The organism is Neptunomonas sp. ABH4_499, assembly GCF_056160565.1.
In genome coordinates this window covers 56,862-114,399 of sequence record NZ_JBSWXK010000013.1, presented here as the reverse complement: position 1 = coordinate 114,399, position 57,538 = coordinate 56,862, and the positions used below count along the sequence as shown (strand labels likewise).

The window sequence follows — 57,538 nt, the reverse complement described above, 5'->3', positions numbered from 1 at the left end:
TCATAAAGCCAGTGAAGGTCTTAGCTCTGTAAGTCAGTGGAGCGATGATACCGTAAAAACCATTGACCAAATTGGTGAAGACCCTGAAACATCGGAACTGATGCGAGCAACGGCTGCGGCACTAAAAACACCCGCAAGGTTAGGTACAGGCATCGTCAGTGGTGTAGCTGGCACGGCAAATCTTGTTATCAGCCCAGAAAAGCGCCAACAGCTTAAGGATGGGGTGGTTCATTTATATAATAACCCCGAAATTATAAAACAGCTTGCAAAGGACTTTGCAGAGAAGCCAACGTATCAGCAGGTCGCAGATGTTTTTGTGATTGCTGGTGAGACAGTGATACCAGTAAATGCATTACACAAACTTAACAAGGCGGGTAAAATTGCTAGTAGGGTCAATCTCGGGGTAGATATACTTTCAGATGCTGAACGGATAGGCCTTGCGGAAGTTCAGAAGTTAATAGCCTCAGGCCAAAAGCTTTCAAAAGGGGATGTACGTGAGTTTATAGTTGCTGCTGCAACAAAAGGTAGATTGCCAAAAGATGCTAACTTTCAAGATGAAATTATTCGACTAGATCCTTCTGATGTTAACTCGCCTACAACTGGTATTGATGTTATAAGTGCAGAAGGAAATATAATTTCCGTTGGAGGTCCATCTAAAGGAGCTAAACCAGAGCGTTTGGCCGATACTCTAAACAAGCTGGAAATTTTGAAAGCAGAAGCAAATCGGCGTGGGGTTAAAGCTCAAGCTTTTTTTGAAGCAGGTGATTCAGAGAAATTCAAAACCTTAATTGAAGCATGTCAGAAGTCGCTTGGGAAAGAAAATGTATATGTTTTTCCTGCAGAATATACTAATAAGCTTTTGTCTAATTTAAAGTCTCAGTTGTAATTTTAAAATAGGAAGTATTATGAGTAATGGTTTTTGTCTTGTTTATCAGTCTGGTTTAGAAATCGATTTAAATAGGCTGATATCCGAGCTTAAAAAGATAGACGTTCTAGTTGCATCTAATCTTGAAGAGTTGAATCAAGTGCAATATTTTGATGTTGCATCTAAATCTTTTGAAAATTCGGATTTAGGTTCTATTGAGAATAAGTTTAGAGAGCAGGGCTATTGTTCATTTTTGTTGTGGTTTGAGGGGTGTAGTATAAACGTCTCTGTATCATCCCCAAGAGCAGGTGTGATTTTGGAATATTATGATATCAGTGCCTTACAGTATGAAAATAAAGAAAATATTATAGACGAGTTGGTTAATAGGTTCTCAGGTGCTAAGGAAAATGATCGTATTGGCTTAGTTGCGAGTTATAGAGGTGATGTTGATGAAAATGATTGGGATCATCTGATATTGGATGAATTCGATGAGGTTGAAGAAGAACCTGATATTATTGTTATTAATAATGGTAATGAAGAAAGAATACTTGATGTGCTCGAGAGTTCTGAGGTAAGTCAGCTTAATGGTTGTGTTAAGTTAAAAATATAGCATGCTAATTTAATGAAGAAAATTAATTTATTAGGGTTAATATGCTCCGCCATTACTTTATGAGTCACATATGAATTTGATCTAAGTGTTATAGGGTTTTTGTCTGGTTTAGGCAGTGAGGTTTATGAGTGATTCGGCACTAATAAACTAATAATAAGTTCAGATGATATAAGTTTTGATTATCTGAATGATTTTATTCTATCGGTAGGTGGATATCTCTCTCCTCAAGAGTCATCTAGTTTTGTTATCAGTGATCAAGGAGCTGACTTGTGGTTGGCTAAGCAAGATGAAGAATTTGCTTTAGATTTTTATGATGATGAAACACTTGAAGAGTGGAAGAAGTATCTGGGTAAAGATATGAAGGCTGTAATTGAACTCAGGCTAGATCACACATTATTATGTAAACAATTGTATTTGTTTGTCGCTTATGAATTCGGAAGAAAGTGGAATATTATTTTAGATGATGTTGATGATTCAATCGTGTCTTACAAAGAGGTTGTTACATCCTATACGTCAAATTGTGATGGATTGACTATAAATAAAGTTTGATCTCATTGTTTTATGTTTGATGGACTCATGCTCAAAGAGCACGAGTCCTTAATTATTCAAAACTTATAATTAGCTCGCACCCTTAGCTCATCATCTTCTGCATCTTTGCTGCCCATTTCAAAGGCGGCTGTTACGCTAAAAGCATCGCTAAACTGGTAACCGCCCGTTAAGGCTGTGTAAGCTCGGTCATAACCTTTGCCATCTTCTAGCAGGTAGCTTGCGCCGACGTAAGCGTTGGAGCCGATCTTATATTTAGCGGCCAGTTTAGTGGAGTCTTGGCCGGCTTGATATTGGTAAGCAAAGACCTCGGACCATGTGTAGGCCAAGTCAGCACCGTTACCCACGCCCGGAATGACATCGGCATCGTCATCTGTGGTGGTGTACGCCAGTGTAAGGCTCAGTGGGCCAAAAGTGGCATCACCTTTAATACCAAACAGATCGCTGCGTGGCTCGCTGTCTTGTTGGCTCGTGTAATACTGGGCAGCCAAACCAAACTGACCCAATGTGTAAGCGGACTCAAAATAAGCCGTCTCGAACGCATCCAACGCATCAACGTAAGCGGCGGTTAGGGTTAAATTCTCGAACGATGTGTTTTTGATGGCCAGTGTGTAAGCGCCATCGTCCAACTCGAACGCCCAAGGTGCGCCAGCGGTTTTGAACGTCTCGGTAAATTTGCCAATATCCCCGTCGCCATCGGTACGGGACTGGAATTTATCCATATAGGCAAAGGTGAGTGTGGTGTTCGAGAGGTCAGTATTCATCAAGGTTACACCTTGGAAGGCCTCTTTTGTCACGCGAGAGCCACTACCACCGAGCAATGGTGACCAAAAATACATACGGCCTAATTGTGCTTGAGTGTTGTTAACACCATAGGATAAATACGCTTCAGAAAGCTGCGCGCCGGAGCCATACATATTGCTACGGCGTGCGCTTTTCGCTTCTTTATTGGCCCAAGGTGAGGTCGTGTACTGGAACGTACTCTTAAAGCCAAAGCCGTTCAATGTAGCGGTTTGGTAGCTAAGATCAAAGCCCAGCGTAGCGATCTCGTTGTCCTTACCCGACGCTTTATCGCGCGCAAAATAGTAACCCTGAAACGCGCCGCTGACAGTACCTTGTTGAATCGCCTCGCGAAGGCTGCTTGCTTCATTGCTGCTGTCGGCATAGGTGTGAACAGAGGTTAAAACCGAAGCAGCCGCGATGGCCGCGGCAAGCGTGTTGCTGGTAGTCATGTATGTACCTTTTTATGAATGAGCTCAAAGAGGGCGCATTATAAATAAAATGTTATATCGTAACAAATTAGGTTTGATTCATAGGATTTGAATCTAAAAAGGGGGAACTGCGGGGTGCAAAAAAGCCCCAACAGCGTTGGGGCAAATAGACACAGGGAATTGAATCGTGCGTTAAATCGAGGTGACCCAATCCGGTAAAATCTCGAGCGCCCAGGTTTCTAAAATTCGGTCAACACCCGTCAAAATCATCACAGCTAAAAACACCAAGGCGGCGCCTAAAATGTATTTTCCGATTTTGCCGGTGGTTCTGAATTTAGAGAGCTTCTTACCTGAGAAATGCCCAAGGGCAACCAGCGGGATGGCTGTGCCCACACCAAACGCCAGCATGACAACAAAGGCCATTGGCATGCTTTGTCCGGTGGAGGCCAAAGCAATTGCGGTCCCAAGGGTTGGGCCGACACAGGGTAACCATACCAGCCCAAGCGATGCGCCAATCACAAATTGCATGGGTGCAGAGCTGCCTTCAATCTGGACGTTAGCGGCGCGACTTGTCAGTCGAGATAACGCAAACGCTAACCCATCCGACAGCTTAGGAATCAAGAGCGTCAGGCCCATTAACAGCAATAAAATCACTGAAAAGTAACGCAGCCACTCCGTTGAGATTCCAAGGTTCAGCAACACAAACGTCAGCACGGTACCCGCCAGCGCAAACGCAAAGCTAATGCCCAGTGCCAGAGTGACTAAGCCCCATTTAGTGGATTGCATAGCCGACGCCGCGACCGCTGGAATCATTGGTAATACGCACGGCGACACCAAGCTTAGAATACCCGCCAAGAAAGCCAGCGGGATTGCGGTGATTTCCATGGTGGTTACATCTCAGCGTTTTTCAGTTGGGCAAAGATTTTATCTTTGTTGGTTTCAGCAACGGAGAACCACACTTGCTCCTTACCTTTATAGATCAACAACGTGGATTGGCGTGGTGCACGAAAATGCGATACCCACTCTTTTTGGTTGTCGTAATCGACGACTAAGATTTTGATCTTGCTGTCTGGGTTTTCGTTAAAGTACTGACCAATGATTTCCGACTGTTTTTTGCACGTTGGGCACCAGGTGGCGAACACATCAACCAAAAACACTTCGTCGCTGTTTTGATACTGCTGGTAGAGCGCTTCCGTAAAGGGTTGTTTCTCGGCCGAAAAAGCAATGGTGCTGAAAAACGCAAGGATAAAAGTGCAGATGAGTTTTTTCATGAGTCTTCCTTTGAATGATGATTAAACGTTCAGTAATGGTCCAACAAGGCGTAAGACACAGAGGTGGCGCCGCATCAGTGGTACCCTTATCCCAAACTGCTAAGGATGAGTGACATCATGCCGCTTCTTATGACATCTGTGTCTTTGCACAGAGGTAGTCGAACGAGCTTGCGAATCCTTACACTTATTTTCAAAAAAATTAGGCCATCATTTTGAAAGGAACGTTGTTTTCTGAAACTCCACAATTAAATCAAGAACAAGCGTTAGATCTGCCAATGGATACATCACCCGATACGGGGTTAATGAATTGGCTAAACCGTCCTTGCCCACTGGTGATCGATGAGTTGGACCCTGTTCAAGTCAATGCTTTTGCGGGTACCCAGTTTAAGGGCCGGGTGCATGTGGCGCGTTTAGATAAAACCCACCCCATCATCAGCGGAAATAAGTGGTTTAAGCTCAAATATCGACTTAAAAGCCTTATTGAGCAGGGCGTTCAACAACTGGTCAGTTTTGGCGGTCCTTACTCTAATCATCTTCATGCGCTTGGGTATGCGGCGAAAACATTCGGCTTTTCAATGACCGCAATTATCCGTGGCGAGGCCGTCACCAACCCGATGATCACCGATTTACACTCTTGGGGTGTTGAATGCCGATTTGTCGATCGCCAAACGTACCGAGCGCTTTGTCGTGCATCCGGTGATTTTTCCTATGAGGGTGTGACTGGCTTTGCGATCCCCGAAGGGGGCGCAGATGCGCTCTCGTTAAAAGGATGTGCCGAAATCATGACAGCCATCGATGATCAAATTCCAGATTGGGACTACCTCCTCTGTGCCATGGGCACCGGCGCAACGCTGGCGGGTTTGGTCAGTGCTCAAACCCGCGGGAGCATCATCGGGATGCCAGCACTCAAACAAGGTGGCTTTCTTGCGGGGGATGTCCAGCAGTGGCTAGAAGGCGCTCCGTTAATAAAGCCCAACTGGTCTTTGGATTTAGACGGGCACTACGGCGGTTTTGGAAAAATAAAACCGGACCTTCAAGCCTTTATGACACGCTTTGAGACCTGTTTCGATATCCCGCTGGAACCTGTGTATACGGCTAAGCTTTTTCGGCGCCTTTTTGAAAAACTCTCGGAAGGTGAGTTTTCAGATAGCTCGTCAATACTGTTGATTCATACGGGTGGTTTACAGGGGCGACGTAGCTAAAAAGCGTCCTACTAAGTGTTAGCTATCTGGAACGATTCGGTCGTTAAATGTATGAAAGTACGACGAATGTGTAGCGTTTCGAATTGATGTTTGCGCGAAGTATAAAAATTAAGACTTTTTGTTTTTATACACGTTGATTGTTAAAAAGAAAGCCGATACTTTCTCACCGCTGTATTCAAAATGATGCTAACAGAACGTGCGGCTTAATGATGAGCCATCGCGGTTAGCAGCAATCTAAAGTTAACTAAGGAAGGTGCTTTATGACGAAAAAGAATATTTTAATTGTGCTCTTAGTAGTACTGGCCGTTGCGACCGTTTATGCGAATGTGTTGATGTTTTCTGGCAGTGAAGAGGCGGCGGGTGGTTTAGAGCCCGAAGTGCCTGCGTGGATGCACATGGGAGCACAGCTTATGATGGTAAATGGTTTAGCGCTGATGATCGGGTGCATCCTCGGTACCATGCTGCAAAAGCTGAACGCGAAAAAGTAACTAATTGTTAAAACCAAACAAGCCTGACTGTTTTGCGGTCGGGCTTTTTTGTGCCTGCTATGAGCGATCTTTACCTAAACCTTTGAAGTGCTTGAAATCTTGATCAAAGCTTAGGATCATGAGGGAGTTGTTACAACTCCATAAAAGGCGCCTCAATGGATCATTTTCGCAATATTGGCTTGATCGGCCGATTGGGCAGCAAGCCCGTCATCGATACGATGCGACACCTTATTCGTTTCCTGCAGGATCGTGGCTTACACGCCATATTGGATGAGCGGATCGCCGACCTGATGCCAGGGCATGGGCAACAGGTGTGCAAACAAAAGATGATGGGCGAGATCTGTGATCTGGTCATTGTGGTCGGTGGTGATGGCAGTTTGCTTGGGGCCGCGCGCTCTTTAGCACAGTGCCATGTACCTGTTCTTGGGGTGAACCGGGGTAACCTTGGATTCCTAACAGACATCTCGCCTAACGAGATTGAGCAAAAAGTGGCAGAGGTGCTTGAAGGCAAGTACACCGTCGAAACACGCTTTTTACTCGACATGGTGGTTAAGCGCGACGGCGAGCCGATCTCCGAAAGTACGGCGTTGAATGATTGCGTATTGCACCCGGGTAAAGCGACCCGAATGATCCAATTCGAGCTCTACATAGAAGGGCAGTTCGTTTACACGCAAAAATCCGATGGGTTGATCGTATCAACGCCAACCGGCTCGACCGCTTATGCCTTATCCGGTGGTGGTCCTATCATGCACCCGAAACTCGATGCCTTGGTGCTGGTGCCGATGTTTCCGCATACCTTATCGAGCCGTCCGATTGTGGTGGATGGCAACAGCGAACTGAAGCTCGTAATCAGCGAGCAAAACGAAACCTATCCAACCGTTTCGTGCGATGGCCAAGTCAGCATCAGCCTAGCGCCTGGTGATGTGATCACCATTCACAAAAAACCTCATAAACTCAAACTCTTGCATCCGCTGGATTACGATTTTTATCGCACCTGCCGTGAAAAGCTTGGGTGGGGCACAAAGTGGGGTAGTTAATATGACGGATCGCCGGTTCGAAGGATACGATCTTATTGGGGATATTCACGGATGTGGGCTCAGCCTGCGTATGCTGTTGGTTCGCTTAGGCTACAGTAAGCGCAACGGCGTCTATTGCCACCCTAAACGGCAGGTCATTTTTTTAGGCGACATCATCGACCGCGGCCCCCATATTCGCGAGGCGCTGATGATCGTTAAAGACATGGTCGATGCAGGCCATGCGCAAATTGTAATGGGCAATCACGAGTACAACTTCTTGTGCTATTGCACGCCAAGCACCGGTGGGCCTATCCCTTACTTGCGCGAACACAACCCGCGCCATCGACGTATTTTGCAAGAAACGTTAGATCAGCTCGACCCATACCCAGCCGACAAACAGGCTTTTCTTGATTGGATGCTAACACTGCCCATCTTTCTGGAAACAGAGACCTTCCGGGTGGTCCATGCGTGCTGGCATGAAGAGCTGATCCAAGACTTTAAAGAGCGCATGGGTGGCAACCAGATTGATGAGGCGTTTTTGCACCGCTCAGCTATACCTGGCACTTTCGAGTGGGTCGCAATGGACCGACTGCTACGCGGTACGCATTTAAAACTCCCAAATGGTGAGCAGATGGTCAGCCGGGATGGTTACAAACGCCGCTTCTTCCGCACCAAGTATTGGGCAAAAGCACCTGAGTATTTTTCGGATGTGGTGTTTCAACCGGACCCGCTACCTGAACACATAGCGCGTTTGCCGTTATCGGAAAAGCACCGTGCCGATCTTTACCACTACGGCGCCGATGAAAAACTGCTCTTTATTGGTCACTATTGGTGTGAGGGCGAGCCATCACCCATCACCTCGAACATCGCGTGTTTGGATTACAGCGCCGTGAAGTACGGCAAGCTGGTGGCGTATCGCTACGATTTTGAAACCAAACTCGATGCGAGCAAGTTTATTTGGGTCGATGTGCGAACCGAAGTGGCAAGACCCCCTCAAAACTATCAACGATAAAGCGGGTTTGATCAGGGAAACAAGTGAATGATCAAAGTGTTAACGGTTCCGTTAAGTGAAAACCTAACCGAGTTTGCCGAGTTTTTGTGGTCGCGTGAGATCCCCCACAGGATCACCGAAGAGGAGCAATCCCAAACGCTTTGGGTGCCACCGAATGTCCGGCCCGAGCAGATTTTGTTTGTTTATGAGCAGTGGAAGCAGGGGGCGGATCTGTCCCGTATTCGCGTGCGTAAACCGGCTCATCAACGGCTGAACCCCGCTGCATTCCCCATCACGATGACACTGTTGGTGATCAGTGGCGTCATCAGCCTGTTGTTTGGTTTTGGTGAAAACGTTCAGATTATGCACTGGCTGACCATTACGGACTTTCAAGTTCATGGGCGCAGTCTGGTTTACACCACCTTATTCGAGACCGTTGCATCGCTGGAGTGGTGGCGCTTTATATCGCCCATCTTTATGCATTTTAATATCTCCCACCTTGTGTTTAACGCGCTGTGGATATGGGTCATCGGTCGCCAGATAGAGCAGCTTCAAGGGCCAAAAGTGTTCCTGTGGGTGGTGATCTGGTCGGGCATTACGTCCAACATTGGCCAGTTTCTTATCTCTGGGCCGATGTTTGGTGGCTTATCCGGCGTCGTGTATGCCGTCCTTGGGTATACCTGGTTGTGGGATAAGCTCTCGGAGCGCCCCGTGTTTGGTTTCCCGCCTGCGTTAATCGTATTTATGGTGGTTTGGTTACTGCTGGGGTACACAGGTGTTTTGCAAGCCTTTGGCTTTGGTGCCATTGCGAACACGGCCCACTTAGCTGGCTTGATTGCCGGTCTTGCGGCCGTACCTTTAGTGCGCTGGCTATTTCGCACGCCTTAGGCTGATGTCTTGGCCTTTTGGATTTTGCTATAGTGGGCTTTGGTTACCCATCACAACAGGATTTTCCCATGACGTATGATGAGCTGATTTCTAAAATGACCCCTGAAATGCACGCCTCCCTAAAAGAGGCCGTGGAATTGGGCAAATGGCCGAACGGACAAAAGCTCACCGACGAGCAAAAAGCGATCTGCATTCGTGCCGTCATTGCTTACGATGAAATGAACTTATCGCCCGAAGAACGGGTCGGATTTATTGATCGTACTCGCCCCGATGGTAAGCAGCACGGCGCAGACCCGCGTGAAGCCGATACGGTCAAAATCATTACGCATTAATCACGCAATTAAGAGTCAGTATGCAGTTTATTGCAGAAGGTGCGATCAGCAAGATGCGTTCATCCCTTGCTGGTCCCATCCAATACGCTTTGCCCATTGGCGAGCAACACGTCGAGATTAACCCCTTAATTGGCCGAAAAGTGCAGCTGACTTACAGCGGTGCCATTCATTGCACCCACTGCGGCCGAAAAACCAATAAGAGCTTTAACCAAGGTTATTGCTACCCCTGTTTCAAAAAGCTGCCTCAGTGCGATCAATGCATTGTAAGCCCCGAAAAATGCCATTTTAGTGAAGGTACCTGCCGAGACTCAGCGTGGGGCGAAAAACACTGTTTCGTGCCGCATGTGGTGTATTTGGCTAACTCCTCCGGTCTTAAGGTGGGTATCACCCGTGAAACACAGATTCCGACCCGTTGGATTGATCAGGGGGCAGTGCAAGCGTTGCCGATCGCAAAAGTCAGTCACCGAAAACTCTCGGGTGTGCTGGAGCGCCTTTTAGGCGAGCAGGTAGCCGATAAAACCAACTGGCGAGCCATGTTAAAAGGGCAGATCGACCGACTCGATCTAGTCCAAGAGCGCGATCACTTGTTCGGACAATTTGCTGAACGCATCGCGGCGCTGAAAGCGGAATACGGCGATGACGCCATCGAATTATTAACGGATGTTGCCCCTATTGATTTGGACTACCCAGTCACGCAATATCCGACTAAAGTAGTGACTCATAACTTAGACAAGCACCCCGTAGCGGAAGGTGTTTTATTGGGCATTAAAGGCCAATATTTGATGATGGATACAGGCGTCATCAATTTACGAAAATACACGGCCTACCCAATAGAGCTGCGAGTGGAATAGAGGATTGATTATGTCTCAACCGGAAGTGATCTATTTAAAGGATTATCAAGTTCCTGCTTATTTGATCGATAAGACCGATCTGCGATTCGAGCTGGAACCCACCGCAACTTTGGTTAAAACGCGATTGACGGTGCGTCGTAATCCAGAAGCACACAACCAAGACCGAGCGCTGTTTTTACACGGTGACCCATCGTTGGTGTTGCACCGTGTGTCGGTCAACGATCAAGTCCTTTCTGATAAAGAATACCAACGCAACGACGAGGGTTTAACGCTCCCAGAGGTACCGGATCAATTTATCTTGGAAACCGTGGTCGAGATCAACCCAGAAGCCAACACCGCGCTGGAAGGACTGTATCGCTCCGATGGCTTCTATTGCACTCAGTGTGAGGCAGAGGGCTTTCGTCGCATCACCTTCTACATTGACCGTCCAGATGTAATGTCGGTGTTCACCACCACCTTAGTGGCCGATAAGTCACTGTGTCCTGTGCTGCTCTCTAACGGTAATCCCGTTGAGCAAGGCGATGCCGAAGAGGGACGCCACTGGGTAACGTGGGAAGACCCGTTCAAAAAACCGGCGTATCTCTTCGCGCTGGTCGCTGGGGATCTTCAAAAGGTACAAGATCATTTCGTGACCGCCTCGGGTCGTAAGGTGACGTTGGAAATTTACGCGGATCAGAAAGATCTGAATAAGCTTGATCATGCGATGGACTCTCTGAAAGCTGCCATGAAGTGGGACGAAGAGGTATACGGTCGTGAGTACGACCTCGATATCTACATGATCGTTGCCGTCGACTTCTTCAACATGGGGGCGATGGAAAACAAGGGGCTGAACATCTTTAACACCTCTTGCGTATTGGCAAGCCCAGAAACCACCACTGACCTAGGTTTTCAGCGGGTAGAAGGTGTGGTTGCGCACGAGTATTTCCACAACTGGTCGGGCAACCGAGTCACCTGTCGTGACTGGTTCCAATTAAGCCTAAAAGAGGGCTTTACGGTTTTCCGAGATGCTGAGTTTTCGGCCGACATGAACTCCCGTACGGTTAAGCGTATCGAGGATGTTTCATTGCTGCGTACCGCCCAGTTTGCAGAAGATGCAGGCCCAATGGCGCACCCGATTCGTCCAGCCTCGTTTATCGAGATCTCTAATTTTTACACCATGACCGTCTATGAGAAGGGCGCAGAAGTAGTGCGCATGATTCATACCTTGTTGGGTGAAGAGGGCTTTAGACAAGGCAGCGATCTGTATTTTGAACGCCACGATGGCCAAGCGGTTACGACCGATGACTTTGTAAAAGCGATGGAAGACGCCAGCGGTAAAGATTTAACGCAATTTAAGCGTTGGTACGAACAAGCCGGTACGCCTGTGCTTAAGGTGGACGATCAATACGATGCAGCCACAGGTGAATACACGTTAACCATCGAGCAATCGTGTCCTGCAACGCCTGGCCAAGAGACGAAACAGCCTTTCCACATGCCCATTGCCTTAGGTTTACTTGGCAGTGATGGTCAGGACCTTGTATTGGATGAGTCCGGTACCACCACCTGCGTACTGGAGCTGACCGAGGCGAAACAAGACTTTGCCTTTAATGTGACTGCTCAGCAAAAGCCCGTTCCGTCGCTGCTGCGCGGATTTTCAGCCCCAGTGAAGCTGAATTACCCGTACACGCGTGATGAGTTAGTCTTCTTGATGCGTCATGATGCGGATGGGTTTAACCGCTGGGAAGCGGCCCAAAAACTGGCGGTGATCATTCTTCAGGAGCTGATCAGTGACTACCAACAAGGTAAAACGCTGGTGTTGGATGAGCGTCTGATCAATGCGTACGAGAGCATCTTGGACGATGTGGACCTTGACCCTGCAATGGTCGCGAAAGTGCTGACTCTGCCATCCGAAGCCTATTTATCGGAGCTTTCAGAAGAGATCGATGTGGACGCCATTCACGCCGCTCGCCGTTTTGTAAAACGAAGCCTTGCGGACGCACTGGAAAGCTCATTCATTGCCGCATACAACCGCGCCAGTTTAACCGAAGCGTATTCGCCTGATGCCGATAGCATTGCACGTCGCAGCTTACGTAATTTGGCCTTGGCTTACTTGGTCGATACCGATAAGCCGCAACACATCGAGCTTGCCAAGTCCCAGTTTGATCAAGCCAACAACATGACCGACAGCATGGCTGCACTGGGGCTTTTGGCGCACTCAACCCATGAAGAGGCGGCCGAAGAGGCCTTAGCGCGTTTCTATGAGCGCTGGTCAGGTGAGTCGTTGGTGGTCAATCAGTGGCTGGGCGTACAGGCCTCCGATCCTAAACTTGGGACACTGGCTAAGGTCGAGAAGCTGATGGAGCATCCGGCGTTTACCATGAAAAACCCTAACCGTGTGCGTGCATTGATCTCGAACTTTGCGATGCAAAACCCGGTTAATTTCCACCAATTGGACGGTTCAGGTTACGATTTCTTGGCCGACCGTATTATAGAGCTGAATGCGCTTAACCCGCAGATCGCCTCCCGCTTGGTTACACCGTTGACCCGCTGGAAGCGATACAGCGAAGCGCGCCAAGCGCTGATGAAAGCGCAACTGCAACGCATTATGGATTCGGGTAATCTGTCGCGTGATGTGTATGAAGTTGTCAGTAAAAGTCTGGCCTAACGGGCCAGCTTTTGTGTAGTCTAACCTTAACGATAATAAACAAGCCAAGGGTATGCTGATGGATCGTAAGTTATCCGCTCAAGATAAATTTAACCTTCAACAAAACTATCGTCGCTATCTTAAGTTTTTAGAGCAATACGAAGCGGCAAACGATGCTGAAAAGAACGCCAAAGCCAGTCGTCTCTGGATTGTCGGTCTTATTGCACTTCTGTTTGCACTGGCCTCGGATTTCTTCTTGGGCGCGTCAGCTGCGCTGTTTGGCGTGTACTTCTACCGTTGGTTGGGCGCTACGATGAAGAAGGGCAACGCCGCCGAGGGTCGTGAAGACGCTGAGCGTTGGTTTGCGGCGAAAGGCCTGCGTTTCGAAGGTCGAGTACTGTACTTCCGCGACGATCAAATGATGGACTACCCTCTGGATCCATTCGACGATTCTCTGTACGCGTAATTCTTCTCACAAGGGCGCTTTCTGCGCCCTTTGTTCTATTTGCGACATCGCTCGCGCACTTTTGCTGTTTCTGATCAAGTATTGCCTCTTCTCGCCGCTAGATGGTTAAAGGCTATAAAGATGTTTGCCTAAGGCTCATCCAATGCCAATACCTTTAGATGTTGGGAGGCGATCTTAATGAGGTCAGCTGTACGTATTCGTAAAAAGATAGGTTTTGGCTTTGCAGCCATTGTTGTTTTAGCCATAGCGGTCATTTATGCCGTAGTTGAGGGGAAGGTAAAACCTGATTTGATTTTGGAAAGCCAAGAGCAGATCTCGGTGAACCAAGGTTCCTTGAGTGATCTTTTATCGGCCAAGTTTGATCAAGTTCAATTGCTGACCTCCTCATTGGCGCTGGCATCGAGCACTTTGCCTAAGGATGAAGCCCTCTTTAAACGCGTTTTCCCATCCATCATTGATAATCATGGTGATGAAGCCATCGCCGGTGGCGGCATTTGGCCAGAACCCAACAGTTTTGATACCGGTGTAGAGCGTCGGAGTTTTTTCTGGGGACGCACGGAATCCGGTATTACGTATTTTGATGATTACAATGACCCCAGCGGCTCTGGCTATCACGGTGAAGGGTGGTATCAAGTGGGTCGTTCCACTCCAGCAGATCGCTGTGCTTGGTCCGAAGCCTACATCGACCCTTTTACTAAAATCCCAATGGTAACCTGCACCATTCCTTACAAAGAGGATGGGGCGTTTAAGGGCGTCGCAACGGTCGATATGATGCTGGGCGGGATAAACCAAGTGCTTAGCCAGTATGGGCAAGAGAACGGCGGTTATGTATTTGCGATTGACTCCACCGGTCAGATGATCAGCTTCCCATCGGAGGCTGAAAACATTGTACTGTCCAATGATAGCCTGATGACAGCGAATCAGTTGGCCAATAAAGTGCCTTGGTTAGCGCAAGGTTTAACCCAATCCGCGACCTTAAAAGAAGCCGTGCATATGCCGATTGAGGACGATCAAATCCTAAACGGTGATGCGTACCTTGATATGTTCCGACACCCTGAAACCGGTTGGATCATTGGTCTCGTTGTACCGAAAAACCGCATGATCGAAGTGGCACAAAGCATGGGGGTGTTTTTGATGCTGGCCATCGGTGCGTTGTTGGTCGTGGTCGGTATGGTGTCGGTTCTGTTTGCGCGTCGTATTTTGCGCTCGGTAGAGCAAACCACAGAGCAGATCCGCGATCTGGTGAAAGGCTCGGGTTGGAAAGAGCTGGACGTAGATTCAATGGACGAAATCGGTGAGCTGCGAGATGCGGTCAACCAGTATGGCGCCAAATTGAAGCAGCTGCTTTCTAAAATCCAAGAGGAGTCGCATCGATTAGTCGGAGATGCCGGTAAGCTGAATGAGTTTAGCTTGGCGTTTCGAGATAAAGCGACCAGCTTAAGCGATGAAAACCACATGCTTGCCGCGGCCACTGAAGAGCTTGGCGTCACCTCTAAGGAGGTATCCAACAGCGCTGAAGAAACCAAAGTCACCATCGATCAGATACACGCTGAAATTCAAACCAGCGGTAACGAGATGACCGGTGTTATCCAAACCATGAGGCATCTCACTTCGGTGATGAACACCGCACAGGAAAACATCTTAAAGCTGGATGAAGACAGTCGTCGAGCTAATGGAATGTTGAGTGTGATCCGAGACATCGCTGAGCAAACCAACCTGCTGGCGCTGAACGCCGCGATCGAAGCGGCACGCGCTGGGGATACCGGTCGTGGTTTTGCGGTTGTGGCGGATGAGGTGCGTAACTTGGCGGCGAAAAGTGAGAGCTCGGCCGTTGAGATCGAGCAAGTATTAAGCCGCTTGCAGGATGCTTCTAAACTGTCCGTAGTATCGATGGAAAAAGGCCAGCAAGAGACCGAGCGGGCCGTTACCACAGCGGAGGACACAGCCAATCACCTTCAAGATGTGGTGGGGGCATTTGAGCGCATCGCGCAGCAAGCCACGCAGATCTCGGTCGCGGCCAGCGAGCAGCAGCGCGTGTCGGACGATCTGACCCGCTTTGTGGATCGCTTGCAGGAGTTGACCGAAAGCAACGCACAAGACTCAACGCAGCTCAATAGGATGAGCGAGGAGATCGACGCCATCGCAAAACGCTTGGATCGATTGAAGTAACAAAAAGAAGTAACAAAAAATGGCCCCTAAGGGCCATTTTGACATCCACTGGGTGAGGGGATATGTTGTTGTTTTTAATCAGCTTGAGAACACACTGTGCCGATCAAACGAGAGAGCGCTGACCTGTCTGACCGAACCTTGGCGATGATCTCAACCGCCGAGAGTGCAAACGTTGATTTCAAGCGCGAAGCCAGCGGTGTGAAAAGCAGCGACCTAGTGGCTTTTGCGAACTCCGAGTCTGGCGGTACGCTATTGATCGGCGTGGATGAGTTCACCGATGAATCTGGCCTGCAAAAAGGCCAAGTGGTGGGCTGCGATGTTGATGACAATGCGCGGCTAATGATGATCAACAAAGCCACCGATTGCGTTCCCAGCCTAGAAATTCAAATCTTCATCGAGAACCTTGCTGATAAGCCGTTAATGCGGGTCGAAGTCCCAAGTGGACGGATGAAACCGTATTGCACCTCGCGGGGGGAATACTCCATTCGAACGGAAGGGCGTAACCGATCGTTATACCCCGAAGAGTTGCTCACTATTTTTATGGACCGGGAAGGGGATAAGTTTGTCAGCCGTTTCAAGGACGCAGTGGCCCAGTTGGAGGATAGGGTCGATCAGATCAATGTGTCTCTGAGTGATGATATGGATGCGGTGGCTCAGCACATTCATGATCTGGATTCTCAGCTGCAAAAAACACTCGGTCATGTGGGCCGTTTAACCGACAGCTCGAAGAAACGATCCCGCACTTTATTGCAGACACTTAAAGACAGCCAAGTCGCCATCGAAAAACTGGAACAGCACATTCTTGATGAGTCATGCGCTGATCAAAATGGACAGTTAGATCGTATCGAGTCCATGCTGACTCAACTCACCCTGGCGACGTCTCGTGAGTAACGCGGTGTTTGGCGGCTCAAGATACTTGTGGTCTTTAGGATTCTTATGACGCTCTCTTATCAATTGCATTCAAGGTTACACAACAAACGCCATTTTGTGTTTGATCTGGATGGAACGCTAACGCAGGCGGTGCACGATTTTGTCTGGATTCGCGAGCAATTAAACATCCCGTTGGAGGATGATATCTTAGGTCATATAGAGGCGCTGCCTGAGCCGCTTAAATCCGAGAAAACGGCTCACCTTGATGAGCTGGAACGTCATTTTGCCCAGCAAGCCAAAGCGGAGCTGTTTGCTGTCGAGGCGATCCGGCAACTGCATCAGCATGGAGCGACACTGGGTATTTTAACGCGCAACACAAAACCGATCGCTCATGAAACACTCGATGCGCTTGGTTTGTTGTCGTGCTTTGATCCAGAGGCGATTTTAGGTCGTGATGAAGCCACACCCAAGCCGGATGCCGATGGCTTACATAAAATCGCCAAACAGTGGGGCATACACTCCGATGCCCTCGTGATGGTTGGTGATTACCGGTTTGATCTTGAGGCTGGTCGTAACGCCAACGCGATCACGGTGCATGTCCTGTCGGACGCTGAATTGAACTGGCCCGAGTTAACCGATCTACGTGTTTCGCACCTTGGCGAGATGTTTGTGCCCGCTTTGTCCCTTTAATCGAGTTCAAAAGGTGTGTACCACCTTGGTCGCACAATTGGTTGAATATTGATCAGCGTCAATCCCTTCAGAGCGTGTCCTTCGTTATTGTTAATAAAAACGTAACGGGAGGGTTCGTCATGAACGTGTTAGATCAACTGCACCAAGAACACATCAATCTGAATCGATTGTTGGACATCCTCGACAACCACTGCCGTACGCTGGAGCAACAAGGCCAGCCAAACTTTCCGTTGGTGTTGGATGTGATCGAATACATCAGTCACTATGCCGACGTGCATCATCACCCGCGTGAGGATAGCTTGTATGCGTACTTTGCGGGCCGAGATCTGTTATTGGATGAAGCTCAACTCTTTTGTACGGCCGAACACCAACGCATGCGGGCTCATACCCACGCGTTGCGCGAAAGTTTGGATGGTATTTTAAACGATGCCGCGGTGGTGCCACTTGAACGTGTTGCGAATCAACTCTTGGAATTTGTGCAGCAGCAACGCGGTCATCTGGCCTTTGAAGAGCGCCGTATCTTTCCTGCGATCGACCGCATTGCAACGGATGAGGACTGGGCAACATTAGCCAAAGAACTGCCACAACCGATGGACCCGTTGTTTGGAGAGCGCCAAGCGGATCAATACCGAGTCCTCTATAAAGAGATGGTGTTTGATCTGAAAAAAGCGGGTTAATCCTTAGCGGGAGCCGTCGAGTTAAGCGGGCTGGCTTTAAACGTTTTTACTTGGTTACGCCCTGAGCGTTTAGCATCGTAAAGGGCCGCGTCCGCTTGGCTGATCAAGTAATCGGATTTTTGCTGTAGTGTGGTTGCATCCAAGAATCGATCGTTTGGGCTCGTAAAGGTTGAGCAGCCGATGGAGGTTGTAATCCGAAACGCATCGCCAAGTGGTGTGCGGATGATCAACTTAGCAACGGCGAGCCGAAGCTCTTCGGCGATTCGCTTAGCTTGATCGGTGGGGCAGGCGGGCAATAACACGGCAAACTCCTCACCGCCGTATCGTGCGATCAGGTCGGTGTTACGGAAATGCTCCAATAGCAGCGTGCCGATGGTCTTTAGTGTGCGGTCGCCCGTTTGGTGGCCGTGCGTATCGTTGATCGATTTGAAGTGGTCAATGTCGAGCAATAAACAGCTGAGTGGCTCCTTACTGCGGTTTGCTCGGTTCATTTCGCGCGTTAAATCTTTTCCGAAGGCGCGGCGGTTGTGGACGCCAGTCAGCGCATCAATCGTACTCAACCGATGCAGGGTTTCTTGGCTGATGCAGTTTTCGATACATACCGATATCACCGACGATAAATGCGTTAAGTAATCGTAGCGATAGTCTTTGGTGTAGCGGTCAGGTTCCTGAGCGCCTAAGTGTAAACTTCCGATGATGCAGTGTTGGCGAATCAGCGGCAGGAGTGCAGCGCTCATGATGTATCGGTGATGCGGGAATAGATCTTTACAGCTATCTGAATCGATTTCGCCTGCGATCATCGTTTTTGCAGGGTAAATCGTTTGGAAGTACTCGGTCTCTTCGGTCAGTGTGAGGTCGCGCTTTAAATGAGGCGGAATGTTGGCCAGTAAATCACGCGTAATCCCCTCTGGGTCCAGCAGATGTAAAGAGACGGCTTGAAGGCGGAATTTTTCCCGAAACTGATTAAATAACACGTCCAACAGCTCGCCGAGCGTATTGCACGCCAGCAGTTTAAGCTCCATATCAAAGAAGCGCTTGAGTACCGACTCATTCTCTTCGACACGGCGTACGGTTAGCCGCAGGGTTTCCTGCAAAGCCTCATACTTCTGTTGCACGGTGTGTTGATCGCGGGCCATAGCGAACCTAATGGTTGGGATAAATGACCTATCGACCAATCTTAACCAAACTTAAATGAAAAGAAACGCTTAACCTAGGTTAGCTTGGTATGCAGAGAGACGTATTTTGCTACCCGTAAAGTGGATACCTTCCTCTTGAAGGCGTTTGTGTTGCTCTTTATAGCGCTCACTCTCTTTCGGGAACGAGATCTCACCCCTAGCGTTGATAACTCGATGCCAAGGCAGTGACGAACCTTCGGGCAGCATCGACAGCGCTTTTCCGACCTGCCTAGCATGCTTAGGGTAGCCGCACAGCGCCGCCAACTGGCCATAAGTCGCGACTTGCCCTTTAGGGATCAGGCCTATCGCACTCCAAAGCATCTGTTCAAATTCAGTCGTCAAAGCGATTATCCAGCGCTGTTGGTGAAGGCTGTCTATCTTGAACGATATGGCGAAAAAGGCCAAGCGAACTTGGCCTTAGATCCATGTTAGGTCGCTGATGAGTTTCGCTCTGGATGCGTGGCTACAAAGTGGGCCAGCACTCGGCGCAGTGTTTGCAGTTTCTGACGCTTACCTTGGCGTTCGGCGCGTTCGATGTCATCCAGAATGATGCGTCGGATGGTCTGTTCGCCATTGTGACAGCTTAGGTATTGGCCCATGGCCATGGCGATCATGGGGTCGATGTGTTCGTGTTCAGCAATGGCAGATACTTCGCCTTCGCTGATGTCGCATAAGTCTAAACACTCTTGATAAGTGAGCATCAGGGCCTCCCTAGTGGCAAGTCGTTTTAACGCTTTGCACGGTTAGATTTATCATTCGTACTTCGGGACTGCTTGGCTAAACATATCGAAAAGCACTCGTACTCACCAGTGGCTAAAGTGGATGATTATTCAAAGAAAATAAGCGCTTATGCTCTGTTTTTCATGCTGCAAATGCGCAATCTAACCGTGTACCATGGACAGATACACGGTTAATCAACGCATGCGCGTATGGTGCAGGAGCAACAAAATGGTTTTGGACTTTGCGACTTTATCGCCCAATAAAATCTACCACACACTGACCCAGGCCATTATTCCAAGACCCGTGGCGTGGGTGCTGAGCGAACACGCGAACGGTGAATTAAATCTGGCGCCGTTTTCCTACTTTACGCCGGTGTGCAGTAATCCACCCTTGGTGGTGTTTTCGGTGGGCTATAAACCCAACGGCGAGATGAAAGACACCGCCAAAAATATCCTAGAGCGAGATCATTTTGTGATTCATATCGCATCATCCGATTTGGCAGGACCGGTGACGCAAACGGCCGCGATACTGGATGACGGCGTGTCAGAGGTCTCTGCGAATAATCTGACCTTGGTCGGCTTTGAAGGCGCAAGCTTACCCCGCATTCAAGGCCCGAAAGTGGCGATGTTTTGCAAGCTGCATAAGCATGATCAAGTGGGCGAGGGTGCACAAAACATCATCTACGGCGAAGTGCTAACAGTGTGGGTTGATGACAGCATCGTTAACGAGACGGACGATCGCTACTACATCGACGCCAAAGGCATCGATGCGATTGGCCGTATGGGCGGTAATGAGTACACCACGTTGGGTGAAACGCTGGACGTACCGCGTCCAAAATAGCCTTTATTCAGTGTGTTTAAAGGGAAGGTGCTCGCTCAGTTGATCGATGCGCTCTTGCATCGCGAGTGCTTCCTCTTGCGTAAACTGCTCAATTGCGTCCTTAAAGCCAGGGTGGTGGATGTAGTGCAGCGACCACGTTTTGATCGGTGTAAACCCGCGTTGAATTTTGTGCTCACCCTGCGCGCCCGGATCAAAACGGCTTAAGCCTTTTTCGATGCAGTACTCAATGCCTGTGTAGTAGCAGGTCTCAAAGTGCAGGCTATCGAACTCATCCAAGCAGCCCCAGTAACGACCGTACAAGGTGGACTGATCCTTAAAGCAGAAGGCTGTTGCAACGGTTTGATCGCCTAAACGGGCGGCAAACAGAACGCATTGCTCTGGCATGGTGTTAAGGATCTTTTTAAAAAACGCTTTTTCAAGGTAAGGCGTTTGCCCGCGCTTATAGTAGGTCAGTTCGTAACACTGGTAGAAGGTGTTCAGTAGCGCGTCGCTAATCTCAGCGCCTTCAATGACCTCGACTTTCACGCCTTGTTGGCGCACTTTATCTCGCTCTTTACGTAAGTTTTTGCGCTTGCGCGAGCTAAAGCGTTCTAGAAAATCATTAAAGGACTCAAAGCCTTCGTTAAACCAATGGTATTGGCTGCCCATTCGTTTGGGTAGGTGCGCTACAAGCCCATCAGGTAGTGCTGTGATATCGGCCTCGTTGGGAAACGTCATGTGCCATGATGAAAACCCATGCTGTTCGCATAAGGTTTGCACCGCACTCATCACCGCAGGCCAAAGCAACGAAGGGGAGTGCTGAGTCAGTATTCGCGGACCGGTCACTGGCGAGTAAGGGATGCTGGTTTGCAGCTTTGGATAGTACTCAAGCCCATGGTGGTGATACGCATCCGCCCAAGACCAATCAAACACATACTCACCGTACGAGTGGCCCTTAACATAAAGAGGCAGTACGCCGACAGGCTCAAAATGCTCGGTATCTTGGCTTTGCTCGATCACCAAGTGCAACGGGGACCAGCCGGATTCAGCCGTGGTGGCACCCGAGTCTTCGAGTGCGGCTAAAAACTCAAAACGGGTAAACGGGTGCTCGGTACCGGCCATGTCCTGCCACAGTGTGGCGCCAATGTCGTGTATTGAGATGACTTGTTGTATCCGATATTCCATACCGCATTCCCTAAAGAGTGGTCTTCATGTTAGAGCAAAATGAGGGCCAAAACGATGCGCTTTTTGCTGAATTTGTGCCAGATGCTTGTATCATGTGGCGTTATAAACGAATCAAGCACTAAGCGCTTATCGATACGAGAGAGGAGTAGAAAATGGATGAGTTAGAACTCGAATTTGAATTGGACGCCCGCTTGCAAAACGACTGCATTCAATTGGGTGATTTTCCTCTGTGTCGCTTAATGCTGATGAATGATCGCCAGTACCCTTGGTTTATCTTGGTGCCACGTCGTGCAGGTGTTACCGAAACATACCACTTAAGCGATGAGGATCAAATCCAGTTGATGCGCGAGTCATCGACCTTAAGTGAAGCGCTGGCAGATCTGTTCTCGGCCCGCAAAATGAACATCGGCATGCTCGGTAATATTGTGGCTCAGCTTCATGTGCACCACATCGTTCGTCAAGAAAACGACCCGGCTTGGCCTGGCCCTGTTTGGGGGAAAGTGCCGCCAGTTGCCTACACCGATAAAGAGGGTGAAGCCGTGATCGCGAAAATCGAACCGCTTCTTAGCGGCGAAGAGAGCTTTAAGCCGTTTAATGCCTGAAAATTCACCCCTTTGCACTGTTTCGATGTGTGAAATGGGGTATAATTTGCGGTCTTTGTTTTAGACCTGATTTTAGAGCAGCGGCCAAACAGCGGCTGCTCTGGCACGATTACAATAGGAATGACACATTATGCGCAGCCATTATTGCGGCGACTTACGTAAAGAACACATCGGCGAAGAGATCACCCTGTGCGGTTGGGTGCATCGTCGTCGTGACCACGGTGGAGTTATCTTTCTGGATGTACGCGATCGTCAAGGGATCGCTCAAGTCGTATTCGATCCAGACCGTGAAGAGAGCTTTGCACTCGCTGATAGCGTGCGTAACGAATATGTTATCGAAATGAAAGGCCTGGTGCGTAACCGTCCAGAAGGCACAACCAACTCCGAGATGCCAACAGGCGAAATCGAAGTTCTTGGTAAAGAGCTAGTTATCCTGAACAAGGCCGAGACGCCTCCGTTCCAGTTGGATGAGCACCAAAACGTCAGCGAAGACGTTCGTCTGCGTAACCGTTTTATCGACCTACGTCGTCCAGACATGCAGAGCAAACTGCGTTTCCGCTCTAAGGTAACGTCTGAAATCCGTCGCTTCTTAGACGACAACGGCTTCCTGGATATCGAAACCCCAATTCTGACACGTGCTACGCCAGAAGGCGCGCGTGACTACTTGGTACCAAGCCGCACGCACGAAGGTCACTTCTTTGCGTTGCCGCAATCACCACAGCTGTTCAAACAGTTGCTGATGGTGTCTGGTTTTGACCGTTACTACCAAGTGGCTAAGTGTTTCCGTGACGAAGATCTGCGTGCAGACCGTCAGCCAGAATTCACCCAGATCGACATCGAAACATCCTTCATGGATGAAGAAGCGATTATGGGCATGACTGAGTCCATGATCCGTAAGCTGTTCAATGAACTGCTGAGCATTGATCTGGGCGACTTCCCACGTATGACGTACGAAGAAGCGATGCGTCGTTTCGGTTCGGACAAGCCAGATCTGCGTATCCCGATGGAGCTGGTGGACGTCGCTGACCTGCTTCAAGAGATCGAATTCAAAGTATTTGCAGGCCCTGCGAAAGACCCGAAAGGTCGCGTAACGGCGCTGAAAGTACCAGGCGGTGCTGAGCTTACTCGTAAGCAGATTGATGACTACACCAAGTTTGTCTCTATCTACGGTGCTAAAGGTCTGGCGTGGATCAAGGTCAACGAGCTGGAAAACGGCGCGAATGGTCTGCAATCTCCGATCATCAAGTTCTTGGGTGATGATGTGGCGATGCAAATCATGGAGCGCGTTGAAGCGAAAAACGGTGACTTGGTCTTCTTTGGTGCAGACAGCGCCAAAGTGGTATCGGAAGCACTGGGTGCACTGCGCATCAAAGTGGGTCAAGACCTCAACATGCTAACGTGCGAGTGGGCACCACTTTGGGTTGTTGATTTCCCAATGTTTGAAGAAAACAGCGACGGTTCTGTCTCTGCACTTCACCACCCATTTACAGCACCAAGCTGCTCACCAGAAGAGCTTGAAGCGAACCCAATGGAAGCGCTGTCTCGTGCTTACGATATGGTACTTAACGGTACTGAGCTCGGTGGTGGTTCTGTTCGTATTCACGAGCAAGACATGCAGCGTGCGGTATTCCGCGTACTGGGCATCAGCGATGAAGAGGCCGATGTTAAATTTGGTTTCCTACTGAACGCTCTGAAGTACGGTGCGCCTCCACACGGTGGTTTGGCGTTCGGTTTAGACCGTCTGATCATGTTGATGACCGGTACTGAATCCATCCGTGAAGTTATTGCCTTCCCGAAAACTCAGTCTGCAGCGTGTTTGCTGACCGATGCACCAGGGCAAGTGGGCAACGCTCAGTTGCGTGAGCTGAACATCAAATTGCGTAAAAAAGACGAGATCTAATTACGCATCAACAAGAGGGCGAAAGCCCTCTTGTCATTTTGGCGCTATGCCACCTTTCTTTTGCGTTAACCAGTGACAGGGTATTCACCCTCTAACGATCGAATTGAGGTTCTTTCCATGGCAGGTCACTCTAAATGGGCCAACATCAAACACCGTAAAGCCGCACAAGACGCTAAGCGCGGTAAAGTTTTCACTAAGCTGATCCGTGAGTTGGTTGTCGCGGCAAAATCGGGCGGTGGCGACCCGGCGGACAACCCTCGTCTGCGCGCGGCGGTCGATAAAGCACTCGGTGCTAACATGAAGCGCGATACCATCGACAAAGCGATTGCGCGTGGTGCGGGCGGTAACGACACCGATAATTACGACGAGCTAACCTACGAAGGTTACGGTACCAATGGCGTGGCCGTTCTGGTTGAGACCATGACCGATAACGTGAACCGAACCGTGGCTCAAGTGCGCGCGGCATTTACCAAGCACGGCGGTAATTTAGGCACCAACGGTTCGGTTGCTTACCTCTTTGAGAAAAAAGGCCAGATCACCTTTGAAGAGGGGGCAGACGAAGACGCCATCATGGAAGCGGCCCTAGAATTGGGTGCGGACGATGTTGTCACCAACGATGATGGTTCTATTGATGTCTTTACAGAGCCTGGCGCTTTCTTGGACATTAAAGAGGGCTTGATCGAAGCCGGTTTAGAACCTGTCTTCTCGGAAGTGTCGATGATCCCATCCACACAGGCCGAGCTGGATGTAGAAGGCGGGCGTAAAATTTTGAAGCTTTTGGATGTGCTGGAAGATTTAGACGATGTTCAAAACGTCTATCACAACGCTTCCATTCCAGAAGAATCAATGGAAGAGTAAACCCAGCGGACACACTCAAAGCCGAGGACTTCCTCGGCTTTTTTGTCATGGGTAACATGAGTAATCCAGCATGATTATTTTAGGGATTGACCCAGGTTCCAGAATTACCGGCTTTGGTGTCATCAACAGTATGGGTGCCAAAAACGAGTACATCGCAAGCGGCTGTATTCGCATTAAAGGTGATGATCTGCCGGACCGCTTAAATCAGGTCTATGACGGCGTTAGCGAAGTGATCCGCACCTATTGCCCTCAAGAGATGGCCATTGAGCAAGTCTTTATGGCGCGTAACGCGGATTCTGCCTTGAAGCTAGGGCAAGCACGAGGTGTGGCAATTGTCGCGGGGACGCAACAAGGTGTGCCGGTGCATGAATACGCTGCGCGTTTGGTAAAGCAGGCGGTTGTGGGTAAAGGCTCGGCGGATAAGGCGCAAGTGCAACACATGGTCAGTCATATCTTAAAACTCCCGGGACTTCCGCAAGCGGATGCGGCCGATGCGCTCGCCATCGCTTTGTGTCATGCACACACCCGAGTGGGTTTGGTCAAAATGGTGGGTGCTAAAGGGCATCGCCAGGGCCGCTACCGATAAAAAAGGTATCTTTTTGTCGTTTTTAAAATCCACCTTGTAGTTTTTTTCGAATCTGGCATGATTCCTCGCTTTTTCTTAACAAGGTGTGGGCATAGCGACCATGGATTACAACAGTGTTATTGGTGTGGCCGAGCTGATCGGTACCGCTGTATTTGCAATCTCGGGTGCGATTGCGGCACAAGGCAAGCGGCTGGATATTTTTGGCGTGGTCGTGCTGGCGATTGTGGCTGCGTTAGGTGGCGGTACATTGCGCGATATCATTTTGGATGCGCACCCTGTGTTGTGGGTCGCAAATAATACCTTTCTGTGGGTGGCGATCGTCTCGGCTGTGGGGGCCTTTATTGGCTGTCGTTACCTAAACTACCCAAGGCGATTAATGCTGATCCTTGATGCGGCAGGGTTGGCTGTATTTGTTGTACTGGGTGCAGAGAAAGCCCACTCCCTTGGGTTTAGTCCAGTTATTGTCGTCATCATGGGCTGTATGACTGGCTGTGCCGGCGGCATGATCCGCGATATCCTAACCCGTGAAATCCCGCTGATTCTGTACGGTGAGTTGTACGCCACGTGCGCGATTGCTGGGGCCACTTATTATGTGTTGTTATCTAACCATCTTGACCATAATACGCTTGCGATCAGTGCGATGATTATGATTTTTGTGCTGCGCTTGGCGGCCATTTTCGGTGATCTGAGCTTACCTAAGTTTGTGATGGCCGGTCATAAGTTGGAATCCCCAGAAGAAGCGCGTGACCATCAGATGCGCTAACGCTGGGCAATGCGGACTCTTTTCATTATCCTGAGAATGTATTTTAAAAAGTGTTGTCACACCTAAAAAGGAACTAAGGTGGTGAAAGCGTGAAGCGTGTCTTCAAACGTCTCTTGAAATGGTTGGTGATGCTCGTCCTTCTACTGGTGGCGAGTATCGTCAGCAGTGTATTGGTCTTTAAATATGTATCGCCTCCGGCCAGTTCTTACATGGTTCGGGAATGGTTCGAGGGACAACACGCACAGCAATATCAGTGGGTACCGATGGACAAAATTGCCCACACCATGCCTTTGGCAGTCATCGCCAGTGAAGATCAAAAATACCTTTCCCATTGGGGCATCGACGTACAAGCCATCTACCAAGCGGTTCGCGAATACCAATCCGGCGAGCGCTTGCGCGGTGCCAGTACGATCTCCCAGCAGACCGTCAAAAACCTCTTTTTCTGGAACAGCCCAAGTTGGTGGCGAAAAATCGCAGAAGTCCCGGTGACCCCCTTTGCTGAGTGGGTTTGGGGAAAGCCGCGCATGATGGAAATCTACTTAAATGTGGCCGAATTTGGGCCAGGGATCTATGGGGTAGAAGCCGCAAGCCAGCATTACTTTAACCGCTCCGCTGCACAACTGACCCAGCAGCAAGCCGCACGGTTAGCCGCCGTGCTCCCAAACCCCAAACGCTTTAAGGCGGATAGCCAAAGCGGCTATGTCCCAAATCGCGTTGGATGGATTACCCGCCAAATGCGCCAGCTTGGGGGCGTGGGGTATGTTAAAGGTCTATACTAGTGAATGAGAGTGCGCGACAGCGCTGACGCTAGCCAAGCGCTGCTTCGAGTAAGGTTTTGGTGTAGTCCGTTTTTGGTGCCGAGAAGATCTGCTCAGTGCTGCCCATCTCGATCACTTCCCCTTGCTGCATCACCATCACTTTGTGACTCATCGCTTTAACAACGCTTAAGTCGTGGCTAATAAACAGATAAGTAATCCCAAACTTGGCTTGTAAATCACGAAGCAGATCAACAATCTGGGCCTGTACGGTTCGATCAAGTGCCGATGTCGGCTCATCCAAAATGATCAGCTCAGGGCGTAGAATCAGCGCGCGGGCTATGGCGATGCGTTGTCGTTGTCCACCTGAAAATTCATGCGGGTAACGATGCTGAACATCGGCCGGTAAGCCAACATCTTCTAACGCTTGAGCAATCAGCTCGCTGTGTTTTTCGGGTGGCTCTATGTTGTGAACGCCTAACCCTTCGGCAATGCATTCACCAACGGTCATTCTTGGGCTCAAGCTGCCGTAAGGGTCTTGAAACACGACTTGTAAGTGTCGGCGCAGTGGTTTCATGTCGCGTTGGTTTAATGTGTCCAAACGCTGGCCGGCAAACTCTATGTGGCCGTCGCTGCCAATCAATCGCAATATGGCCATGCCTAACGTCGTTTTGCCGGAACCCGACTCACCCACAATACCGAGTGTCTCGCCTTTTTTAAGCGATAGGTCCACTCCTTTTACCGCTTTAAAATAGGCTTTGGGCTTACCCAGTAGGGATTTTTTGGTCGGGAACCAAACATTCAGACGCTCGGTGCGTAATAAATCGCAAGAGGATTCACACGGCAAAATCGGGTCGCCAGTGGGGTCTGCGTTTAACAGGGTGTGGGTGTATTCCGCCTTGGGGGCCTCAAAAACTTGCTCAACAGGCCCGGTTTCGATCTGTTTGCCTTGGTACATGACGCACACATGATGGGCGTAATGACGCACAATGTTTAAATCGTGTGTGATGAGCAAAATCGCCATCCCAAGCTTCTCTTGAAGGGATTTGAGCAGCTCAAGGATCTGCTTTTGCACGGTTACATCTAACGCCGTCGTAGGCTCGTCGGCGATCAGAAGCTCCGGTTCATTCGCCAACGCCATCGCGATCATTACACGCTGTCGCTGACCGCCCGAGAGCTGATGCGGGTAGCTTTTTAAACGAGACTCGGGGTTGTGTATGCCAACAAGGTTAAGAAGCTCCAGAATACGCTCTCTAGCGGCTTGGCCCCTAAGCTGCGTATGCAGAGTTAAGCTTTCACCAATTTGTTTCTCAATGGTATGCAGTGGATTAAGCGAGGTCATCGGCTCTTGAAAGATCATGCTGATCTTATCGCCGCGTATCGCACGAAGTTCCGGTTCCACTAGGGTTAAAACGTCCCGACCCTTAAACAGAATTTCGCCAGATGGATGGTGCGCTTTGGGGTAGGGCAAAAGACGCATCATCGATAGCGCCGTTACGGACTTGCCGGAACCCGACTCCCCAACCAGCGCCAGTGTTTGCCCTTTATAAAGCGAGAACGAGATCGGCTCTACGGCATGGACGGCTTTACCCCCTTCGCCAAACTGAACGCTTAACTGTTTTACCTCTAAAAGGGCATCGTGTTGTGCTGTGTCTGTCATGATGCCAATGCCTTTCTTGGGTCAAATGCGTCGCGTACGGCTTCGCCAATGAAGATGAGTAAGGTCAACATAACCGATAGGACCACGAAAGCGGTTATGCCAAGCCAGGGGGCTTGTAGATTCTCTTTCCCTTGTGCGATCAGTTCACCTAAAGACGGAGAGCCTGGCGGTAAGCCAAAGCCTAAGAAATCCAGAGCGGTTAAGGTCACGATGCCGCCATTAAAGATAAACGGCATAAAGGTTAAGGTAGCAACCATTGCATTGGGCAAAATATGCTTAAACATGATGTTGCGGTTAGATACGCCAAGTGCTCGTGCGGCGCGCACATACTCAAGGTTACGCCCGCGTAAGAATTCAGCGCGCACCACATCAACCAAGTTCATCCACGAAAACAGCAGCATGATACCCAGCAGCCACCAGAAATTTGGCTCGACCAGACTGGCTAAGATGATCAGCAAAAACAGCACAGGTAAGTTGGACCAGATCTCGATAAAACGCTGAAAATACAAGTCCACTTTACCGCCATAATAGCCTTGGATAGCCCCGGCAATGACACCAATTACGGAGCTAGCCAGAGTCAAAACCAGTGCAAATAATATGGTGATGCGAAAGCCGTAAACGACACGCGCCAACACATCACGGCCTTGGTCATCGGTGCCCAGCAAATTTTCATTCGTAGGCGGGGAGGGGGCGGGCGTTGGCAAGTCGTAATTGATGGTTCGATAGCTGTACGGGATCGGTGCCCACACAATGGAGCCATCCCCCTCTTGCTCGATCAGCTCTTGGATGTAAGGGTCTTTATAGTCCGCTGGGCTTTCGAAATCGCCACCAAACACGGTTTCGTTATAGGTGGTGACGATGGGGAAGTACCAATCGTCCTTGTAGTTTACGGCCAAAGGCTGATCGTTACAGATCAATTCCGCAAACAAGCTTAAGGTAAACAGCAAAAGGAACAGCCACAGCGAATAGTAGCCGCGGCGATTGGCTTTAAAATTGTTCCAGCGTCGTTGGTTAATCGGGCTCATTAGGACTCCCGACTTTCAAAGTCGATCCGAGGATCAACCAGTACATACGTTAAATCGGTAATCAGCTTCATCACTAAGCCAATCAGGGTAAAGATGTACAGAGTGCCGAAGATGACCGGGTAGTCCCGGTTAATCACGGCCTCGTAACCAAGCAGGCCTAAGCCATCCAGCGAGAAGATCACCTCAATCAACATAGAGCCTGTAAAAAAGATGCCGATTAACGCCGCAGGCATCCCAGCAATGATCAAGAGCATAGCGTTACGAAAGACGTGTTGGTACAAGACACCACGCTCAGATAGCCCTTTAGCGCGTGCGGTCAGTACGTATTGCTTGTTGATCTCATCCAAGAAGGAATTTTTGGTCAGCATGGTTAGGGTTGCAAAGCTGCCAATCACAGAGGCCAGCACCGGTAACGAGATGTGCCAAAAGTAATCTTTGATCTGCCCCCAAAGGGAGAGCTGATCAAAGTTGGGGGAGGTTAGCCCTCGAAGCGGGAACCAATCCAAATAGCTGCCACCGGCAAACAAGACGATCAAGAGTATCGCAAACAGAAAGTTAGGGATGGCGTAACCTACGATGATGACGGTGCTGCTCCAGACATCAAACGGGGTGCCATCGCGCATGGCTTTGCGGATACCTAAGGGCACCGAGATCAAATAGGTAATCAGCGTGGTCCACAACCCTAAGGATATCGAGACGGGCAGTTTTTCGATGATCAGGTCGATGACGGATCGGTCGCTGTAAACGCTCTTGCCAAAATCAAACATCAAATACTGCTTGAGCATCAGCAAATAGCGCTCCCAAGCGGGCTTATCAAACCCGTACAGGGCTTCAATCTCTTTGACGACCCGTTCGTCTAAGCCACGACTGGCACGAGAGTCGCCCGTCGAGACAACATCGCCACCGCCTCCTGGAATCACAGAGGCACTCATGCCTTGCAGTTGAGCCAAGGTGCGCTCAACCGGGCCGCCTGGGGCGGCCTGAATGATGATAAAGTTGATGGTTAAGATGCCAAGCAGCGTCGGGATGATTAAAAAGAGACGCCGTACAATGTAGGCTCCCATTATTGCTTAGGCTCCTTAACCCACCAAGCATCAAAGCCTAAAGAGTAGAGCGGTAACGTTTCAGGACGGCCAAACTTGGGCTTGTATGCGATACGATACTCGGTTGAGTGGTATTGCGGAATGACATAGTAATTCCACTGAAGGACTCGATCGAGTGCTCGGGTGCGTATCACCAGTTGCTCACGGCTTGGGCAGCGGATCAGGGATTCAATGAGCTCATCAATGACAGGGTTTTTAATCCCCACCAGATTTCGGCTGCCGGGTGTGTCCGCATTATAAGAGCCCCAATAGTCGCGTTGCTCGTTACCGGGTGAGTTGCTCTGCGGGAAGCTGCCGACAATCATGTCGTAATCAAATTCGCGAAGGCGATTGATGTATTGGGATACATCGACAATGCGAATATTGGCTTCGATGCCCATGCGCTTAAAGTTTTGGATCATAGGCGCAACGACACGCTCAAAGCTCTTCTGGTGAAGGAGGATCTCAAACGTAAAGGGCTTGCCCGTTTCGTTGTTGATCAGCTTGCCGTTTTTTAAAGACCAGCCCGCCTCTTTAAGCAGTTTTAGTGCTTCGCGAAGGCCACGACGGTTGTTGCCAGAGCCATCATAGGTTGGTGCTTTGTAAACTGTGGTAAAGACCTCCTCGGGGAGTTGATCTTTATAGGGTATTAACAACTCAAGTTCGGCGTCGGTCGGTAATTCGCTCGCGGCCATTTCTGAGTTGGAAAAATAGCTGTTACTGCGTTTATACAGGCCATAGAAGAGATTTTTGTTGGTCCATTCAAAATCAAAAGCATAAGCCAGTGCTTTACGCACATTTCGGTCTTGGAAAAGATCGCGACGGGTGTTCATCACAAACGCTTGCATACCGCGAGGCGTGTGATTAGGCAGTTGTTCTTTGATCAGGCTGCCATTATCGAACATTGGGCCTTCGTAACCTGTTGCCCAGTTTTTGGAGGAGTACTCCTCTCTAAAATCGTATTCGCCCGCTTTAAAGGCCTCGAAGGAGACCGTCATGTCCCGGTAATAATCGTAGGTGATCTCACCAAAGTTAAAACGGCCTTTCATGGTCGGTAAGTCTTTTGCCCAGTAGTCCTTGTTGAGCTCGTAGGTGATGGAGCGGCCAGGCTCAAAGGACTTTATAGAGTAAGGGCCAGAGCCTACCGGTGCGTCCAACGTAGGGGCACTGAAATCCCGATCCTTCCAGTAGTGTTCCGGAAGAACAGGCAGCGAGCCTAAAATCAGAGGTAATTCCGCGTTGTCGGGGTGCTTGAACGAGAATTTTACCGTGTGTTCATCTATCGCTTCGACATTGGCAACATCGCCGTAATACACGCGGTAGGTGGGCGCGCCTTTTTCGACCAAGGAGTTGAACGTAAACACAACATCGTTGGCGGTTACGGGTTCACCATCGGAGAAGGTCGCGTTAGGGTTTAAGTAAAAGGTTACCGAGCTTTTATCGTCAGCGACTTCGACCTGTTGGGCAATTAAGCCGTACTGTGAGAAGGGCTCATCCTGAGCTTGATCCATCAAGGTATCGTAAATCAGCCCTAATCCATCGGCATGAGTCCCTTTTATGATAAAGCTATTAAAGCTGTCAAATGTACCCATCGCCCATTCTTTGACCTTGCCACCTTTTGGCGCGTCCGGATTGGTGTATTCGTAATGGGTGAAGTTTTCGGGGTACTTAAGGTCACCGTGCAGTGATATACCGTAATTGGGTGTGGCAAAGGCGGGCAGCGCAATGGCAAATGAAATGGCTGCGCCCAAAAGAGATCTTTTTACATAGGAGGGTGAAAACATAGACTCTTCCAATCGATCCTTGCTGAGTTACTTCACAGTTATATCAGTGGATTCAATGGATTACCACCGATCAACAACGACTTAGACTGATCTTTTCACTGCAATTGGAGTATTTCGAATCGGAATAGTTCAGGGCGGCCTTGGGCCGCCTAGCGCTTAGTCAACAAACAGCGTGATCTGTTGACCAGGTTTTACATCGGTATTTTTCAGCTTGTTCCAAGCCACAATGTCGCGAACACTGACATTGTATTTTTGTGCAATCAGGTAAAGTGAGTCGCCCAGCTTAACTTGATAGCCTACTTCTTTTAATGCTTCGGCTTCGGCTTGTGCGACAGCAATCGGCAGTGAACCTATGCGCAGTTTCTGGCCGATCTTTAAGCCTTCTTTGGTGGATAGGTTATTCCACTTCGCCAGTTGCTCAGTGGTAATGCCGTATTGGCTTGCAACACTCCAAAGACTCTCGCCAGAGGCCACTACGTGCTGAGAGATAGACCCCGCTTCGTATGTGTTTTTAGTGTTGCTTGCCACCGCGGTTGCACTTGGGCCTGTTTGAGGGATGATCAAGTTTTTACCAGCGATCAAACGGTTGGAATTCATGTCGTTTGCTGCTTTGATTTCGGCAACGGAGCTATCAAATTTACGCGCGATGGTGCTCAAAGAGTCGCCCGAGCGAATGGTGTAACTGGCCCATTGGGTTAACTGACCAGAGGTTTTGCCGGATAACGCGGCGGTCATCGCAGGTGCATTTTTAACTGGCACCAGTAAGCGATAAGGGCCTTGCGGGTCGGTCGTGATTTCGCTGAATCCTGGGTTTAGGTGTTGCAGCTCAGTCAGTCGTGTTCCAGAAAGTTTGGCCACTTGCTTAAGATTTACGGCACTTTTCATCTTAACGACATCAAAGTACGGAGTGTTCTTAATGGCAGGCAAGTGCATGTTGTATTCTTCAGGGTCATTAACAAACGAGGAGATTGCCAAAATACGCGGTACGTACATGCGCGTCTCACGCGGAAGATTCAATGACCAAAAATCCGTCGGTTTGCCGGCTTCACGGTTTTTACGGATCGCCTTAGAGACTGTTCCGCCACCTGCGTTGTACGCAGCCATGGTCAATAGCCAGTCGCCGTCAAAGCGCTTATTCAAACGCTCTAGGTAGTTGAGCGCGGCGTGTGTGGATTCCAGCAAGTCGCGTCGGCCGTCGTACCAACGGGTGCGCTTAATGCCAAAATACTTCGCGGTGCTGGGGATAAACTGCCATATGCCTGCAGCATGGCCTTTAGAGTAGGCATCTGGGTCAAAGTGACTTTCAACGGCAGGAATCAAGGCGACTTCGGCGGGCAGGCCGCGCTTAAGGACTTCATTTAGGATGTGATAGTAGTAGCGCGATGCGTTTTGCGAGATTCTGCGCATGTGTCCAGGCGCTTTTTGATACCAACGAATCTGGGTCGTAACGGCATCGTGTTGCATCTCATCATGAAGCTGGAAGTGTGCTCGGGTGATCTCCCAAAGGTCATCGGCTTTTAGGATATCGTCTGCGGGTACATTCGGGGAGTCATATTGGTCAGCCATGTAGGCCGAGTAGACCAGTGCAGAGGGGTGAAGCGCAGGGGAACGTTGAGCACTGAGCGGGTTGGGCAACGTCCCGTCCGCCGATCGATTAAGCTCGCCCTGAGCCGTCTGCTCGATAGGGTCAAACATCTGGCAACCGGAAAGCATTCCAGTTGAAAGTATGGCCGTGATGAGCAGGCGAGTCCGCATAAAATTCCGATGTCCTTAATTTTTCAAACGCGCAATTTTAACAACCTGAGGGGGAGGGTCAATTAAAATTGGTTTTTCCATTCGCGTATGGCAGCAAAAACTGCTGTGTCATCGTCAGTGTTTAGCGCTTCCTTCTGTGCTATCTGTTTGATCACACTTAGGTTTCGGCTGCGCATGAAGGGGTTGATCAAGAGCTCATCTTCAATTGTTGAAGGCAGTGTCGGTTGGTTTGAAGATCGTAATATTTGACACGCTTCGATTTTTTCTTGGATGGCGGTGTTGTCTGGCTCAACCGCTTTAGCAAACGCAAGGTTACTCAGCGAGTACTCATGGGCGCAGTACACGCGTGTTTTGGGAGGCAATTCGCTGAAGCGGTCCATGGCGTTTAGCATTTGCGATGGGCTGCCTTCAAATAACCGACCGCAACCGGCTAAAAAGAGAGTGTCCCCACAAAAGAGGGCAGGGGCTTGATCGTGTAACTCGCCGTAAAACGCAATATGGTCGAGCGTATGCCCTGGAACTTCTAACACCGTAAAGTCTTTGCCGAATACGTTTACAAGATCTCCTTCAGAGACAGTGTGCGTGATGCCTTTAAAGGGGGAGTTTTCAGGCCCATACACAGGAACATCAAAACGAGTCACTAGCTCGTTGACGCCGCCGGTGTGATCTTTATGGTGATGCGTGATTAAAATCGCGTTAAGTGTCAGCTTGTGAGCTTCAAGGGCTGTGAGTACGACCGCCGCATCGCCTGGGTCAACAACAACGCAGTTGTGATCTGAAATGATGGCCCAAATATAGTTGTCATTGAACGCTGGGATAGGTTGGATCGTAAGCATACGGGTTCTCGTCATTTATTCCAAGACAGATTACTCTAGATCCTTTGGCCTGTTAACATAGAACCAAAAATTAACGCTTATTCGCGAATGGATATGACTCAAACCCCCATCATTGAACAAAAAAAACAAGATGACCCAGTGCGTGCTTGGTTTTCGCACGGGGTGGGGCAGGAGATGCTTGCCAAAGAGCAAGCGGTGCTGGATCGCATTCTAAGCGGCTTGTACGGCAGTCATCTGGTGCAGATTGGTATTGAGCCTACGATGGATCTTTGTCGTAAAAGCACCATCCCGCATAAGTTTATGATCTACCACCAACTGGAGTTGGGCATGAAGTCCTCCACGATGGTGGCGCTACCTAACGAGCTCCCCATCGAACACAACAGCATGGATGTTGTGGTACTGCACCATGCATTGGACTTTTCAAACTCCCCGCATCAAGTACTGCGCGAGGCTGCACGGATTTTACGCCCGGGTGGGCACATTGTGATCGTGGGGTTTAACCCGATTTCGTGGTGGGGATTAAGACGAAAAACCTCGCGTAAACAGGTAAAACCTGTGTGGCATCAAGCCCAGTTTATCAGTCATGGTCGATTGAGTGATTGGATCAACCTTTTAGAATTGACCGAATTAAAAACCGAGTCGCATTTCTTTTGGCCGCCGTTTCAAACCGATAAAATACGTCACCGTTTTGGTTGGGGGCAAGGCTTATTAAAGCGCTCCTTGCCCACCTGTGGTGCTTTAAACATAGTGTTGGCGCGCAAGGATGTGGGCAGCATGCGCTTAATCAATATGCGCCGCCGAACACGCCGGTTTATTCAAATACCGGTGGCCGAGCCTGCGACACGAGGACAAACACGTGGAACCCGTTAAGATTTTTACCGATGGCGCCTGTAAAGGTAATCCTGGCCCTGGTGGCTGGGGCGCGTTATTGCGCTATGGCGATAAAGAGAAACATCTGTGGGGTGGTGAAGCTGAAACCACCAACAACCGAATGGAGCTTGAAGCGACCATTCAAGCCTTAGGGGCATTGAAGCGAGAGTGTCAGGTGATTTTAACCACGGACTCTCAGTACGTGCGCAAAGGCATTACCGAGTGGATCCATGGTTGGCGAAAAAACGGTTGGAAAACCGCGGCTAAAAAGCCGGTTAAAAACGCCGATCTTTGGCAGGCACTCGATGAGCTTACCAAAAAACACCAAGTGGAGTGGCGTTGGGTAAAAGGCCACAGCGGTCACCCTGAAAACGAGTTGGCCGATCAGTTAGCCAATCGTGGCGTTGAAGAAGTACTTGCCCACCCTTAGTCCAAGAATGAGTTAGGTTTTACATTATGCGTCAAATTGTACTGGATACCGAGACAACGGGTCTGGAGTGGTCCGAAGGGCACAACATCATCGAGATTGGCTGTGTCGAAGTGGTTAAGCGCCGTTTAACCGGCAATCACTACCACCAATACATCAAACCTGATCGCGAAGTTGATGAAGAGGCGATCAGCGTTCACGGCATCACAAATGAGTATCTGGAGGATAAACCGAAGTTCTCAGCAATCACTGAGGAGTTCATCGAGTTTATTCGCGGTGCGGAGCTGATCATCCATAACGCAGCGTTTGACGTAGGCTTCATCAACGCTGAATTTCAACGAAATGGCATCAAGATCAAGGTCGAGGATATCTGTACCATCACGGATACACTCCTCTTGGCGCGTAAAAAGCACCCAGGGCAGAAGAATAACTTGGATGCCTTGTGTAAGCGTTACGGTATCGATAACAGCCACCGAGAGCTTCATGGCGCGTTATTGGACTCGGAGATCTTAGCCGACGTCTATTTGATGATGACCGGTGGTCAAACCTCTTTGATGCTGGCCGATGATCAAGGCGAAGGCGCGGATGGCGCGATAGCGATCCGTCGTGCCGGTGAAGAGGCGTTGGGGCTGAGTGTCGTAAAAGCCGATGATGATGAGTTGGCAGCGCATTCGTCCTTTATTGATATGCTGGATAAAAAAAACGGTGGCGAATGCTTGTGGCGTAAATTAGATTCGTAAGCCTAAGTGCAATAAAAAAGAGGTCAGTTGACCTCTTTTTTTGTGAGTTTTGTCGATGAAAAGACCTTACAGGAAGATCGTTACCATCGTGAAGCCTACGATGCTCATTACGATTGTGTATGGCAGAGCCATCACCACCATCTTGCCATAGGATAAACGCACCAGCGGCGCTAACGCAGAAGTCAGCAAGAACAGGAACGCTGCTTGGCCGTTAGGCGTAGCCACACTTGGGATATTGGTGCCTGTGTTGATCGCGATGGCCAGCACATCGAAGTGTTCGCGGGTGATCTCGCCGTTGTTTAAGGCGGCGACCACTTCATTGATGTAAACCGTCGCAACGAACACGTTATCACTGATGGCCGACAACAAGCCGTTAGCGATGAAGAACAACCCAGGTTGAGAGGATGGCTCCATCACCAAAACTGCATGAATGATCGGCTGGAACAGGTGTTGATCGTGGATCACCGAAACGATACTGAAAAACACCACCAGCAGTGCCGTGAAGGGCAGGGCCTCTTCAAAGGCTTTACCGATTTGGTGCTCTTCTACAATGCCGTTAAACGCGGTTAACAGTACGATCACCGTTAAACCAATTAAGCCGACTTCGGCCAAATGCATCGCGAGCGCGATGACCAAAAAGACCGCCACCAGCATCTGAATTATCAACACGGCTTTGTCTTTCTTGGTACGCTTAGCGTCCTCTTGTTTAGCAAACTCCTCTAGGATGGCACGCACGCTTCGAGGCAGTTTCGCGCCATAACCAAAGATTTTTGCTTTCTCGAGCAGCACACACGTAACCAAGCCTGCTGCCAGAACTGGCATGGTTACTGGGGCCATCAAAAGGAAGAACTCAACAAAGTCCCAGCCGGCCTTCTCGGCAATCAAGAGGTTTTGAGGCTCGCCCACCAGCGTACAAACACCGCCAAGCGCGGTACCGACGGCACCGTGCATCAACAAGCTGCGCAAAAAGGCACGAAACTGATCCAAGTCGTCGCGGCTGTTCTCTTCTACGCCGTCGTCGTTACCGTGATCGTGCTCAATATCGTAATTCTTACCCGAGGCGACTTTGTGATAAACGGCATAGAAACCAACGCAAACGCTGATGAGTACAGCGGTTACGGTAAGGGCATCCAAAAACGCGGATAAAACAGCCGAGGAGATCGAAAACAGCAAGGCTAATAATGATTTGGACTTCACTTTTAAGAGTATCTTAGTGAAGATCCACAAGAGCATCCCTTTCATAAAGTAGATGCCGGCCACCATAAACATCAGCAATAAAATAACCTGAAGGTTAGAGGCGACTTCGTGGTAAACCGATTCCGGTGAGGATAAACCAATCGCGATGGCTTCGATGGCCAATAAACCACCCGGTTGGAGTGGGTAGCATTTAAGTGCAAGCGCCAGTGTAAAGATGAATTCGAAAATCAGAATCCATCCGGTAATTACGGGACCTACGGTGTGGAAAAGAATGGGATTTAAAATTAAAAATCCAATAATCGCTTTCTTATACCAGACCGGCGAATTTCCCAGAAAATTTCGCATCAGAGCCTGAGGAAACATGGTTGTCATCGAAGGCAATTCCTGTTCAAAACAATAGATAGGGCGTTTTCGCGAAGTGAAAAGCCGCGCTAGACTATCAGGAGAAATTGCAAAGCTGAATGCTTAATAATGTATAACTGATATGGGTCAAAAGTACCAAAGACCCCTAATATGACAGTTTATGGTGCTTTCAGGGCATAAGAAAAAAACAGAGTTAGACTAAAGTTGATGTGACTTTTTAATGAACTAAACCGCATCAATAGGTCAATTTGTTGTTTGCTTTAAATTTTAGTGTCTTTCAGTAGATACGCTTTTGAGGATGGTATGCAAAAACTAATTGGATACGAAGGACAGTTATGGGCGCGAAACGGACAAGATCACTGGGAAGATATACCTTCGTTTTCCGGTGATGTTAAATGTTACCCCGTGGGCGAGTTTGATCATGAGCGCTATCAAATCGTGATTCCTGATTCAGAGCATCTGCCTGCCGCTTACGATTTTGAGCCTTTGAATCTTCGCGAGCGCTTGAGTGAGTGTAAAACTGAAGAGGAGTACGTGCTCTATGCCCGCGCTGTGCAAATTGCGACATGGCATCACGAACATCAGTTTTGTGGTCGATGTGGCTCATCCATGGCCTCTCATGAGGTGGATTTAGCAAAACACTGCCCACGTTGCGATCTGATCCAATACCCGCGTATCTCGCCGTGTGTGATTGTGTTGGTGCTTAAAGGGGATGAGTGCTTATTGGCTCGATCTCCACGTTTTCCGCCTGGGCGTTTTAGCACCTTGGCTGGCTTTATTGAAGCGGGTGAAACCGCGGAGGCGGCGGTTGCTCGGGAGATCAAAGAAGAAGTAGGGATCGATGTGACCAATGTGCGCTACCTAAAAAGCCAGTCGTGGCCGTTTCCGCACTCGTTAATGTTGGGGTTCTTTGCCGATTATGCCGGTGGGGAGATCCAAGTGGATGGTGTCGAGATTGAGGAGGCGCATTGGTACACGCGTGAAACCATGCCCAATTTGCCCCCTTCGTTCGCGATTTCGTGGACCTTGATCGAAGCGTATATGAAGGATCAACTCCCTAAGTGATCAGCGACGGAACAGTTTGCTCAGTTTGGTTGCCAGCATAATGTTGCCTTGGGCTTTGAGGTCGCCACGCAAAAACGCGCCCATGCCATCGATTTCGCCTGTTACGACGCCGATAAAGGTTTCGCTGTCCATAGTCAGGATGATGGATGGGTCGTCATGCTCGCCAACGGTCGGCGTACAAGTTTGATCGGCAATGGTGACGTAGAAATCATCTGCGTCTTCCAAACAAAATTGATATACCTCGTTAATATCTTTGGCTGCTTCAGGTTGAAAACGTGATTGCAGCTTCTCGATAACGTTTTCGACCGTGATGTCCTTGCTCATAACAACTCTCTACCTATGGGTTTAAGCGGCAAGTATAGCAGGAGCGTCTCAAGATTTGTTGGCGGTCTGGCCAGTAAACTGTGCTACATTATCGCACTCATTTTTATAAAGACGTCTAGGAGTAAAGTGTTGTCCGAGTTCTTTTTCAGTTATGGATTGTTTCTTGCGAAAGCGGCAACGGTATTGGTGGTTCTGTTGGTTGCGGTTGCAGGGATTATAGGTTTGTCGTCGCGTGGTCGCCGAGATCATCGTGATGGCGAAGTGGATGTCACCTCCTTAAACGATCACTTCGACGAGATGAAAGAAAACGTTGAAGCGGCCGTTCTGGATAAGGCGGCATGGAAACAGCTGCAAAAAGAGCAAAAGAAGCAGGACAAGCAAGACGCTAAAGCACAGAAAAAAGCCGCTAAAAAAACGGATGAAAACGACGTTAAGAAGCGTGTTTATGTACTTGATTTCGAAGGCGATATTCATGCCTCGGCCGTTGACGGTCTGCGCGAAGAGATCTCAGCCGTACTGACCTACGCGCGCCCAGAAGACGAAGTGGTGCTGCGCTTAGAAAGTACCGGTGGTTTGGTGCACGCTTATGGCTTGGCTGCCTCGCAGCTTGAGCGAATCAAAGCCAAAGGCATTTCGCTGACCATCGTGGTTGACGAAGTGGCGGCCAGCGGTGGTTACATGATGGCGTGTTTGGCCGACAAATTATTGGCCGCCCCTTTTGCGATTTTGGGCTCCATCGGGGTTGTGGCGCAATTGCCTAACCTGCACCGTTTACTGAAAAAACACGATGTGGATTACGACGTGTACACCGCCGGCGAATACAAGCGTACCGTGACCATGCTTGGCGAAAACACCGAGAAGGGTAAGCAAAAGTTTGTCGAAGAGCTTGAAGACACGCACGAGCTGTTCAAAGAGTTTGTGTCTCAATACCGCCCGCAACTGAACATCGACCAAGTGGCAACGGGTGAAGTCTGGTTCGGTAAGCGAGCACTCGAGGTGAAGTTGATCGATCAACTGGCTACCAGTGATGATTACTTGATGGCCGCGTGTGAACAAGCGGATGTATATCGCGTTAAATATCAGGTGAAAAAATCGCTGCAAGAGCGCATCAGCGAAATGGGCGTTTCAACGGCGGACCGAGTCATCAACCGTGTCGCTCAAAAGGCACAAGACAGCCGCTTTTTGTCGCGTTAACTATTGATTGCACAAGAAATTTGCTTTCTTGCAAATCTGTACTAGGTTTTCTTCAGGACTGTTTTAAACGTAGATTTGAACGGGGATTGAAGATTGCAGCAGTCAAAAACCGCTCGGCAGATACAAGAGGCTGCCGAAGCCCTGTTTGCAGAGCAAGGATTTTCCGAAACCACCATGCGCCAGATTACCTCCGCCGCGGATGTGAATCTGGCTTCGGTGAACTATCACTTTGGATCCAAACAAGGCTTGATCCAATCGGTCGCTGACACCTATTTGGTGCCTTTGTGTGACCGGGTACAAGCCGGTGTTGATGCGCGCCTAAAGTCATCCGGCGACATCGTAGAGCTGGATGAGTTGATCGAGCTGCTGATGCGATCGCTTTTATCGGTAAACGAGGGTAACACCTACGCCTTACCTATGTTTTCGCGTTTGTTGGACCTGGCTTATATGCAGCAACAAGATGAGCTTAGGGATCACATCATCCGCTTGTGTCGTGATAAACTTCGCGTGTTTTTAGATCTTCTTAGGAATGATATGCCACCCATGAAGGACGATGAGTTCTTCTGGCGATTGCACTTCCTGCTTGGGTCGATGATTTTTACGTTCTCGAACTATCACACTCTGATTAAGATCGAGCGCAGTGAATACGACAAAGAAGCTGAGATAGCGATGATTTTCCACCGAATGTTACCGGTGATCTCAGCAGGATTTTTAGCCCGGTCGGAGAAAACGCACTTTTGCAAGGTCTGACCGGAGGAGTTCGGTCAGATCATGGAGAGTGCCCGTGCAGGTGCACATAAGCATCAGCGATCAAACGCTGACATTGATTAAGCCGGATCAATCGATCCGGTTTTCTATTTCTACCGCGTTAAACGGCGCCGGTGAGCAGAACGGAAGCGGGTGTACGCCACGAGGCCAACACCGAATCCGTGCCAAAATAGGCGATGGCTTACCGCTCAATGCTGTGTTTGTCGGCCGCCGTTTTACCGGCGAAGTCTACACCCCTGAATTGGCGCACAGCGCCCCCCATCGAGATTGGATACTGACCCGCATTTTATGGCTAAGTGGCTGTGAGGTTGGCAAGAACCGACTGGGGTCGGTCGACTCGATGCGTCGCTACATCTACATTCACGGTACACCCGAAACGGAACCCATGGGGACTCCGAAATCGCACGGTTGTATTCGTATGCGCAACGATGATCTTATTCAGGTCTTTAATTCTGTGCCGGTTGGCACACAAGTCATTATTGAGGAGTAGCCATGAGTGGCGGATGTTTAATGCTGGATGTGGCCGGGACAAGCCTGATCGATCCTGAGCGCGACCGATTGTCGCACCCGCACGTTGGCGGCTTGATTTTATTTGCCCGCAACTATGACAATCCCTCTCAGTTAGCGGACTTAGTGGCCGAGATCCGAGCCGTAAACCCAGACATCGTCATAGCGGTGGATCAGGAAGGCGGGCGCGTTCAGCGTTTTCGAGAAGGCTTTAGCCGTTTACCATCGATGTTCACCTTGGTGTCAATGTTTAAAGAGTCTGAGCAGGACGCCGTGACCTTGGCTCAGCAGCTGGGTTATCTGATGGCCTCTGAGCTTGTGATGCTCGATATTGATCTCAGTTTTGCGCCGGTGTTGGATTTGAATTTGGGCCGTAACACCGTGATTGGCGATCGCGCCTTTGGCGAAACGCCCGAGCAGATCATCGCTTTGGCCGGAGCTTTCATGAAAGGGATGCACCGTGCGGGTATGTCGGCCACGGGTAAGCATTTTCCGGGGCATGGCTGGGTCAGTGTAGACTCACATGTTGGACTGCCAACGGATGAGCGCGCGTTTGAGCAGATCGATCAGCTTGATATGCAGCCCTTCAAAGCGCTGATCGACCAAGGATTAGATGCCATCATGCCAGCGCATGTGGTTTACGAGCAGATCGTCCCTGAAACGGCGGGCTTTTCGTCGTTTTGGTTGCAAGATCAACTGCGTAAACGTTTGGGTTTTGATGGCATTATTTTCAGCGATGATCTCAGTATGGAAGGGGCGTCGGTGGCTGGTGGCTATGAAGCCCGCGCTGAGGCGGCTTTGCATGCGGGCTGTGATATGGTGCTGGTCTGCAATACGCCTGATCAAGCTGAGCGTGTGTTGCATCACTTAGATAAGATCCAACAGCCGATGAATTCGCGTGTACAAAGGATTCGTAAAAAGCCAGTTGAGATCGATCAAGATGAGTTAGCGCTGATCAAATCTACCCTAAGTTCACACCCTGTGTGGGCATAACATCATTGAGAGAGAAGTAAGGTCAATTATGGAATGGGATGGTAAGGAACTCCTAAAGCCGGTTCAGCAGTGGGTGGTTGATACATTCTCGCTTAACCAAGAGAACGCTTGGATTGCCGCAGTCTTTTTCATTGTGTTTGTCACCCTGGTGGTGGCGTTTATTGCAGGTCGTTTCTTAAAGCACTTGGCGCATACTTCATCCAAAACCCGCACGGTTTGGGATGACCTTCTGATTGATGCGGCCAGAAAGCCGGTGATCGTCTTTATCTGGGTGATGGGTATTAGCCTTGCCTTCGATGTGATCGATGCCTCGACCGGCACGGTCTTGTTGGATGTGGTTGAGCCGGTGCGCCGGGTATCGATCATCATTATGATTGGTTGGTTCTTGATCCGTTTTGTGCGCTCGGTTGAGGCCTCGCTGATTGACCCGAACGGGATCAACACCGAAATGGATGAAACCACCGTCAGCGCGTTTGGTAAGTTAATCCGTTTATCCTTGATCATTACCGTCTCTTTGGTGGTGCTGCAGACTTTTGGGTACAGCATTTCTGGGGTGTTGGCGTTTGGCGGTATCGGTGGTATTGCGGTCGGTTTTGCGGCCAAGGACTTGCTGGCGAATTTCTTTGGCGGATTAATGATCTATCTGGATCGCCCCTTTAAAGTAGGGGACTGGGTTCGCTCACCGGATAAAAGCATCGAAGGTACAGTGGAAGATATCGGTTGGCGATTAACACGGATTCGCACCTTTGATAAGCGGCCTTTGTATGTGCCGAACAGCACGTTCGCCAGTATTTCGGTGGAAAACCCCTCTCGAATGACCAATCGCCGGATTTACGAAACCATCGGTGTGCGGTATTGCGATGTTGATACCGTGCATAAGATTGTATCGGATGTAAAAGCGATGCTTCGCAAGCATCCTGAAATCGATACGCGTCAAACCATGATTGTGAATTTGAACGCCTTTGCGCCATCGTCGCTCGATTTCTTTATCTACACCTTCACGAAAACAACGGATTGGGTGCGTTATCACGAGATCAAACAAGATGTGCTTTTGCAGGTAATGGGCATCATCGAAGGGCATGGGGCTGAAGTCGCGTTCCCAACCACAACGGTGCACCTGTTCAACGAGAAAGACAATCTTCCACCAGAGCTTGCAGGGATGGCAGCACCAGAGCAAGGGCCAGCCTGAATGAGCGATGCTGTCTCCCCCAAGGCCTTTCTAAAGCAACTTAACCGGGCGGACTTAAAAGGTTTATCGGTTGCTAAGTCCGTTGGGTTAATTCAAGGCGTGTGTGTGGTTCTGCAAGCTTATGCGCTCACCGAACTGCTCAATCGAGTGGTCTTTGAGGGGCAGGGTATTCTCGATAACCTCGGGTGGCTGGCGCTGTTTGCGGGTCTTATTATCATGCGCTCGTTGCTGGGTGGCCTTCGTGAATATGCGGCGACTCAGGCGTCGCTAAAGGTCAGGGCGTCACTTCGCACAAGGCTGTTTGATGTCATACACCAGCAAGGGCCTGTGGTTGCAGCGCAGCGCTCGCGTGGGGCGTGGAGTCATTTGTTGGTAGAGCAGGTCGATGCGCTGGACGGTTGGTTAGCACGGTATCTGCCCCAGCAGTTTTTGGCCTCGATTGTGCCGGTTATCGTGCTGTGTGCGGTCTTTCCGGTGAATTGGATGGCCGGGTTAATCTTGTTATTAACCGCGCCTTTGGTGCCGGTGTTTATGATTTTGGTGGGCAAAAAAGCGGCCAAAGCCAATCAAGAAAACTTTGAAGCCTTGGCGCATTTAAGTGCGTTCTTCTTGGATATTGTGCGTGGGTTGCCAACCTTAAAGCTGTTTGATCGCTCCAAAGTACAGGCGCGCGCGGTAGAGGGCGCTACCACAGGGTTTCGTATCAAAACCATGCAGGTGCTGCGTCTGGCTTTCTTGTCGTCGGCGGTGCTGGAGTTTTTTGCCTCCATCTCGATCGCTCTGGTCGCGGTCTACCTTGGGATGACCTTCTTGGGTTATCTGAACATCGGGCCGGACCGTTCAGAACTTACGTATGCTTCAGCCTTGTTTGTACTCCTTCTCGCGCCTGAGTTTTATCTTCCCTTGCGTGAACTGGGTGTGCATTACCATGCGAAAGCGCAAGCCGAAGCGGCGATCCCTGACATTGCGGCGTTGTTGGATAAAGAAGATCAAACAGTAGAGAGCGCTTTACAGAAAGGGGGATCGCAAGAGCATCTTCCTGAAGGGGTTGTGCCTCAAGCTTCGAACGCACTGATTTCGCTCAACGATGTGTCGTACCGTTATGCCGAAGATCAACCTTGGGTGCTGCAAAACGCGAGTTTCGCCCTGCAAAAGGGTGAGGCGGTTGCCATCATGGGCCCAAGTGGCAGCGGTAAAAGTACGTTGCTTTCATTGATGATGGGGTTTATCACCCCTGGGCAAGGGCAAGGGCAAGTGCTAGTGCGCTCAGGGGAGTCGGTAGCCGATGTTCGTGATGATTGGGTAATGGATTGGGTATGGCTGCGCCAAGACTCGGTACTGGTGTTTGGGTCAGTTAAGGAGAATTTACAGGTTGCTAAGCCAAACGCATCTGATGATGAGCTATGGCGTACCTTAGAGCGAGCAGGTCTTAAAACCGACATCCAAGCGCTGCCACAAGGGTTGGATACGGCCATCGGCGAGGGCGGAACGGGGCTTTCAGGTGGCCAAGTTCAGCGTTTGTGCATTGCACGGGCGCTCCTCAAGGAGGCGTCTGTTTGGTTTTTGGATGAACCGACGGCCCATCTTGATCAGCACAGCGAAAAGGTCATTTTGGACACGCTGGCCTCCTTAAAAGGGCAGGTGGCGATGGTGTGGTTAACGCATCGAACCGCTGGGTTAGATCAAGTGGACCGTGTGCTTCACCTCAAAGGAGGGCAGCTGTATGGCTAATCCTAAAGAGCGCTCGGCGGTGCGCGTACTTCTGCCTTATGTTGGCATGATGAAAAGCCAAGCCCGTTGGATTGCGCTGGGCTGGCTGGTTAGCTTAATCACAGCTATTGCCAGTATTGGTTTATTGGCGCTCTCCGGTTGGTTTTTGACGGCAACGGCGTTAGCGGGTGTCACGTTAGCCACGGCCAAATCTTTCAATTACTACACGCCAGGGGCCGGGGTGCGCGGTTTTGCCATTGCTCGAACAGCTGGGCGTTACGCTGAGCGCATTGTCACCCATGAGGCGACCTTTAGGCTCTTGGCGGATCTGCGTGTGGCCTTGTATAAAGCGATTGAGCCGCTCTCGCTTAATCAGCTTTCCCGTTTTCGATCTTCGGATTTGTTGACCCGCTTTGTGGCAGACATCGATGCCCTCGATAACCTCTACCTAAGGGTGATGATCCCAACGCTGAATGCCTGGGTGTTAAGTGCCGTGGCTGTTGCGGTCGTCTCTGTGTGGCAGCCGTTTGCTGGTGTTGGCTTAGCCGTGCTGCTATTGCTGGCCACAGTGGTGATCCCTTTGGTGTTTGCGCGATTGGCATCCAAATTCAGTGCGCAGCTGGTGGATGATCGAAAAGCGTTTCGTGATCTTTGGGGGGAGCATATCGCCGCCTTACCTGAGTGGATCTCCTTTAATCGAATGGATGACCAAAAGGCGCGACTGGCCGCTCAAGAGGTAAAGCTTGCTCAAACCCAGTTAAAGATGGTCGCGATCTCCTGTATTGGGCAAACGTTGATGGGCGTTGTCTCGGCCCTTGTTATCTTGGTCTTGCTGATAGCGCTTGCGCCTTCGCCAGTACTTGAGATGAGTGTTGATGCAGCGGGCATCACAGGGCCATTGTGGGTGATGTTTGTGTTGGCCGGTCTTGCGCTGTTTGAATCCATTAATGTGTTGCCACTGGCGTATCAATATTTGGGTCAAACCGTGGCGGCCGCGCGGCGTTTAGATACGTTTTTATCGGTCAGTCACGCGACAGAATTTGGCGATCAAGTGCCAAGCCAAGGGGTTCCGTTTAGCCTCAGTATTCGTGATCTAACCCTGAGTTACCCTTTAGAAAACGGTCGCTCTTTTACGGCGTTAAAGTCGGTTGATTTTGAACTGCACGCCGGTGACATTGTGGCCGTTAAGGGGCACTCGGGTAGCGGGAAAAGCTCGCTAATCATGGCGTTAGCGCGGTTTGTTGAACCAGAATCCGGCCAGATCTCTCTAAAAGGGTGCTCAATAGCATCGCTGAGTGAAACCGCGCTGCGCGACCAGATGTCGGTGATGATGCATCCGGTGACTTTGTTCAGCGGAAGTGTCCGCGATAACCTGTATTTGGCAAGTCGTGATTTATCCGATGATGCCATGATCGATGCTCTGAAAGCCGTCAATCTATGGACCGAACTTGAGGCCGCGGGCGGGTTGGATCGGATGGTTGGTGAAAATGGCCAGCATCTATCGGGCGGTCAGCGAAAGCGATTAGCTTTAGCACGCTCGTTATTGAAACACGCGCCTTTATTGATTCTGGACGAGCCTTTTGAAGGAGTGGATAAAGAGAATGCGGCCCTGATCGAGCGCAATGTGTTGGACTGGGTGAAAGCGCGCCAACAAGCGGTGCTGATGATTTCACACCATCAGCACGATTGGGCGCAGTTTGATGCGGTGTATCAAATGGAGCAGGGGCGTCTCACAAGGTTGTGAGGGCCCCTTGTTTTAGGTCGCTTGTTTTAGATCGTTAGTTTTTAGGTGGCGTAGCCAGTGATTCCAACACACCCTCAACGGCATTAAAGCGAGCCTCGCTGTCCTCCATCGGGAAGATGAACTTCAGGTGGCTTGCTCCTTCCAGTTTAAACTTGGTTGGGTAGCGCTGAACCAAGGTAACCAGCGTGAAGGGGTCGACTTTTGGTTCGGTATCAAACTCCAGTTTGCCGCTGGCGGAACCGGCGTCCAATTTGATAATGCCCAGTGCATCGGCGGTCAGCTTAATCTGGGTTTGTCGGAACAGGTTTTTCGTTTGTTCTGGCAGCATACCGAAGCGGTCGATCATCTCGATCTGCAGCTCTTTCAGCTCGGTTTCGTTCTTCGCCCCCGAGATGCGCTTATACATGATCAAGCGATTATGCACATCCGGTAAGTAATCATCGGGGATCAGCGCCGGGATACGAAGATTTATCTCAGCACCGTGGTTAAGCGGTTTGTCCAAGTTAGGCGTTTTGCCTTCTTTAATCGACTGGATCGCTTCTTCCAGCATCTCCATGTACAGCGTAAAGCCAATACCTTGGATCTGTCCGCTTTGCTCCTCACCCAGTAATTCACCTGCGCCACGAATTTCAAGGTCATGCGTGGCCAGTGTGAAGCCTGCGCCCAAATCCTCAGCCATAGAGATCGCTTCCAGGCGTTTTTGCGCATCCGCTGACACCGATTTAGGGTGCGGCGTTAAAAGATACGCGTATGCCTGGTGATGCGAGCGGCCCACACGGCCTCGTAATTGGTGCAGTTGCGCTAAGCCAAACTTATCGGCCCGATCAATAATGATGGTGTTGGCGTTCGGGACATCGATGCCGGTTTCGATGATGGTGGTGCTGAGCAGTACGTTATAGCGCTTGTGATAAAAATCGGACATCACCTGCTCAAGCTCACGCTCGCGCATTTGGCCGTGACCAATGCCGATGCGGGCTTCAGGCACGAGGGCTCTTAGCTCCTCACCGACTTTCTCGATGGTTTTAACTTCGTTGTGCAGGTAATACACCTGACCACCGCGCAGCAGCTCCCGTAGGATGGCTTCTTTGACCAATTTTGGGTCATCTTCACGAACGAAGGTTTTAACGGCTAAGCGGCGCGCCGGTGGTGTTGCGATGATGGACAGATCTCGCATCCCCGACATGGCCATGTTCAACGTCCGTGGAATCGGCGTTGCGGTCATGGTCAGGATATCAACCTCCGAGCGGAGGGATTTCAAGCGCTCTTTTTGCTGCACACCGAAGCGGTGTTCCTCATCGATGATCACAAGGCCTAAGTTTTTAAACTGGATATCGGTTTGCAGCAGTTTATGCGTGCCAACAATGATATCGATCTCGCCTTGGTTGAGTCGCTCAATCACAGCCGATTGCTGTTTGGCGGTTCTAAATCGGGAGATCAGCTCCACGGTGACTGGCCAGTCAGCAAAACGGTCACGGAAGTTCTCAAAGTGTTGCTGTGCCAGCAGGGTTGTGGGTACCAAGATGGCCACTTGTTTACTGCTTTGCACCGCAACGAAGGCCGCACGCATTGCCACTTCGGTTTTACCAAAGCCCACATCACCACACACCAGACGATCCATCGGCTGCGGGGAGGTCATGTCATTGATCACCGCTTTAATCGCGGTTTCCTGATCGGGCGTTTCCTCAAACGGGAAGCTCGATGCAAAGAGGCGGTAATCCTCTTTCGGGTTGGTAAAAGTAAAGCCAACGCGTGCGGCACGACGTGCGTAAATATCCAGAAGTTCGGCGGCGGTATCTCGAATTTTCTCGGCCGCTTTTTGGCGCGCTTTGCTCCACTGCTCGGTGCCTAGTCGGTGAAGTGGGGCAAGCTCATCGGAGGCGCCACTGTAACGGCTGATCAGGTGCAGTGAAGATACTGGCACGTACAGCTTGGCATCATTGGCATAGCTGAGTGCTACAAACTCGTTCTTCTGGCCATCGAGTTCGATCGTTTCCAAACCTAAATAGCGCCCTACACCGTGATCAATGTGCACCACGGGAGCGTTGGGTTGCAGCTCGGCCAAGTTGCGAATGACAAGGTCGGATTGATCTTTTTCGCGGGCGCGGCGTCGACGTTGGAACACCTGTCGACCAAACAGCATGGACTCGGTCACCACTTGGAAGGCGTTCGGCATGTTTAGGCCGCGATCCAAAGGGTAGGTGGTAATGGCGATGCTTTGCTTGCCGCTTTCAAACTCTGACCAGTGCTTGACCGAATCCGGCTGGATGCTGGCCTTGGTTAGTAACTCGATTAAAGACTCTTTACGCCCTGCGGACTCGGCGCAGAATAACCAGCGTTCGTTGGGGTGATCCTTCATGTACTGGATCAATTTGCCAAGTGGCTGCTGAGCCTGCGCATTCACGCCAAGGTCGGCGGTGTTTTCACACGGCAGGTTAGAGCGCCCACTGCCCTCGGTGGTCGGGTCAGTGGTTAGGTTTAATCGGCGAAATGCTTTAAACGATAAGAACAACTCCTCAAAGCGAAGGAATAGGCGCGAGGGTTCAAGAATTGGGCGTTCGATGTCGTGACGTCGATCTTCGTAGCGGGTGCTTGCGTCTCGGAAAAACTGCTCGGCCATCGAGTCGACACCGTCCTCAAGAATGACCAGTGTGTCCTTGGATAGGTAGTCAAACAAGGTGGCGGTTGATTCAAAGAAAAACGGCAGATAATACTCAATACCCGCCGGTGCCATGCCTTGAGAGATGTCTTGATAAATAGGGCAGCGGCGATAATCCACATCAAACTCGGCGCGCCATTGCTGTTTAAAGTGCGAAATGGCGGCATCGGTGAGTGGGAATTCACGAGCAGGCAGTAAGCGGATCTTGTCCATTTGATCCAAGGAGCGCTGCGTCTCTGGGTCAAAGGTGCGTAGGGTGTCGATCTCGTCATCAAAGAGGTCGATCCGGTATGGGTGGTCTGATCCCATCGGGAAGAGATCCACAATCGAGCCGCGCACAGCAAACTCACCATGTTCGTAGACGGTTTCGACCGCGCGGTATCCTGCATCGGTTAGGCGCTCGCGCAGTTGCTCAAGGTCCAGTGTCTGGCCTTTATCGAGCATCAAGGAGTGTGCTTGTAAAAAGCTTGCTGGCGACAATCGGTGCATCAAGGTGCTTACGGGTACAATGACAATCCCTTGCTTAATGCTGCCTAGGCGGTTCAGTGTACTGATGCGCTCGGAAGTGATGTCTTGATGGGGCGAGAATCCGTCGTATGGCAAGGTTTCCCAGTCGGGGAAGGGCAGTATATCCGGGGCTTTTTGGCCCGCGTAAAAACGGATTTCACTTTCGAGTAGGGCGGCGCTGTCGCTGTTCTTGGTCGTTACCAGAATCACGCCTTTATGGTGTTTGGCCGCTTGGGCGATAATCCAGCCTTTGGCGCTTTGATGGGCTTGGCCGATCCATTTGCTGTCACCGGCTTGGGTAGGCAGTTGAAAGACCGATTCGGTCACTGTCACTCTCCTGAACAAGGGTATCCTAAAAAACGATTTCTAATGGTAACGGTTTGATCGGCAAAGCGATACTAAAGTGCTTTTGTCGCTATCGGGCTAAAGTATACTCAGGTTAATTTGCCGCCTTGGGGGGAAATAGGGATAATACGCCCCGCATTCAAAATATGCCTAGAGTTAAGTTGGAGAAACCCGTGAGCCAAAATCAAGTATTCGCTGATTGGAAAGAACGCGAAGCAACTGCAGAGTCGATGATTCCGATGGTCGGTCGTTTGTACCGTGATCGTAATGTTGAGACTTCTGTTTACGGTCGTTTGATCGTAAAGCGTTCCGTTATTGACGTTATCAAAGCACACCGCTTTGCACGACAAATCGAGGCAGAAGAGCTGACTGTCCTTGATACCTACCCTGTGCTGGAAGCACTGGAAGCGCTGGACGTTAAAAGCGCACACGTTGATATCGGAAAGCTGGCCGTTAAGTATCGTAAAGAAGGCAATGGCCGTAGCCTTCAGGCGTTCCTAGAAGAAGAGCTGGCAACCGTTATCGGTGCTGACGAGCGTCAAGGTACAGATGTTGTTCTTTACGGTTTTGGCCGTATCGGTCGTCTGTTGGCGCGTCTGCTGATCGAACGCACAGGTGGTGGTCAATCACTGCGCCTGCGTGCCATCGTTGTTCGCAAAGGTAAGGCTGCGAACGACCTAGAAAAACGTGCTAGCTTGCTGCGTCGTGATTCGGTTCACGGTTCATTCAAAGGCACTATCCAAGTTGACGAAGAGCGCAACATGATCATTGCTAACGGCAATGAGATTCAAGTGATCTTCTCTGACGGTCCAGATCAAGTGGATTACACTCAATACGGCATCGATAATGCCGTGGTAATCGACAACACGGGTATCTGGCGTGACAACGAAGGTCTGTCTTTGCACCTGAAAGCGAAAGGCGTTGCTCGTGCATTGCTGACCGCTCCTGGTAAAGGCGTTAAAAACATCGTAATGGGTGTTAACCACCACGACATCACTGATGAAGATCTGGTCTTGTCGGCGGCATCGTGCACCACAAACGCGATTACTCCAATCCTGAAAGCGGTTAACGATCGCTTTGGCGTTGAGAACGGTCACGTTGAAACGGTTCACTCTTACACCAACGACCAAAACCTAATCGACAACTACCACAAAGGTGATCGTCGTGGTCGTGCTGCTGGTCTGAACATGGTTCTGACCGAAACAGGTGCGGCGAAAGCGGTTTCTAAAGCCCTGCCAGAAATGGAAGGTAAACTGACTGGTAATGCGATTCGTGTTCCGACACCAAACGTATCCATGGCGATTCTGAACCTAAACTTGGGTAAAGAAACCAACCGTGACGAGCTGAACGACTACCTGCGTGATATCGCTCTGCACTCACCTTTGCAAAAGCAAGTGGACTACAGCAACTCACCAGAAGCGGTTTCTACCGACTTCGTGGGTTCGCGTGCTGCAGGTGTTGTTGATGCTCTGGCGACCATCGCTGATGGCAACCGTTGCGTATTGTACGTTTGGTACGATAACGAATTTGGTTACAGCTGCCAGGTTATCCGTATGGCGCAATACATGGCAAAAGTGACACTGCCTGCATTCCCGAAAGCGAAAAAATAAGCGTCGTTTTCAATTGATCAAAAAGCCGCCAATGTGCGGCTTTTTTTGTAATATTTCGCATATATTATATTTTTTTATTTTTTTATAACTAAAAAATCTAAGCTGGTTGGTTAATCACTCAACAGTCGGGTGGGTATTTGACTAGGCTGTTTGTAGATAAGAACAGGGGCGCTCAGGTATAATTGACAGGTTTTTTGGTGGGGTAATGGGTTTTCGGAAATAAAAAAATCAGAAGCGGTTGAAAACTTGCCCTATAGCCTGTCCTCTTCCGTTATCTGAAACACTACGAAAACCAGCCCTGAAAATTTTTTTAGTGTTTGGGTGAGGTGTATGATCAAGATCACTAAAGGTCTGGATCTGCCGATAACGGGTGCGCCGGAACAGGTGGTTTCATCTGATTCGCCGGTTATTCGTTCGGTCGCCGTGAGCGGGCCTGATTATGTTGGTATGAAACCAACAATGGCCGTCAAGGTGGGAGATCGAGTTAAACTCGGTCAATTGATCTTTACCGATAAAAAAACAGAAGGTGTTCAGTTTACTGCACCAGGTGCCGGTGTCGTTTCTGCGATTAATCGTGGCGAACGCCGTGCATTGCTGTCGGTTGTAATTGATCTGGATGATCAAGAAGAAGCGGTCGAATTCGCGAAGTACGATGCGGCTGGTCTTGATGGTTTGACGCGTGAACAGGTTGTAGAAAACTTGCAGGCGTCAGGCATGTGGACAGCGTTGCGTACGCGTCCATTCAGTAAAGTTCCTGCGGTAAATACCACTCCGTCTTCAATCTTTGTCACAGCGATGGATACCAATCCTTTGGCTGCTGATCCAACTCTGTTCATTAAAGAGTACGCGAAAGATTTCGAAAACGGCTTAAAGGTTCTGGCTAAGCTTCCTGAAAAAGACGTCTTTGTATGTAAAGCACCGGGTACAGACGTACCAAGCGTTGCTGGCGTTAAAACAGAAGAGTTTGCTGGTATTCACCCTGCGGGTAACCCTGGTACTCACATCCACTATCTTGACCCTGTGGCTCGCCAAAAGTTTGTTTGGTACATCGGTGCTCAGGATGTTGTCGCAATCGGTAAACTCTTTACCGAAGGTCGTCTGTTTACAGAGCGTTTGGTCTCCGTTGCAGGCCCTGTTGCGAAAAAGCCTACCATCGTTAAAACGCGTCTAGGTGCTAACCTAGATGACCTGATAACAGGTCAACTGGCGTCTGATAATGCACGTGTTATCTCTGGTTCTGTATGGAATGGTCGTACAGTAACGGAAGGTCTTAACTTCTTGGGTCGTTATGCGAACCAAGTAAGTTTGCTGGAAGAGGGTAACAACCGTGAATTTATGGGCTGGTTGTCTCCAGGTGGTAATAAGTTCTCTATCATGAATATCTATGCATCATTCATGAGCCGCTCTAAGAAGTTTGACTTCACGACGACAACGAACGGTTCTGAGCGTGCGATGGTACCTGCGGGTCAATTCGAGCGTTTGATGCCATTGGATATTCTGCCGACTCAGCTGCTGCGCTCTTTGGTAACAGGTGACATCGTGACCGCGATGCAACTAGGCTGCCTAGAGTTAGACGAAGAAGATTTAGCGCTTTGCTCTTTCGCTTGCCCAGGTAAGTACGAGTACGGCCCAATCCTTCGCGACAATCTGGCGCGCATCGAGAAAGAGACCTAAGCGAGGCTGCGTATGAGCATCAGAAATATCCTCCATAAAATGGAGCCGCACTTTCATAAAGGCGGCAAGTATGAAAATTGGTACGCGCTTTACGAAGCGGTTGATACCATCTTCTATACGCCAGGCTCTGTAACAAAGTCTGGAGCACACGTACGTGACGGTCTTGACCTGAAACGTATGATGATCACGGTTTGGATGTGCACATTCCCAGCGGTTTTCGCAGGTTTGTGGAACATCGGTTACCAAGCAAACACGGCGATGGCAACAATGGGCATCACCGAGCTTGAAGGTGTACGCGGCGCCATCATTGCGTCCATCGGCGGCGGCTTCGACCCTAACAGCATATGGGCCAACATTGTCCATGGTGCTGTGTATTGGCTCCCGGTTTACGCGGTCACCTTTGTTGTGGGCGGTTTCTGGGAAGTGCTGTTCGCGATGAAGCGCGGTCACGAAGTCAACGAAGGTTTCTTCGTAACCTCGATCCTGTTCTCTCTGATCCTGCCGCCTACCATTCCTCTATGGCAAGTAGCGCTGGGCATCACCTTTGGTGTTGTGATCGGTAAAGAGGTGTTCGGTGGTACAGGTAAAAACTTCCTGAACCCTGCACTGACAGGTCGTGCCTTCCTATTCTTTGCATACCCTGCACAAATGTCGGGCGATGCGATCTGGACGGCTGTTGATGGTTTCTCTGGCGCTACCCCTCTGGGTATGGCTGCTGCAGGCGGTGTCGACGCTATCCTGTCTAACAACATCACTTGGTTCGATGCTTTCTTGGGCAAAATCCAAGGTTCGATGGGTGAGACTTCAACCCTGGCTATCCTGATTGGTGGTGGCTTGCTGGTGCTGACACGTATCGCTGCGTGGCGCATTGTGGCAGGTGTCTTCCTGGGTATGGCGGGTATGTCGCTTCTGCTCAATGCCATTGGTTCAGAAACAAACCCAATGTTCGGTCTGCCATTCTGGTGGCACTTCGTACTGGGTGGTTTCGCGTTCGGTATGTTCTTTATGGCAACCGATCCGGTTTCTGCGTCTATGACGAACAAAGGTAAGTGGTTCTTTGGTGCTCTGATCGGCATCATGGTGATCCTGATCCGTGTTGTAAACCCAGCTTTCCCAGAAGGCATGATGCTGGCAATTCTGTTTGCCAACTTGTTTGCACCGCTGATCGACAACTTTGTTGTACAGGCTAATATCAAGCGGAGGGTGGCACGTAATGTCAGCTAAAAAGGATACAATCGGTCGCACGATTCTTGTGACTGTCCTGCTGTGTGTTGCCTGCTCGGTCGTTGTATCGTCTGCAGCGGTTTTGTTAAAGCCACAGCAAGTTGCCAACAAAGAGTTGGACCGTAAAAGCAACATCTTGGCCGCAGCTGGTCTGGGTGGTAACGGTGTTTCTGTCGATGAAGCCTTCAAGAAAATCACGACTAAAGTGGTTGATCTTGAAACCGGTAAGTTCACCGACGATGTAGATCCAAACACGTATGATGCGGCGAAAGCGTCGAAAGATCCGGCTATGTCTGAGGCATTAAGCCGTGATGAAGACATCGCTTCGATCAAGCGTCAGGCGCGTTACCAAACCGTTTACTTGGTTGAAAACGAAGGTCAATTGGACCGCATCATTCTTCCAGTAAAAGGGTACGGTCTGTGGTCAACTCTGTACGGTTTCATGGCACTGGAAGGTGACTTGAACACAGTGGTTGGTCTTGGTTTCTACTCCCACGCTGAAACGCCAGGTTTGGGTGGTGAAGTGGATAACCCGAACTGGAAAGCGCTTTGGGAAGGCAAAAAAGTCTACGAAGAGGGTACTTGGGACCCTGAGCTTCACCTGATTAAAGGTTCAGTGGATAGCTCTACACCAGATGCAGAGCACAAAGTAGACGGTCTTTCTGGTGCAACTCTGACCAGTAATGGTGTAACGCACTTGGTTCAATTCTGGATGGGTAAAAACGGTTACGCGCCTTTCCTTAAGAACTTGAAAGCAGGGGAGGCATAATCAATGGCTAATCCTACCACTAAGGACGTTTTAGTCAGCCCGGTCGTTAAGAATAACCCGATTGCTTTGCAAATCTTGGGTATCTGTTCGGCTCTGGCGGTAACGTCTAACATGAACACAGCGCTGGTAATGGCGCTTGCGGTAACCGCGGTAACAGCGTTCTCGAATCTGTTTATCTCAATCATCCGTAACCAAATCCCTAACAGCGTTCGTATCATTGCGCAGATGACCATCATCGCGTCTTTGGTAATCGTGGTTGACCAAATTCTGAAAGCCGTGGCTTACGATGTGTCCAAGCAGCTTTCGGTATTCGTTGGTCTGATCATTACGAACTGTATCGTAATGGGTCGTGCAGAAGCGTTCGCGATGAAAAACCCTCCGGGTCTTTCGT

At 49.9% G+C, this 57,538-nt stretch carries 55 protein-coding genes (2 of these 55 only partly in view); 39 read left to right on the top strand and 16 right to left on the bottom strand.

The features are described from left to right. From ACXAF9_RS14165 to ACXAF9_RS14155, 3 genes are all read left to right on the top strand, one after another. Positions 1-886: the 3' portion of a hypothetical protein gene (locus tag ACXAF9_RS14165; protein WP_475075339.1), read on the top strand. It extends 542 nt beyond the left edge of the window; the window shows 886 of its 1,428 coding nt (coding positions 543-1,428); the start codon falls outside the window, past its left edge; its stop codon occupies positions 884-886. A gap of 19 nt (positions 887-905) precedes the next feature. After that, on the top strand, positions 906-1,475 hold the full coding sequence (locus ACXAF9_RS14160) for a hypothetical protein (protein WP_475075338.1): 570 nt from the start codon (positions 906-908) through the stop codon (positions 1,473-1,475). A 273-nt stretch (positions 1,476-1,748) separates the two neighbouring features. Beyond that, positions 1,749-2,024, top strand: a complete 276-nt coding sequence (locus ACXAF9_RS14155; protein WP_475075337.1) for a hypothetical protein — start codon at positions 1,749-1,751, stop codon at positions 2,022-2,024. Positions 2,025-2,080: 56 nt separating this feature from the next. On the opposite strand, the gene ACXAF9_RS14150 is transcribed toward ACXAF9_RS14155, so the two are convergent. From ACXAF9_RS14150 to ACXAF9_RS14140, 3 genes are all read right to left on the bottom strand, one after another. Continuing rightward, the gene (locus ACXAF9_RS14150) at positions 2,081-3,253 is read right to left on the bottom strand and encodes a hypothetical protein (RefSeq protein ID WP_475075336.1); all 1,173 of its coding nucleotides are present in this window, start codon (positions 3,251-3,253) and stop codon (positions 2,081-2,083) included. A gap of 171 nt (positions 3,254-3,424) precedes the next feature. After that, positions 3,425-4,117: a cytochrome c biogenesis CcdA family protein gene (locus ACXAF9_RS14145; protein ID WP_475075335.1), complete on the bottom strand. Its 693-nt coding sequence runs from the start codon at positions 4,115-4,117 to the stop codon at positions 3,425-3,427. Positions 4,118-4,122: 5 nt separating this feature from the next. After that, the gene (locus ACXAF9_RS14140) at positions 4,123-4,503 is read right to left on the bottom strand and encodes a thioredoxin family protein (protein WP_475075334.1); all 381 of its coding nucleotides are present in this window, start codon (positions 4,501-4,503) and stop codon (positions 4,123-4,125) included. 275 nt (positions 4,504-4,778) lie between these two features. Between ACXAF9_RS14140 and ACXAF9_RS14135 the strand changes: the two genes are divergently transcribed. From ACXAF9_RS14135 to ACXAF9_RS14075, 13 genes are all read left to right on the top strand, one after another. Further along, entirely contained in the window at positions 4,779-5,705 is a 927-nt protein-coding gene (locus ACXAF9_RS14135) for a 1-aminocyclopropane-1-carboxylate deaminase/D-cysteine desulfhydrase (RefSeq protein ID WP_475075333.1), read from the top strand. 260 nt (positions 5,706-5,965) lie between these two features. Continuing rightward, on the top strand, positions 5,966-6,193 hold the full coding sequence (locus ACXAF9_RS14130) for a hypothetical protein (RefSeq protein ID WP_475075332.1): 228 nt from the start codon (positions 5,966-5,968) through the stop codon (positions 6,191-6,193). A 155-nt stretch (positions 6,194-6,348) separates the two neighbouring features. After that, a complete protein-coding gene (locus tag ACXAF9_RS14125) occupies positions 6,349-7,230 on the top strand; it encodes an NAD(+) kinase (RefSeq protein WP_475075331.1) in 882 nt (293 codons plus the stop codon). 1 nt (position 7,231) lies between these two features. Beyond that, positions 7,232-8,221, top strand: a complete 990-nt coding sequence (locus ACXAF9_RS14120) for a metallophosphoesterase (protein ID WP_475075330.1) — start codon at positions 7,232-7,234, stop codon at positions 8,219-8,221. 27 nt (positions 8,222-8,248) lie between these two features. Continuing rightward, positions 8,249-9,088, top strand: coding sequence for a rhomboid family intramembrane serine protease (locus ACXAF9_RS14115; RefSeq protein WP_475075329.1), 840 nt, complete (start codon positions 8,249-8,251; stop codon positions 9,086-9,088). Positions 9,089-9,156: 68 nt separating this feature from the next. Beyond that, positions 9,157-9,420 (top strand): YeaC family protein, encoded by a 264-nt coding sequence (locus ACXAF9_RS14110; protein WP_475075328.1) that lies wholly within the window; start codon positions 9,157-9,159, stop codon positions 9,418-9,420. 20 nt (positions 9,421-9,440) lie between these two features. Further along, entirely contained in the window at positions 9,441-10,271 is an 831-nt protein-coding gene (locus ACXAF9_RS14105; RefSeq protein ID WP_475075327.1) for a DUF2797 domain-containing protein, read from the top strand. Positions 10,272-10,281: 10 nt separating this feature from the next. Beyond that, positions 10,282-12,915, top strand: a complete 2,634-nt coding sequence (gene pepN / locus ACXAF9_RS14100) for an aminopeptidase N (RefSeq protein ID WP_475075326.1) — start codon at positions 10,282-10,284, stop codon at positions 12,913-12,915. Positions 12,916-12,973: 58 nt separating this feature from the next. Beyond that, entirely contained in the window at positions 12,974-13,360 is a 387-nt protein-coding gene (locus tag ACXAF9_RS14095; RefSeq protein WP_475075325.1) for a hypothetical protein, read from the top strand. Positions 13,361-13,537: 177 nt separating this feature from the next. Next, on the top strand, positions 13,538-15,529 hold the full coding sequence (locus ACXAF9_RS14090) for a methyl-accepting chemotaxis protein (protein ID WP_475075324.1): 1,992 nt from the start codon (positions 13,538-13,540) through the stop codon (positions 15,527-15,529). Between the two features lie 96 nt (positions 15,530-15,625). After that, on the top strand, positions 15,626-16,420 hold the full coding sequence (locus ACXAF9_RS14085) for an AlbA family DNA-binding domain-containing protein (protein ID WP_475075323.1): 795 nt from the start codon (positions 15,626-15,628) through the stop codon (positions 16,418-16,420). Positions 16,421-16,465: 45 nt separating this feature from the next. Then, a complete protein-coding gene (locus ACXAF9_RS14080; protein WP_475075322.1) occupies positions 16,466-17,089 on the top strand; it encodes an HAD family hydrolase in 624 nt (207 codons plus the stop codon). Between the two features lie 119 nt (positions 17,090-17,208). Then, a complete protein-coding gene (locus tag ACXAF9_RS14075) occupies positions 17,209-17,766 on the top strand; it encodes a hemerythrin domain-containing protein (protein WP_475075321.1) in 558 nt (185 codons plus the stop codon). Here ACXAF9_RS14075 and ACXAF9_RS14070 read toward each other — a convergent pair. The 3 genes from ACXAF9_RS14070 to ACXAF9_RS14060 all read right to left on the bottom strand — a co-directional run bounded on the left by ACXAF9_RS14070 (position 17,763) and on the right by ACXAF9_RS14060 (position 19,642). Beyond that, on the bottom strand, positions 17,763-18,902 hold the full coding sequence (locus ACXAF9_RS14070) for a sensor domain-containing diguanylate cyclase (protein ID WP_475075320.1): 1,140 nt from the start codon (positions 18,900-18,902) through the stop codon (positions 17,763-17,765). The two genes, ACXAF9_RS14075 and ACXAF9_RS14070, sit on opposite strands and share 4 nt — an antisense overlap. 69 nt (positions 18,903-18,971) lie before the next feature. Beyond that, positions 18,972-19,283, bottom strand: coding sequence for an MGMT family protein (locus ACXAF9_RS14065; protein WP_475075319.1), 312 nt, complete (start codon positions 19,281-19,283; stop codon positions 18,972-18,974). 86 nt (positions 19,284-19,369) lie between these two features. After that, a complete protein-coding gene (locus tag ACXAF9_RS14060) occupies positions 19,370-19,642 on the bottom strand; it encodes a hypothetical protein (protein WP_475075318.1) in 273 nt (90 codons plus the stop codon). Positions 19,643-19,889: 247 nt separating this feature from the next. Between ACXAF9_RS14060 and ACXAF9_RS14055 the strand changes: the two genes are divergently transcribed. Then, complete coding sequence (locus ACXAF9_RS14055; RefSeq protein ID WP_475075317.1) at positions 19,890-20,501, top strand: flavin reductase family protein; 612 nt, start codon at positions 19,890-19,892, stop codon at positions 20,499-20,501. 3 nt (positions 20,502-20,504) lie between these two features. Here the strand turns inward: ACXAF9_RS14055 and ACXAF9_RS14050 are convergent, their stop codons facing one another. Beyond that, on the bottom strand, positions 20,505-21,665 hold the full coding sequence (locus ACXAF9_RS14050; protein ID WP_475075316.1) for a GNAT family N-acetyltransferase: 1,161 nt from the start codon (positions 21,663-21,665) through the stop codon (positions 20,505-20,507). A 152-nt stretch (positions 21,666-21,817) separates the two neighbouring features. Between ACXAF9_RS14050 and ACXAF9_RS14045 the strand changes: the two genes are divergently transcribed. From ACXAF9_RS14045 to mtgA, 6 genes are all read left to right on the top strand, one after another. Beyond that, positions 21,818-22,267, top strand: coding sequence for an HIT domain-containing protein (locus tag ACXAF9_RS14045; protein WP_475075315.1), 450 nt, complete (start codon positions 21,818-21,820; stop codon positions 22,265-22,267). A 130-nt stretch (positions 22,268-22,397) separates the two neighbouring features. After that, entirely contained in the window at positions 22,398-24,167 is a 1,770-nt protein-coding gene (gene aspS / locus ACXAF9_RS14040; protein WP_475075314.1) for an aspartate--tRNA ligase, read from the top strand. A 117-nt stretch (positions 24,168-24,284) separates the two neighbouring features. Further along, positions 24,285-25,025, top strand: a complete 741-nt coding sequence (locus ACXAF9_RS14035; protein ID WP_475075313.1) for a YebC/PmpR family DNA-binding transcriptional regulator — start codon at positions 24,285-24,287, stop codon at positions 25,023-25,025. Between the two features lie 70 nt (positions 25,026-25,095). Continuing rightward, entirely contained in the window at positions 25,096-25,611 is a 516-nt protein-coding gene (gene ruvC / locus ACXAF9_RS14030; protein WP_475075312.1) for a crossover junction endodeoxyribonuclease RuvC, read from the top strand. Positions 25,612-25,711: 100 nt separating this feature from the next. After that, positions 25,712-26,374: a trimeric intracellular cation channel family protein gene (locus tag ACXAF9_RS14025; RefSeq protein ID WP_475075311.1), complete on the top strand. Its 663-nt coding sequence runs from the start codon at positions 25,712-25,714 to the stop codon at positions 26,372-26,374. An 89-nt stretch (positions 26,375-26,463) separates the two neighbouring features. Then, entirely contained in the window at positions 26,464-27,153 is a 690-nt protein-coding gene (gene mtgA / locus ACXAF9_RS14020) for a monofunctional biosynthetic peptidoglycan transglycosylase (protein WP_475075310.1), read from the top strand. 28 nt (positions 27,154-27,181) lie between these two features. Here the strand turns inward: mtgA and ACXAF9_RS14015 are convergent, their stop codons facing one another. The 6 genes from ACXAF9_RS14015 to gloB form a co-directional block, all read right to left on the bottom strand. Then, positions 27,182-28,789, bottom strand: a complete 1,608-nt coding sequence (locus ACXAF9_RS14015; RefSeq protein ID WP_475075309.1) for an ABC transporter ATP-binding protein — start codon at positions 28,787-28,789, stop codon at positions 27,182-27,184. Continuing rightward, positions 28,786-29,814 (bottom strand): ABC transporter permease, encoded by a 1,029-nt coding sequence (locus tag ACXAF9_RS14010; RefSeq protein ID WP_475075308.1) that lies wholly within the window; start codon positions 29,812-29,814, stop codon positions 28,786-28,788. Before ACXAF9_RS14010 ends, ACXAF9_RS14015 begins: the two co-directional genes overlap by 4 nt. Then, complete coding sequence (locus tag ACXAF9_RS14005) at positions 29,814-30,878, bottom strand: microcin C ABC transporter permease YejB (protein ID WP_475075307.1); 1,065 nt, start codon at positions 30,876-30,878, stop codon at positions 29,814-29,816. The genes ACXAF9_RS14010 and ACXAF9_RS14005 overlap by 1 nt, the downstream gene beginning before the upstream one ends. Next, positions 30,878-32,680, bottom strand: a complete 1,803-nt coding sequence (locus ACXAF9_RS14000; RefSeq protein ID WP_475075306.1) for an extracellular solute-binding protein — start codon at positions 32,678-32,680, stop codon at positions 30,878-30,880. The genes ACXAF9_RS14005 and ACXAF9_RS14000 overlap by 1 nt, the downstream gene beginning before the upstream one ends. A 156-nt stretch (positions 32,681-32,836) precedes the next feature. Then, on the bottom strand, positions 32,837-34,375 hold the full coding sequence (locus ACXAF9_RS13995) for a LysM peptidoglycan-binding domain-containing protein (RefSeq protein ID WP_475075305.1): 1,539 nt from the start codon (positions 34,373-34,375) through the stop codon (positions 32,837-32,839). A 122-nt stretch (positions 34,376-34,497) separates the two neighbouring features. Then, positions 34,498-35,271, bottom strand: a complete 774-nt coding sequence (gene gloB / locus ACXAF9_RS13990; protein ID WP_475075304.1) for a hydroxyacylglutathione hydrolase — start codon at positions 35,269-35,271, stop codon at positions 34,498-34,500. A 93-nt stretch (positions 35,272-35,364) separates the two neighbouring features. On the opposite strand from gloB, the gene ACXAF9_RS13985 reads away from it, so the two are divergent. From ACXAF9_RS13985 to dnaQ, 3 genes are read left to right on the top strand one after another with little or no spacing between them, the layout of a single operon-like run. Beyond that, the gene (locus ACXAF9_RS13985) at positions 35,365-36,141 is read left to right on the top strand and encodes a methyltransferase domain-containing protein (protein WP_475075303.1); all 777 of its coding nucleotides are present in this window, start codon (positions 35,365-35,367) and stop codon (positions 36,139-36,141) included. After that, the gene (gene rnhA, locus ACXAF9_RS13980; protein WP_475075302.1) at positions 36,128-36,571 is read left to right on the top strand and encodes a ribonuclease HI; all 444 of its coding nucleotides are present in this window, start codon (positions 36,128-36,130) and stop codon (positions 36,569-36,571) included. The genes ACXAF9_RS13985 and rnhA overlap by 14 nt, the downstream gene beginning before the upstream one ends. 26 nt (positions 36,572-36,597) lie before the next feature. Next, a complete protein-coding gene (dnaQ, locus tag ACXAF9_RS13975) occupies positions 36,598-37,308 on the top strand; it encodes a DNA polymerase III subunit epsilon (protein ID WP_475075301.1) in 711 nt (236 codons plus the stop codon). Positions 37,309-37,374: 66 nt separating this feature from the next. Here the strand turns inward: dnaQ and nhaB are convergent, their stop codons facing one another. Then, a complete protein-coding gene (gene nhaB / locus ACXAF9_RS13970) occupies positions 37,375-38,877 on the bottom strand; it encodes a sodium/proton antiporter NhaB (protein WP_475075300.1) in 1,503 nt (500 codons plus the stop codon). Positions 38,878-39,171: 294 nt separating this feature from the next. On the opposite strand from nhaB, the gene nudC reads away from it, so the two are divergent. Next, entirely contained in the window at positions 39,172-39,933 is a 762-nt protein-coding gene (nudC, locus tag ACXAF9_RS13965; RefSeq protein ID WP_475075299.1) for an NAD(+) diphosphatase, read from the top strand. On the opposite strand, the gene ACXAF9_RS13960 is transcribed toward nudC, so the two are convergent. Then, complete coding sequence (locus ACXAF9_RS13960) at positions 39,934-40,257, bottom strand: SCP2 sterol-binding domain-containing protein (protein WP_475075298.1); 324 nt, start codon at positions 40,255-40,257, stop codon at positions 39,934-39,936. Positions 40,258-40,386: 129 nt separating this feature from the next. Here ACXAF9_RS13960 and sohB point away from each other — a divergent pair, with 129 nt between their 5' ends. The 7 genes from sohB to cydC all read left to right on the top strand — a co-directional run bounded on the left by sohB (position 40,387) and on the right by cydC (position 48,362). Then, entirely contained in the window at positions 40,387-41,451 is a 1,065-nt protein-coding gene (gene sohB, locus ACXAF9_RS13955; RefSeq protein WP_475075297.1) for a protease SohB, read from the top strand. Positions 41,452-41,544: 93 nt separating this feature from the next. Beyond that, positions 41,545-42,201, top strand: a complete 657-nt coding sequence (locus tag ACXAF9_RS13950) for a TetR/AcrR family transcriptional regulator (protein ID WP_475075296.1) — start codon at positions 41,545-41,547, stop codon at positions 42,199-42,201. Positions 42,202-42,235: 34 nt separating this feature from the next. After that, the gene (locus ACXAF9_RS13945) at positions 42,236-42,709 is read left to right on the top strand and encodes a L,D-transpeptidase family protein (protein WP_475075295.1); all 474 of its coding nucleotides are present in this window, start codon (positions 42,236-42,238) and stop codon (positions 42,707-42,709) included. Positions 42,710-42,711: 2 nt separating this feature from the next. Further along, positions 42,712-43,719 carry a beta-N-acetylhexosaminidase gene (gene nagZ / locus ACXAF9_RS13940; protein ID WP_475075294.1) on the top strand — a complete coding sequence of 336 codons (1,008 nt, stop codon included), beginning with the start codon at positions 42,712-42,714 and terminating at the stop codon, positions 43,717-43,719. Positions 43,720-43,747: 28 nt separating this feature from the next. Beyond that, on the top strand, positions 43,748-44,908 hold the full coding sequence (locus tag ACXAF9_RS13935; protein ID WP_475075293.1) for a mechanosensitive ion channel family protein: 1,161 nt from the start codon (positions 43,748-43,750) through the stop codon (positions 44,906-44,908). After that, positions 44,909-46,639, top strand: coding sequence for a thiol reductant ABC exporter subunit CydD (cydD, locus tag ACXAF9_RS13930; protein WP_475075292.1), 1,731 nt, complete (start codon positions 44,909-44,911; stop codon positions 46,637-46,639). After that, positions 46,632-48,362, top strand: a complete 1,731-nt coding sequence (cydC, locus tag ACXAF9_RS13925; protein ID WP_475075291.1) for a thiol reductant ABC exporter subunit CydC — start codon at positions 46,632-46,634, stop codon at positions 48,360-48,362. Before cydD ends, cydC begins: the two co-directional genes overlap by 8 nt. A gap of 34 nt (positions 48,363-48,396) precedes the next feature. Here the strand turns inward: cydC and mfd are convergent, their stop codons facing one another. Next, positions 48,397-51,852 (bottom strand): transcription-repair coupling factor, encoded by a 3,456-nt coding sequence (gene mfd, locus ACXAF9_RS13920; RefSeq protein ID WP_475075290.1) that lies wholly within the window; start codon positions 51,850-51,852, stop codon positions 48,397-48,399. A gap of 191 nt (positions 51,853-52,043) precedes the next feature. On the opposite strand from mfd, the gene ACXAF9_RS13915 reads away from it, so the two are divergent. From ACXAF9_RS13915 to ACXAF9_RS13895, 5 genes are all read left to right on the top strand, one after another. After that, positions 52,044-53,480, top strand: coding sequence for a glyceraldehyde-3-phosphate dehydrogenase (locus tag ACXAF9_RS13915; RefSeq protein WP_475075289.1), 1,437 nt, complete (start codon positions 52,044-52,046; stop codon positions 53,478-53,480). A gap of 330 nt (positions 53,481-53,810) precedes the next feature. Then, entirely contained in the window at positions 53,811-55,154 is a 1,344-nt protein-coding gene (locus ACXAF9_RS13910) for a Na(+)-translocating NADH-quinone reductase subunit A (RefSeq protein ID WP_475075288.1), read from the top strand. 12 nt (positions 55,155-55,166) lie between these two features. Continuing rightward, positions 55,167-56,378, top strand: a complete 1,212-nt coding sequence (locus tag ACXAF9_RS13905) for an NADH:ubiquinone reductase (Na(+)-transporting) subunit B (protein WP_475075287.1) — start codon at positions 55,167-55,169, stop codon at positions 56,376-56,378. Beyond that, entirely contained in the window at positions 56,368-57,147 is a 780-nt protein-coding gene (locus ACXAF9_RS13900; protein ID WP_475075286.1) for a Na(+)-translocating NADH-quinone reductase subunit C, read from the top strand. Before ACXAF9_RS13905 ends, ACXAF9_RS13900 begins: the two co-directional genes overlap by 11 nt. A gap of 3 nt (positions 57,148-57,150) precedes the next feature. Beyond that, on the top strand, positions 57,151-57,538 hold the 5' portion of the coding sequence (locus ACXAF9_RS13895; RefSeq protein WP_475075285.1) for an NADH:ubiquinone reductase (Na(+)-transporting) subunit D. Its footprint extends 278 nt past the window's final position; only the first 388 of its 666 coding nucleotides appear in the window; its start codon is at positions 57,151-57,153; its stop codon lies off the right edge, out of view.

Excerpts from the sequence above, each read along its gene's own strand:
- ACXAF9_RS14160 (WP_475075338.1), top strand. The coding sequence starts at position 906 with ATGAGTAATGGTTTTTGTCTTGTTTATCAGTCTGGTTTAGAAATCGAT.
- ACXAF9_RS14150 (WP_475075336.1), bottom strand. The coding sequence starts at position 3,253 with ATGACTACCAGCAACACGCTTGCCGCGGCCATCGCGGCTGCTTCGGTT.
- ACXAF9_RS14145 (WP_475075335.1), bottom strand. The coding sequence starts at position 4,117 with ATGGAAATCACCGCAATCCCGCTGGCTTTCTTGGCGGGTATTCTAAGC.
- ACXAF9_RS14140 (WP_475075334.1), bottom strand. The coding sequence starts at position 4,503 with ATGAAAAAACTCATCTGCACTTTTATCCTTGCGTTTTTCAGCACCATT.
- ACXAF9_RS14135 (WP_475075333.1), top strand. The coding sequence starts at position 4,779 with ATGGATACATCACCCGATACGGGGTTAATGAATTGGCTAAACCGTCCT.
- ACXAF9_RS14130 (WP_475075332.1), top strand. The coding sequence starts at position 5,966 with ATGACGAAAAAGAATATTTTAATTGTGCTCTTAGTAGTACTGGCCGTT.
- ACXAF9_RS14125 (WP_475075331.1), top strand. The coding sequence starts at position 6,349 with ATGGATCATTTTCGCAATATTGGCTTGATCGGCCGATTGGGCAGCAAG.
- ACXAF9_RS14120 (WP_475075330.1), top strand. The coding sequence starts at position 7,232 with ATGACGGATCGCCGGTTCGAAGGATACGATCTTATTGGGGATATTCAC.
- ACXAF9_RS14115 (WP_475075329.1), top strand. The coding sequence starts at position 8,249 with ATGATCAAAGTGTTAACGGTTCCGTTAAGTGAAAACCTAACCGAGTTT.
- ACXAF9_RS14110 (WP_475075328.1), top strand. The coding sequence starts at position 9,157 with ATGACGTATGATGAGCTGATTTCTAAAATGACCCCTGAAATGCACGCC.
- ACXAF9_RS14105 (WP_475075327.1), top strand. The coding sequence starts at position 9,441 with ATGCAGTTTATTGCAGAAGGTGCGATCAGCAAGATGCGTTCATCCCTT.
- pepN (WP_475075326.1), top strand. The coding sequence starts at position 10,282 with ATGTCTCAACCGGAAGTGATCTATTTAAAGGATTATCAAGTTCCTGCT.
- ACXAF9_RS14095 (WP_475075325.1), top strand. The coding sequence starts at position 12,974 with ATGGATCGTAAGTTATCCGCTCAAGATAAATTTAACCTTCAACAAAAC.
- ACXAF9_RS14090 (WP_475075324.1), top strand. The coding sequence starts at position 13,538 with ATGAGGTCAGCTGTACGTATTCGTAAAAAGATAGGTTTTGGCTTTGCA.
- ACXAF9_RS14080 (WP_475075322.1), top strand. The coding sequence starts at position 16,466 with ATGACGCTCTCTTATCAATTGCATTCAAGGTTACACAACAAACGCCAT.
- ACXAF9_RS14075 (WP_475075321.1), top strand. The coding sequence starts at position 17,209 with ATGAACGTGTTAGATCAACTGCACCAAGAACACATCAATCTGAATCGA.
- ACXAF9_RS14070 (WP_475075320.1), bottom strand. The coding sequence starts at position 18,902 with ATGGCCCGCGATCAACACACCGTGCAACAGAAGTATGAGGCTTTGCAG.
- ACXAF9_RS14060 (WP_475075318.1), bottom strand. The coding sequence starts at position 19,642 with ATGCTCACTTATCAAGAGTGTTTAGACTTATGCGACATCAGCGAAGGC.
- ACXAF9_RS14055 (WP_475075317.1), top strand. The coding sequence starts at position 19,890 with ATGGTTTTGGACTTTGCGACTTTATCGCCCAATAAAATCTACCACACA.
- ACXAF9_RS14050 (WP_475075316.1), bottom strand. The coding sequence starts at position 21,665 with ATGGAATATCGGATACAACAAGTCATCTCAATACACGACATTGGCGCC.
- ACXAF9_RS14045 (WP_475075315.1), top strand. The coding sequence starts at position 21,818 with ATGGATGAGTTAGAACTCGAATTTGAATTGGACGCCCGCTTGCAAAAC.
- aspS (WP_475075314.1), top strand. The coding sequence starts at position 22,398 with ATGCGCAGCCATTATTGCGGCGACTTACGTAAAGAACACATCGGCGAA.
- ACXAF9_RS14035 (WP_475075313.1), top strand. The coding sequence starts at position 24,285 with ATGGCAGGTCACTCTAAATGGGCCAACATCAAACACCGTAAAGCCGCA.
- ruvC (WP_475075312.1), top strand. The coding sequence starts at position 25,096 with ATGATTATTTTAGGGATTGACCCAGGTTCCAGAATTACCGGCTTTGGT.
- ACXAF9_RS14025 (WP_475075311.1), top strand. The coding sequence starts at position 25,712 with ATGGATTACAACAGTGTTATTGGTGTGGCCGAGCTGATCGGTACCGCT.
- ACXAF9_RS14015 (WP_475075309.1), bottom strand. The coding sequence starts at position 28,789 with ATGACAGACACAGCACAACACGATGCCCTTTTAGAGGTAAAACAGTTA.
- ACXAF9_RS14010 (WP_475075308.1), bottom strand. The coding sequence starts at position 29,814 with ATGAGCCCGATTAACCAACGACGCTGGAACAATTTTAAAGCCAATCGC.
- ACXAF9_RS14005 (WP_475075307.1), bottom strand. The coding sequence starts at position 30,878 with ATGGGAGCCTACATTGTACGGCGTCTCTTTTTAATCATCCCGACGCTG.
- ACXAF9_RS14000 (WP_475075306.1), bottom strand. The coding sequence starts at position 32,680 with ATGTTTTCACCCTCCTATGTAAAAAGATCTCTTTTGGGCGCAGCCATT.
- ACXAF9_RS13995 (WP_475075305.1), bottom strand. The coding sequence starts at position 34,375 with ATGTTTGACCCTATCGAGCAGACGGCTCAGGGCGAGCTTAATCGATCG.
- gloB (WP_475075304.1), bottom strand. The coding sequence starts at position 35,271 with ATGCTTACGATCCAACCTATCCCAGCGTTCAATGACAACTATATTTGG.
- ACXAF9_RS13985 (WP_475075303.1), top strand. The coding sequence starts at position 35,365 with ATGACTCAAACCCCCATCATTGAACAAAAAAAACAAGATGACCCAGTG.
- dnaQ (WP_475075301.1), top strand. The coding sequence starts at position 36,598 with ATGCGTCAAATTGTACTGGATACCGAGACAACGGGTCTGGAGTGGTCC.
- nhaB (WP_475075300.1), bottom strand. The coding sequence starts at position 38,877 with ATGACAACCATGTTTCCTCAGGCTCTGATGCGAAATTTTCTGGGAAAT.
- nudC (WP_475075299.1), top strand. The coding sequence starts at position 39,172 with ATGCAAAAACTAATTGGATACGAAGGACAGTTATGGGCGCGAAACGGA.
- ACXAF9_RS13960 (WP_475075298.1), bottom strand. The coding sequence starts at position 40,257 with ATGAGCAAGGACATCACGGTCGAAAACGTTATCGAGAAGCTGCAATCA.
- nagZ (WP_475075294.1), top strand. The coding sequence starts at position 42,712 with ATGAGTGGCGGATGTTTAATGCTGGATGTGGCCGGGACAAGCCTGATC.
- ACXAF9_RS13935 (WP_475075293.1), top strand. The coding sequence starts at position 43,748 with ATGGAATGGGATGGTAAGGAACTCCTAAAGCCGGTTCAGCAGTGGGTG.
- cydD (WP_475075292.1), top strand. The coding sequence starts at position 44,909 with ATGAGCGATGCTGTCTCCCCCAAGGCCTTTCTAAAGCAACTTAACCGG.
- cydC (WP_475075291.1), top strand. The coding sequence starts at position 46,632 with ATGGCTAATCCTAAAGAGCGCTCGGCGGTGCGCGTACTTCTGCCTTAT.
- ACXAF9_RS13910 (WP_475075288.1), top strand. The coding sequence starts at position 53,811 with ATGATCAAGATCACTAAAGGTCTGGATCTGCCGATAACGGGTGCGCCG.
- ACXAF9_RS13905 (WP_475075287.1), top strand. The coding sequence starts at position 55,167 with ATGAGCATCAGAAATATCCTCCATAAAATGGAGCCGCACTTTCATAAA.
- ACXAF9_RS13900 (WP_475075286.1), top strand. The coding sequence starts at position 56,368 with ATGTCAGCTAAAAAGGATACAATCGGTCGCACGATTCTTGTGACTGTC.